The sequence below is a fragment of the Botrimarina hoheduenensis genome (assembly GCF_007859815.1).
GTDB classification, from domain to species: Bacteria; Planctomycetota; Planctomycetia; order Pirellulales; family Lacipirellulaceae; genus Botrimarina; species Botrimarina hoheduenensis.
This window is the reverse complement of the sequence record NZ_SJPH01000007.1, coordinates 57,672-115,181: the sequence shown is the minus strand read 5'-3', so window position 1 is coordinate 115,181 and position 57,510 is coordinate 57,672. Positions and strand designations below refer to the sequence as shown.

50 protein-coding genes (2 of these 50 running past the window's edge) are annotated in these 57,510 nt (G+C 64.3%); 32 read left to right on the top strand and 18 right to left on the bottom strand.

Features of this window, described 5'->3' with window-relative positions; all coding sequences use genetic code 11:
• Together sthA and Pla111_RS13935 are read left to right on the top strand one after the other, a co-directional pair.
• Positions 1–563, top strand: the 3' end of a protein-coding gene (sthA, locus tag Pla111_RS13940; RefSeq protein WP_146575060.1) for a Si-specific NAD(P)(+) transhydrogenase. Its footprint begins 955 nt before the window's first position; the window shows 563 of its 1,518 coding nt (coding positions 956–1,518); its start codon lies beyond the left edge, outside the window; the stop codon is at positions 561–563.
• Positions 564–882: 319 nt separating this feature from the next.
• Positions 883–2,199 carry a LysM peptidoglycan-binding domain-containing protein gene (locus tag Pla111_RS13935; protein WP_146575059.1) on the top strand — a complete coding sequence of 439 codons (1,317 nt, stop codon included), beginning with the start codon at positions 883–885 and terminating at the stop codon, positions 2,197–2,199.
• 70 nt (positions 2,200–2,269) lie between these two features.
• Here the strand turns inward: Pla111_RS13935 and epsC are convergent, their stop codons facing one another.
• From epsC to trpE, 3 genes are all read right to left on the bottom strand, one after another.
• Complete coding sequence (epsC, locus tag Pla111_RS13930; protein ID WP_146575058.1) at positions 2,270–3,220, bottom strand: serine O-acetyltransferase EpsC; 951 nt, start codon at positions 3,218–3,220, stop codon at positions 2,270–2,272.
• A gap of 459 nt (positions 3,221–3,679) precedes the next feature.
• Positions 3,680–4,228 carry a YqgE/AlgH family protein gene (locus tag Pla111_RS13925; protein WP_197525040.1) on the bottom strand — a complete coding sequence of 183 codons (549 nt, stop codon included), beginning with the start codon at positions 4,226–4,228 and terminating at the stop codon, positions 3,680–3,682.
• A 178-nt stretch (positions 4,229–4,406) separates the two neighbouring features.
• Positions 4,407–5,969, bottom strand: coding sequence for an anthranilate synthase component I (gene trpE, locus Pla111_RS13920; protein ID WP_146575056.1), 1,563 nt, complete (start codon positions 5,967–5,969; stop codon positions 4,407–4,409).
• A gap of 342 nt (positions 5,970–6,311) precedes the next feature.
• Here trpE and Pla111_RS13915 point away from each other — a divergent pair, with 342 nt between their 5' ends.
• The 3 genes from Pla111_RS13915 to Pla111_RS13905 all read left to right on the top strand — a co-directional run bounded on the left by Pla111_RS13915 (position 6,312) and on the right by Pla111_RS13905 (position 8,776).
• On the top strand, positions 6,312–6,863 hold the full coding sequence (locus Pla111_RS13915) for a UvrB/UvrC motif-containing protein (RefSeq protein ID WP_146575055.1): 552 nt from the start codon (positions 6,312–6,314) through the stop codon (positions 6,861–6,863).
• A 164-nt stretch (positions 6,864–7,027) separates the two neighbouring features.
• Entirely contained in the window at positions 7,028–8,119 is a 1,092-nt protein-coding gene (locus Pla111_RS13910) for a protein arginine kinase (protein ID WP_146575054.1), read from the top strand.
• Between the two features lie 42 nt (positions 8,120–8,161).
• Positions 8,162–8,776, top strand: a complete 615-nt coding sequence (locus Pla111_RS13905; protein ID WP_146575053.1) for a DUF488 domain-containing protein — start codon at positions 8,162–8,164, stop codon at positions 8,774–8,776.
• A 141-nt stretch (positions 8,777–8,917) separates the two neighbouring features.
• Here Pla111_RS13905 and Pla111_RS13900 read toward each other — a convergent pair whose 3' ends face one another.
• The 3 genes from Pla111_RS13900 to Pla111_RS13890 form a co-directional block, all read right to left on the bottom strand.
• Positions 8,918–9,634, bottom strand: coding sequence for a uracil-DNA glycosylase family protein (locus tag Pla111_RS13900; RefSeq protein WP_146575052.1), 717 nt, complete (start codon positions 9,632–9,634; stop codon positions 8,918–8,920).
• 62 nt (positions 9,635–9,696) lie between these two features.
• A complete protein-coding gene (locus tag Pla111_RS13895; RefSeq protein WP_146575051.1) occupies positions 9,697–10,500 on the bottom strand; it encodes a polyphosphate kinase 2 family protein in 804 nt (267 codons plus the stop codon).
• 38 nt (positions 10,501–10,538) lie between these two features.
• Complete coding sequence (locus tag Pla111_RS13890) at positions 10,539–10,721, bottom strand: CPXCG motif-containing cysteine-rich protein (protein ID WP_146575050.1); 183 nt, start codon at positions 10,719–10,721, stop codon at positions 10,539–10,541.
• A 206-nt stretch (positions 10,722–10,927) separates the two neighbouring features.
• Here Pla111_RS13890 and Pla111_RS17585 point away from each other — a divergent pair, with 206 nt between their 5' ends.
• Positions 10,928–12,034, top strand: coding sequence for a methyl-accepting chemotaxis protein (locus tag Pla111_RS17585; protein WP_146575049.1), 1,107 nt, complete (start codon positions 10,928–10,930; stop codon positions 12,032–12,034).
• A gap of 198 nt (positions 12,035–12,232) precedes the next feature.
• On the opposite strand, the gene Pla111_RS13880 is transcribed toward Pla111_RS17585, so the two are convergent.
• Positions 12,233–13,654, bottom strand: a complete 1,422-nt coding sequence (locus Pla111_RS13880) for an RtcB family protein (RefSeq protein ID WP_146575048.1) — start codon at positions 13,652–13,654, stop codon at positions 12,233–12,235.
• A 482-nt stretch (positions 13,655–14,136) separates the two neighbouring features.
• On the bottom strand, positions 14,137–14,679 hold the full coding sequence (locus tag Pla111_RS13875; protein ID WP_146575047.1) for a hypothetical protein: 543 nt from the start codon (positions 14,677–14,679) through the stop codon (positions 14,137–14,139).
• A 133-nt stretch (positions 14,680–14,812) separates the two neighbouring features.
• Here Pla111_RS13875 and Pla111_RS13870 point away from each other — a divergent pair, with 133 nt between their 5' ends.
• The 3 genes from Pla111_RS13870 (at position 14,813) to Pla111_RS13865 (ending at position 15,922) form a co-directional block, all read left to right on the top strand.
• A complete protein-coding gene (locus Pla111_RS13870) occupies positions 14,813–15,277 on the top strand; it encodes a hypothetical protein (RefSeq protein WP_146575046.1) in 465 nt (154 codons plus the stop codon).
• 222 nt (positions 15,278–15,499) lie between these two features.
• Positions 15,500–15,667 (top strand): hypothetical protein, encoded by a 168-nt coding sequence (locus tag Pla111_RS17315; protein ID WP_197525039.1) that lies wholly within the window; start codon positions 15,500–15,502, stop codon positions 15,665–15,667.
• Positions 15,668–15,676: 9 nt separating this feature from the next.
• On the top strand, positions 15,677–15,922 hold the full coding sequence (locus Pla111_RS13865) for a hypothetical protein (RefSeq protein WP_146575045.1): 246 nt from the start codon (positions 15,677–15,679) through the stop codon (positions 15,920–15,922).
• 614 nt (positions 15,923–16,536) lie between these two features.
• Here Pla111_RS13865 and Pla111_RS13855 read toward each other — a convergent pair.
• The 3 genes from Pla111_RS13855 to Pla111_RS13845 all read right to left on the bottom strand — a co-directional run bounded on the left by Pla111_RS13855 (position 16,537) and on the right by Pla111_RS13845 (position 21,237).
• Positions 16,537–18,207, bottom strand: coding sequence for a VWA domain-containing protein (locus tag Pla111_RS13855; protein ID WP_146575043.1), 1,671 nt, complete (start codon positions 18,205–18,207; stop codon positions 16,537–16,539).
• Between the two features lie 139 nt (positions 18,208–18,346).
• Positions 18,347–19,939 carry a glutamate--tRNA ligase gene (gene gltX, locus Pla111_RS13850; RefSeq protein ID WP_146575104.1) on the bottom strand — a complete coding sequence of 531 codons (1,593 nt, stop codon included), beginning with the start codon at positions 19,937–19,939 and terminating at the stop codon, positions 18,347–18,349.
• 170 nt (positions 19,940–20,109) lie between these two features.
• The gene (locus tag Pla111_RS13845; protein WP_146575042.1) at positions 20,110–21,237 is read right to left on the bottom strand and encodes a hypothetical protein; all 1,128 of its coding nucleotides are present in this window, start codon (positions 21,235–21,237) and stop codon (positions 20,110–20,112) included.
• 365 nt (positions 21,238–21,602) lie between these two features.
• On the opposite strand from Pla111_RS13845, the gene Pla111_RS13840 reads away from it, so the two are divergent.
• The 3 genes from Pla111_RS13840 to Pla111_RS13830 all read left to right on the top strand — a co-directional run bounded on the left by Pla111_RS13840 (position 21,603) and on the right by Pla111_RS13830 (position 26,206).
• Positions 21,603–23,846 carry a diguanylate cyclase domain-containing protein gene (locus tag Pla111_RS13840; protein ID WP_146575041.1) on the top strand — a complete coding sequence of 748 codons (2,244 nt, stop codon included), beginning with the start codon at positions 21,603–21,605 and terminating at the stop codon, positions 23,844–23,846.
• 380 nt (positions 23,847–24,226) lie between these two features.
• Positions 24,227–24,838 carry a superoxide dismutase gene (locus Pla111_RS13835; RefSeq protein WP_146575040.1) on the top strand — a complete coding sequence of 204 codons (612 nt, stop codon included), beginning with the start codon at positions 24,227–24,229 and terminating at the stop codon, positions 24,836–24,838.
• Between the two features lie 348 nt (positions 24,839–25,186).
• Positions 25,187–26,206, top strand: coding sequence for a hypothetical protein (locus tag Pla111_RS13830; RefSeq protein ID WP_197525038.1), 1,020 nt, complete (start codon positions 25,187–25,189; stop codon positions 26,204–26,206).
• 118 nt (positions 26,207–26,324) lie between these two features.
• On the opposite strand, the gene Pla111_RS13825 is transcribed toward Pla111_RS13830, so the two are convergent.
• Positions 26,325–26,648 carry a DUF6793 family protein gene (locus Pla111_RS13825; RefSeq protein ID WP_146575038.1) on the bottom strand — a complete coding sequence of 108 codons (324 nt, stop codon included), beginning with the start codon at positions 26,646–26,648 and terminating at the stop codon, positions 26,325–26,327.
• 278 nt (positions 26,649–26,926) lie between these two features.
• Between Pla111_RS13825 and rpmF the strand changes: the two genes are divergently transcribed.
• The 11 genes from rpmF (at position 26,927) to nusA (ending at position 39,985) form a co-directional block, all read left to right on the top strand.
• Entirely contained in the window at positions 26,927–27,103 is a 177-nt protein-coding gene (gene rpmF / locus Pla111_RS13820; RefSeq protein ID WP_146575037.1) for a 50S ribosomal protein L32, read from the top strand.
• Positions 27,104–27,557: 454 nt separating this feature from the next.
• Complete coding sequence (gene fabD / locus Pla111_RS13815) at positions 27,558–28,472, top strand: ACP S-malonyltransferase (protein WP_146575036.1); 915 nt, start codon at positions 27,558–27,560, stop codon at positions 28,470–28,472.
• Positions 28,473–28,596: 124 nt separating this feature from the next.
• Positions 28,597–29,367, top strand: coding sequence for a 3-oxoacyl-[acyl-carrier-protein] reductase (gene fabG / locus Pla111_RS13810; protein WP_146575035.1), 771 nt, complete (start codon positions 28,597–28,599; stop codon positions 29,365–29,367).
• Positions 29,368–29,704: 337 nt separating this feature from the next.
• Positions 29,705–29,944, top strand: coding sequence for an acyl carrier protein (acpP, locus tag Pla111_RS13805; RefSeq protein ID WP_146575034.1), 240 nt, complete (start codon positions 29,705–29,707; stop codon positions 29,942–29,944).
• 190 nt (positions 29,945–30,134) lie between these two features.
• Positions 30,135–31,376, top strand: a complete 1,242-nt coding sequence (fabF, locus tag Pla111_RS13800; protein ID WP_146575033.1) for a beta-ketoacyl-ACP synthase II — start codon at positions 30,135–30,137, stop codon at positions 31,374–31,376.
• 199 nt (positions 31,377–31,575) lie between these two features.
• Positions 31,576–32,787, top strand: a complete 1,212-nt coding sequence (locus Pla111_RS13795; RefSeq protein ID WP_146575032.1) for a hypothetical protein — start codon at positions 31,576–31,578, stop codon at positions 32,785–32,787.
• Between the two features lie 238 nt (positions 32,788–33,025).
• On the top strand, positions 33,026–34,408 hold the full coding sequence (locus tag Pla111_RS13790) for a hypothetical protein (protein WP_146575031.1): 1,383 nt from the start codon (positions 33,026–33,028) through the stop codon (positions 34,406–34,408).
• Positions 34,409–34,574: 166 nt separating this feature from the next.
• Positions 34,575–35,912: a beta-ketoacyl-[acyl-carrier-protein] synthase family protein gene (locus tag Pla111_RS13785; RefSeq protein WP_146575030.1), complete on the top strand. Its 1,338-nt coding sequence runs from the start codon at positions 34,575–34,577 to the stop codon at positions 35,910–35,912.
• A gap of 220 nt (positions 35,913–36,132) precedes the next feature.
• Entirely contained in the window at positions 36,133–36,447 is a 315-nt protein-coding gene (locus Pla111_RS13780) for a YbjQ family protein (protein WP_146575029.1), read from the top strand.
• A 119-nt stretch (positions 36,448–36,566) separates the two neighbouring features.
• Entirely contained in the window at positions 36,567–38,255 is a 1,689-nt protein-coding gene (locus Pla111_RS13775; RefSeq protein ID WP_231931045.1) for an L-lactate permease, read from the top strand.
• 323 nt (positions 38,256–38,578) lie between these two features.
• Entirely contained in the window at positions 38,579–39,985 is a 1,407-nt protein-coding gene (gene nusA, locus Pla111_RS13770; RefSeq protein ID WP_146575028.1) for a transcription termination factor NusA, read from the top strand.
• Between the two features lie 337 nt (positions 39,986–40,322).
• Here the strand turns inward: nusA and Pla111_RS13765 are convergent, their stop codons facing one another.
• A complete protein-coding gene (locus Pla111_RS13765; protein ID WP_146575027.1) occupies positions 40,323–40,517 on the bottom strand; it encodes a hypothetical protein in 195 nt (64 codons plus the stop codon).
• Between Pla111_RS13765 and infB the strand changes: the two genes are divergently transcribed.
• The 4 genes from infB to Pla111_RS13745 all read left to right on the top strand — a co-directional run bounded on the left by infB (position 40,504) and on the right by Pla111_RS13745 (position 46,046).
• On the top strand, positions 40,504–43,323 hold the full coding sequence (gene infB, locus Pla111_RS13760) for a translation initiation factor IF-2 (RefSeq protein ID WP_146575026.1): 2,820 nt from the start codon (positions 40,504–40,506) through the stop codon (positions 43,321–43,323). The genes Pla111_RS13765 and infB overlap by 14 nt on opposite strands.
• A 102-nt stretch (positions 43,324–43,425) precedes the next feature.
• Entirely contained in the window at positions 43,426–43,830 is a 405-nt protein-coding gene (gene rbfA, locus Pla111_RS13755) for a 30S ribosome-binding factor RbfA (protein ID WP_146575025.1), read from the top strand.
• Positions 43,831–43,894: 64 nt separating this feature from the next.
• Positions 43,895–45,112 carry a hypothetical protein gene (locus Pla111_RS17310; RefSeq protein ID WP_197525036.1) on the top strand — a complete coding sequence of 406 codons (1,218 nt, stop codon included), beginning with the start codon at positions 43,895–43,897 and terminating at the stop codon, positions 45,110–45,112.
• A 268-nt stretch (positions 45,113–45,380) separates the two neighbouring features.
• A complete protein-coding gene (locus Pla111_RS13745; protein ID WP_197525035.1) occupies positions 45,381–46,046 on the top strand; it encodes a choice-of-anchor F family protein in 666 nt (221 codons plus the stop codon).
• 100 nt (positions 46,047–46,146) lie between these two features.
• Here the strand turns inward: Pla111_RS13745 and Pla111_RS13740 are convergent, their stop codons facing one another.
• A complete protein-coding gene (locus Pla111_RS13740) occupies positions 46,147–47,409 on the bottom strand; it encodes a serine hydrolase domain-containing protein (protein ID WP_146575023.1) in 1,263 nt (420 codons plus the stop codon).
• Between the two features lie 213 nt (positions 47,410–47,622).
• Here Pla111_RS13740 and Pla111_RS13735 point away from each other — a divergent pair, with 213 nt between their 5' ends.
• Together Pla111_RS13735 and Pla111_RS13730 are read left to right on the top strand one after the other, a co-directional pair.
• A complete protein-coding gene (locus tag Pla111_RS13735; protein ID WP_146575022.1) occupies positions 47,623–48,375 on the top strand; it encodes a YebC/PmpR family DNA-binding transcriptional regulator in 753 nt (250 codons plus the stop codon).
• Positions 48,376–48,613: 238 nt separating this feature from the next.
• A complete protein-coding gene (locus tag Pla111_RS13730; protein WP_146575021.1) occupies positions 48,614–49,333 on the top strand; it encodes a hypothetical protein in 720 nt (239 codons plus the stop codon).
• Positions 49,334–49,387: 54 nt separating this feature from the next.
• Here Pla111_RS13730 and Pla111_RS13725 read toward each other — a convergent pair whose 3' ends face one another.
• Positions 49,388–50,350 carry a 3'-5' exoribonuclease YhaM family protein gene (locus Pla111_RS13725; RefSeq protein ID WP_146575020.1) on the bottom strand — a complete coding sequence of 321 codons (963 nt, stop codon included), beginning with the start codon at positions 50,348–50,350 and terminating at the stop codon, positions 49,388–49,390.
• Positions 50,351–50,540: 190 nt separating this feature from the next.
• On the opposite strand from Pla111_RS13725, the gene proS reads away from it, so the two are divergent.
• From proS to Pla111_RS13710, 3 genes are all read left to right on the top strand, one after another.
• Positions 50,541–52,046 carry a proline--tRNA ligase gene (gene proS / locus Pla111_RS13720; RefSeq protein ID WP_146575019.1) on the top strand — a complete coding sequence of 502 codons (1,506 nt, stop codon included), beginning with the start codon at positions 50,541–50,543 and terminating at the stop codon, positions 52,044–52,046.
• Positions 52,047–52,234: 188 nt separating this feature from the next.
• Positions 52,235–53,434 carry a DUF1573 domain-containing protein gene (locus tag Pla111_RS13715; RefSeq protein WP_146575018.1) on the top strand — a complete coding sequence of 400 codons (1,200 nt, stop codon included), beginning with the start codon at positions 52,235–52,237 and terminating at the stop codon, positions 53,432–53,434.
• 110 nt (positions 53,435–53,544) lie between these two features.
• Complete coding sequence (locus tag Pla111_RS13710) at positions 53,545–55,284, top strand: cytochrome c family protein (RefSeq protein ID WP_146575017.1); 1,740 nt, start codon at positions 53,545–53,547, stop codon at positions 55,282–55,284.
• A 657-nt stretch (positions 55,285–55,941) separates the two neighbouring features.
• Here the strand turns inward: Pla111_RS13710 and Pla111_RS13705 are convergent.
• From Pla111_RS13705 to Pla111_RS13695, 3 genes are all read right to left on the bottom strand, one after another.
• Positions 55,942–56,397 carry a DMP19 family protein gene (locus Pla111_RS13705; protein WP_146575016.1) on the bottom strand — a complete coding sequence of 152 codons (456 nt, stop codon included), beginning with the start codon at positions 56,395–56,397 and terminating at the stop codon, positions 55,942–55,944.
• A 148-nt stretch (positions 56,398–56,545) separates the two neighbouring features.
• The gene (locus tag Pla111_RS13700) at positions 56,546–56,938 is read right to left on the bottom strand and encodes a hypothetical protein (protein WP_146575015.1); all 393 of its coding nucleotides are present in this window, start codon (positions 56,936–56,938) and stop codon (positions 56,546–56,548) included.
• Positions 56,939–57,298: 360 nt separating this feature from the next.
• Positions 57,299–57,510, bottom strand: partial view of a hypothetical protein gene (locus Pla111_RS13695; protein ID WP_146575014.1) — the 3' portion only. Its footprint extends 190 nt past the window's final position; the window shows 212 of its 402 coding nt (coding positions 191–402); its start codon lies beyond the right edge, outside the window; it ends in the stop codon at positions 57,299–57,301.

Here is a 57,510-nt window from a genome sequence, read left to right as displayed (position 1 = left end):
CGAGCGCCTCGATGGAACAGGGACGCCAAGCGGTGGGCAACGCTTTCGGCGTGCCCAACACCGACATGGGAGAAATCCCCTACGGGCTGTTCACAGTTCCTGAGATCTCGCTGATCGGCAAAACCGAGCGGCAGCTCACCGAGGAGCACGTGCCCTACGAGGTAGGACTCGCACGCTTCTCCGAGATCGCCCGCGGGCAGATCGTGGGAGATCACACGGGGCTTATGAAGCTCCTGTTCCACCGCGAGACACGCGAGATCCTTGGCGTGCATGCGATCGGCGATTCGGCGACCGAAATTATTCATATCGGTCAGGCAGTGATGCGCTTGGGCGGCACGCTCAACTACTTCCGCGATACGGTGTTCAACTATCCGACCATGGCCGAGTGCTACAAGGTGGCCGCTCTGGATGGACTGAACAAGTTGACGGCCTATGCCGACGACGACGAGGAGTCCGAGAAGCTAGCCCCGCCGCCATCTCAAGCGGTCGCTGAACCGGCTGGCGAGCCGGCAGCGATCGGTGCCGAGCACGCCAACGTTGGTGCCTGCAACGCTGCCAACTAGCACGAGCCACTTGCGCCGCGGTTGCTGCGAACCGCGGCGCAGGTTGCCGCGTATCTTGCCGGGCGGCGGGCATCTATGCCGGCCCGGTGCGGTGCCGGCAAGGTTTACGCCACCCGCACCACGCCACACTTGGCCGCGGGCTCTCATGGCCGCGGCGTGGCACGCCGATGTCTCGCTATACGGATGATGATGCGGCCCCGGACTGGATGCTACCGGGTCGCTTGCTGTTCACGGACGAATCACCAACACCCTCGCCGCTGCGCGCCCCCTCCGCCACGGAGCCCCGGCCGTCTTGCAGGCGTCAGGTTCGGGGTACGCCGTGACTGAACTCTCGAAAGTCGTTTCTTCCATCATTCTGCTTGGCGTGGGCTTCTTTGCCGCGTCACTCTTTGGTCCGCCCGACCTGGCGGAGCGTCTCGCGCAGCGGCTGCGGCCGGCGGCTGGCGAAAGCACCTCGTGGCTCGAGCCCCTCGCCCCCAGCGGCCCCCCGCTGCAAGACCCCACCCAGTCGGCGGCGCCGCTTTCTCCCTTGCCTTTGGCAAGCACGCCACCGGCCTTAGCGGCAACCCCCGCTCCCGCCGCTGCCACGCCAAGCGTTACCGCATTCGCGCCGGAAGTGGGCGTGCAGGGGGTTGCGCCCACCGCCGGTGGAGCCAACGATTGGTACAACGCCTCGGCCGGTTGGGGCGAGCCCACGCTGGGCTCCACCGGCCTGTCACTACCCCCCGCCCCGGCATTGCCAAACGCTGATTGGCCTGATGCTTCCGCCCGTTTGGCCGCGCCGATTGCAATGCCGCCGAGCAGCACGCCCAGCGAAGCCCGGGCATTCCCGCCGGCTTCTCCGGTGGCCAGCGCTGCGCCTGCCGCGTCGTCTTGGGGACAAACGAATTGGGACGCCCCCGTGGGGGGGCAACCGTTCGCTTCCCAGCCCGCGGCTCAGCAGGCGATCGGCACTGATTGGGGCCAGCCCGCGGCCGCCCAAACACAATTTGCTCAACCTGACTATGCTCAGCCCGGCTTCGCTCAGCCCGACTATGGCCCGGCTTACTTGGCTGGCAAACCATCGATCGGTGCGCCGGTGCGTGAACCCGCTCCGATCCGGATGGGGACGCATGTGGTTGCCGACGGCGACACGCTGCCGCTGTTGGCAGAACGCTACCTGGGCGAGGCGAGCCGCGCTCAAGAGCTGTTCCGCCTGAACGACGATCGGCTCGATTCGCCCGATCTGTTGCCGATTGGTGTCGTGCTGCGCGTGCCCGACGAACCGCGGTCGGTTCGCCCGAGCCCCCTCGCCGCACCGAGCGTGAACAACCTGGCGGCACCCAACCTGGGTAGCGATCCCTGGTCGAACGGACCGGGATTCGCGCCGGCCAATCCCGCCTACAACCCCAGCCCCGCGTTCCAAGCACCGCAACGCCCCAGCGGGCGTGTCTCGGCGATCGGCTTTGCCGACGGTCCGGCCCTGCCCGGTCTACCAGCGGCGACGCCCCCCGCGACGCCGGCGACCATGGAACATCAGCCCTCGCGGATGGTGCCGATAGGCGATCCGCTGGAACCGACCGCTCCGTTGCCGGCGCTCGGCTTCGGCGCTGGCGAAGGCCCGCTGCCGCGTGCGATGAGCGATCTCTCGTGGTGAGTCATCCGCGCTGAGCGGGTTTAGAGCGTCGGGTTCAACCCGGCCGCAGACCGCTGCGCGGCGGACATTATCACGCTTCTTGCGAGACCGTTCCGTCTGAGCGTACCCGCAGGCGGGGCTTCTCGAGCACGACCGTCGAATGCGGCTCAACGCTGCGTGTGATCCACACGCTCGAGCCGATCACTGCGTCGTGTCCGACGACGGTCTCGCCGCCGAGGATCGTCGCGTTGGCGTACACCACCACGCGGTCCTCGATGGTCGGATGACGTTTCTGTCCGCGCACCAAGTTGCCGTCTTCGTCTTTCGCGAATGAAAGCGCCCCCAGCGTCACGCCTTGATAGAGCTTCACACGCTCTCCGATCTGGCACGTCTCGCCGATCACAACCCCCGTGCCGTGATCGATGAAGAAGTACGGGCCGATGGTCGCGCCGGGGTGGATATCGATCCCCGTGCGGCCGTGAGCCCACTCGGCCATCATCCGGGGGATGAAAGGAATATCGAGCTCATAGAGCAGATGAGCCAACCGGTGCACGGTGATCGCTTCTAAGCCCGGGTAGCAAAAGATGACCTCGTCGGCCCCCTTGCAAGCGGGGTCGCCGTCGTAGGCCGCCTCGACGTCGGTCGCAAGGGTGTGCCGCAACTCGGGCAAACGATCCAGAAAAAGCATCGTCTTGGCTTGGCCGAGGGCCTCGTAGTCGGCCTCCGATTCGCAGTCACCAACCAAGCCAGCGCGGACGGCTTCGTGACGCAGAGCCCGGCCGATCTGTTGCGTCAGCCGGTCGTGAAGCCGATCGACGATATCGCCAACGTAGTAAGCGATATTCGCACGATGCAGGCCCTCACGGCGGCGATAGCCGGGGTAGAGGATCTCCATCAGGTCGGCGATCGCCGCCACCACTTCTTCGTAGTTTGGCAGCGGGCAATGATCGAGGTGGTTCATCGTACCCACCTCGTCGTAGGTGGCGACGATGCGCTCGGTTAGCTTGGGAAGCTGGTCTTTGAGACGGAAGTCGGTGGCCATCGGTCGGGGTCTCACGGAGGGCGGCGCTCGTTGTACTCCGAGCGGCGCGGGCGATGCGAACGTGAACGAAACAGGCTCGTCAGAGGCGGGCCACCCTTCTGCTGGGAGGGCGGTGTCGCTTGCTGCCCCGCGTTCGGGGTGCCAGCAACGCCGCCGCACATCACTAGGCGGAGGGGTCGTCCGGGGGAGTCCCGCTCCGGCTCTATTGCCGGGCGGGCCACGTACACACGCCGATGACGGCAACCGCTCGGCACATCAGTCGAGCGGCGTCAGCGGCGATCTCGTCGAGCGGAGCAACCACAATCAGCCCAGGGGACACGTTGCACGCAGATAAATCATCAGGAGCGCGGGAACCGACACGCGGCTCCGTTATCGATAGTTTCGGCGTCGGCGGCGAGAGGCATGCAACGATTCTGTCCGACGCTATGAGTGCTAGCATGTGGTCGAGCTGATCGGGGCTCAGTTGAGCGTTGGATCCTCGGGTGCCTCGTCCGGGTCGAGCCCCGGTAGCATGATATCCAGGGCAATCCGTTTGGTTACTTGCGCCCACACGGTTTGGAAGTCGCCAAAGACATCTTCGACCCCACCCGCGATGGTGAGCCAACCGCCCTGCCCCAATTCGGATTCGAGCTGCCCGCCACCCCAGCCGCTGTTTCCGCTGTACAACCGAAAGCGGTGCTGACTCTGCCGTACGAGCGGATCGACGTTTTCTTTTTGCATCGAGAGATACAGTCCCGGCAAGATGCGTTTCTCGCCAAGTTGTTTGGAAGTGTGCAACGCGATCAGCGGACCCGGCACGGGACCGCCCAAGTTCAGCGGTTGCTGATTGTCGCACGGCTCGAACTCGACCGCTTCCCAAACGTCTTCGATCGTTCGATTCGTGGGACGATTGAGCACGACCCCCAGCGCCCCGTCGTCGTTGTGCTCGAGGAGCAGCACGACGGTTCGGCGGAAGTTGGGGTCACGAAGCTGTCGCGAGGCGACAAGCAGATGGCCAGCGAGTGACACGGATAGGTCGACAGGAAGGCGGCGGAAGCCGATGAGCAACGCGCTCTCGATCCCCCAAATCGTCGCTCACCAGCCGCCTCGACTCAACCCACCACCGCCGCCGCGGGGCTCGTGGGCAGCAAACTTTGACGATGTCCTCTCGCCAGCGGCTCCGCCCCTCGCGCGCGGCGGCCGAGGTTCAAGCCCCCCCGCGGTTACGCTCTTGCGTGATCTCGATCGCCTTGAGCAAGCCGCTGGCTTTGCTGAGCGTCTCCTGATATTCAGCGGCGGGGTCGCTGTCGGCAACGATTCCCGCCCCCGCTTGGACGTAGGCCACTTCGTCTTTGACCACGACGGTCCGCAGGGCGATGCAGGTGTCCATATCGCCGCCGAAATCGAGATAGCCGACGGCCCCGGCATAAGGGCCGCGGCGGTGGGGCTCGAGTTCGTCAATGATCTGCATGGCACGCACCTTCGGAGCCCCCGAAACGGTCCCTGCCGGCAGGCATGCGGCCAACGCGTCGAAGGCGTCCTTGTCGGCGGTAAGCCGTCCCGTGACGTTGGACGTGATGTGCATGACGTGGCTGTAACGCTCGATCACCATCACATCCGACAACTCGACCGACCCGTAGCGTGCCACGCGACCGACGTCGTTGCGTCCGAGATCGACCAGCATCACATGCTCGGCACGCTCCTTTGGATCTGCCAGCAACTCATCCGCCAACCGCTGATCTTCTTCTTCGGTGGCACCGCGTCGCCGGGTACCGGCCAACGGCCGAACCGTGACTTCGTCGCCAACGACTCGCACCATGATCTCGGGCGAGCTGCCTACCAAGGTGCAGTCCGGCGTCCGCACATAAAACATGAACGGGCTGGGGTTAACCACGCGGAGGGTGCGGTACAGCTCAAAGGGGTCGCCCGGCAGCGGAGCTTGAAAGCGCTGGCTAATGACCACCTGAAAAATATCGCCGGCGCGGATGTAATCCACACACTTGTCCACCGCGGCTTTGAAACGTTCTGGAGTGAAGTTCGAAGCGGTCGGCTCGGGCGCTGGGCCGCTCGTATCGATATCAGCGGGCACGAGGCGCGGGTCGGCGTGGGTAAGCCGCTCGACGTAGGCATCGACCCGGGCAGCCGCATCGGCGTAAGCCGCTTTCAGATCGGTCCCCTTCAAACCGGCAACCTTCGCCAGGGCGATCACGGTCAGAGTTTTATCGACGTTGTCAAACACCAACAGGTGGTCGAACAAGCCAAACGCCATGTCCGGCAGCTGCCGATCGTCGGGCGGCGCATCGGGCAAGTGCTCGACGTAGCGGACCGTGTCGTAGCCGGCGTAGCCGATGGCTCCGCCGACAAACGGGGGGAGACCCGCCGGCTTGGCAACTCGCACCCGAGCCACCTCCTCGCGGAGCGCTTCGAGCGGGTTCTTGGCCTGCCAGGTTTCAACCTCAGGAGATGAAGTGGCACGCTGCCCGGCCCCGGCCGGCACGCTGTAAGTATGCCGGACAACGTTTTGTCCGCGGGCTTCAATGAGCAGGTACGGCTCGGTCGCAAGGAAGCTGTAGCGGCCGACTTTCTCTCCGCCGATGACGCTCTCGAACAGACACGCCACGGCCGAAGCCGCCCCGGGAGCGCTGCTCTCCAGCGCGCGAAACGCGGACACGGGCGTCAGGGCGTCGCTCACCAAGCGTCGCCAAACCGGCACGTAATCGGTGCCGGCAGCGAGCTCTTGAAACAACGGGGCCGAGGGCAGATGCGTCACGTTCTTGGCGGGGGGGGTTCTCTGATATTGATACTTGCGGGGTGTCGTCGGGCTTGCCCGACAACTTTGTTTGACGCGAGATAGGACCGCCGATCTGGCAGCAATGTTCGCCACCACTTGCCTGAAGCAAGCACTCTAGCAGCCCTCGGGGAGCGTCACAAACCGCCTCGCACGGCGCGTATCTCTCGTTCCGATAGGAGCTTGCGTTGCGGCTACCCCGCCGGCCATCGTCTTGCCGGTGTTTGCCCCCACCGATACGATTCGGACTGCCGGATAGGTTTGCCGGATAGGTTTTCTAAGCAAACCAAAGCTTTCTAACGCCCCCGTGGTGGAGCGAACGCAATGAAGTGCCAAAAGTGCGACCGCCCCGCCACCTTTCACATCACCGACCTGGTCGATGGCAAGGCCAAAGAGGTGCACCTGTGCGAGGAGTGCGCCAAGGAGTTTCTCTCGCCGCTCGCGGCGGAAGCCGAGTCGGTCGTGCCGCAGATGGCCGGGCTGCTCGCTCAGCAATTGGCCGTGGGCCAAACGGCCGAGGAACTCGCCCGGCTCGATGAGCGTGTGTGTCCGGTGTGCGGGATCAGCTTCTTAGAGTTCCGCAAGCAGGGGCGGCTTGGCTGCCCGCACGACTACGTTCACTTTGCCAAAGAGATCGAGCCGCTGCTGGTCAACATCCATGGCGAAACCCATCACGTGGGCAAGACGCCTCGGCACAGCGGTGCGGACACCGAGCACCAGACCCAGCTCATCCGCCTGCGTCGGGAGATGAAAGAGGCGGTCGCGAAAGAAGACTACGAGCGGGCTTCGGTTCTGCGCGACGAGATCCACGCGATCGAGCAAGCCCCCCACGCNGAAACCGCCGCTCACGAGCCCCCCCCCGCCACAGACGACTAAGCCGCCAGGAAGCCCCAACAGCGCCGCCAGAAAGCCCAACAGCGCGCCGCCAGGAAGCCCCAACAGCGCTCGCCAGAAAATCGGTACGGCTGTCGCGGTCAAGCGAAGCCCGCACGCCCCCCGCCCCTCTAAAACCTCCGCCTCTCAGCCCAACAACGCACCGGATGTCTTTCGACCTCGACAACATGGCTCAGGGCTGCTGCGAGTGGCTGCGTGGCTCCGGCCCCGAGTCGGACATCGTCATCAGCAGCCGGGTGCGGCTGGCACGCAACCTTTCCGACTTCCCGTTTATCGCGCGCGCTTCGACCGCCGATCGCGAGCAGATCGAACAGATCCTGCACGAACGCTTCGAGGCGATCCGCGCCTCCGGCAAGCTGGGCGGCCAATTGCACTACGTGGACGTTGAGGAACTCCAGGACGTCGATCGGCAGTTTCTGGTCGAACGACAGCTCATCAGCCGCGAGCACGCCGAGGCCGAGGGGGCCCGCAGCGTGGTGATCGACGCCAACGAAAAATACAGCGTGATGATCAACGAGGAAGATCATCTGCGGATCCAGGTGATGCACTCCGGGCTCGACGTCGAACACGCCTGGCAGCTCATCAGCGAACTCGACGACCTGATCGAGGAGCAGGTCACCTACGCCTACAACGATCGGCTGGGCTACCTCACCGCTTGCCCCACCAACGTCGGCACCGGCGTCCGCGTGAGTGTCATGCTCCACCTGCCAGCGCTCGTCATCACGCGCCAGATCGACAAGGTCTTCCGCAGCCTGCAGAAGATCAATCTGGCGGTCCGCGGCCTGTACGGCGAGGGGTCGCAAGCCATGGGCGACTTCTATCAGATCAGCAATCAAGTGACGCTCGGCATGGGCGAGACCGAGCTGGCCAGCAAAGTGGCCGACGTTGTGCCGGTGCTACTGGACTACGAACGCCAGGCTCGCGATTTTCTCATTCGCGAGAGCCAAGAAACGCTCCACGACCGGGTGAGCCGCGCCTACGGCATCCTCCGCACCGCGCAGACCATCAGCAGCGAAGAGACGCTGCACTTGCTGTCCAGCGTGCGGATGGGGGTCAACCTGGGCCTCATCGGCGATGTGGCGATCCCGACCGTCAACAAGCTGTTCGTCCACACGCAGCCGGCCCACTTGCAGAAGCTGGCCGGCATGGAGCTGGACCAATCGGACCGCAACATCGAACGGGCCAGCTACCTGCGCCGCCACCTGAACCAGGGCGGCGCGAAGCCAGGGTCCAACTGACCGCGTCCGCTGCGATCCCGCGGAGCCGACCCAAGCCCGCCGATGAGCTCGCCTTCGATCTACACCGTCGGGTACTCGATCCACGAGTGGCCCGCTTTTGTGTCGCTGCTCCGCGGGGCCCGTATCACGGCGATCGCCGACGTGCGGTCCCATCCGGCCGCCCGTCTGCCGCAGTACCGACAAGAGAATCTGTCGCCCGGCCTGCGTGGTGAGGGGATCGCTTACGTTTGGCTGGGAAAAGAACTGGGGGCCCGCCGCGACGAGCCCGAGGCGTATCTCGACCACCGTGCCGACTACGAGCGGATCGCCCGCCTGCCCCTTTTTTTGGCGGGGATCGAGCGGCTCCAGCGGGGCGCTCGGACCCACACCATCGCCCTGATGTGTGCCGAGCGCGAACCGCTCGACTGCCATCGGGGCGTGCTGATCGCCCGCGTGCTGCAACAGCGCGGCTGGGGGGTAAAGCACCTGCTGGCCGACGGCACGGTGGAAGAGCATCGCCAGACCGAAGCCCGGCTGATCGACCGCGTGGGGATCGATCCGCTGCTCGACGCTTCCGCCGGGCGGGCCGAGCTACTCAAACGGGCGTACGACGAGTACGGGGCGGTGATGGCCTACCGGCGTGACGATTTGCGCGAGGCGCCAAACCCCGAGCCGTAGCAGCCCTCGGCGCCACTGCCCGGTTGCTTCGCTAGTGCTTGAACCGGGCACCCGACTCAGCCGGACACGCTGGATAGTGGTACACGAAGTCTAACACAGTCCAACACCGTTCGGCGTCATCCTTCCACTCTCTCATTCCGTTCACCACACCCCCGCCTCCACCAGTTGCTGCTCCGCCGCTGCGGCCCAGCCGCGGTTGGCGGCGGGGCTCGCCGGGCTGGGGTGCAGGATGCTCGTCACCCGCACCTCCGGCGGCACCACGCGCAACAAACACTTCTCGGCATACTTGCCAACACCAACGGCCCACTCGGGCCGCGTGGCGGCGATCAGCTCCGCTAGGTGCGCATCGCACGCCGCGTCGAGCGGCGCACGCTCGGCGGCGGGCAGCTTGTCAGGCGTGTGGTTGGCACCCGTTGCGGTCATGAACACCAGCGGGCAGTAGTTCGCCACGAAGTGCTCGGCGAAGAAGCTCTCGGCCGTGCCGAACCGCTCCTGAAACAGCCCCCACAAGCGGCGCCCCGAAACCTCGCTCCGCTGACAAGCGAATCCCTGGATCGGGCGATTGGGGTGCTCCTGGGGGGGGCACTTTACTTTCGCTTGACAGCCGAGCCAGTCGCGGGCGATAGCCACCTCTCCGAACGGCACGCCGGTTTGCGCCATGCCCCACGGCCCGGGGTTCATGCCCAGCAGCAGCACGCGAACCCCTGCCGGGTTCAGCCACCGCACATACTTTTCGTGCGCCGCCCGCGCGTAGCTCAACGGATTGTAAACGTGTGTCACCGGCTCCGAGAAAGTGAGCCGATCGACAGCGCGGCAAAGCCGGCGAGAAGCGGCGATCGAAGCCTGGGCAGCGTTCATGAGAGCGTCAGCTTACGCCAATCGCGACGCCGCGAGAACATCCCCCGGCCGGTTTCCGGGGGCTACTCGACCACAATCCCTTCGAGCCCCGCTTCGCTGGGCGGGATCTTGGGGTCCATCGCTTCGAGCGTTTCCCGCAGCAGCGTGCTCACCACTAGGTTGCGGTACCACTTGCGATCGCTGGGGATAATTCGCCACGGGGCCTCCGTGGTGTTGCAGCGATGAAGGGCTTCTTCGTAGGCCGCCTGGTAATCGGGCCAGCGCTTGCGCTCGGCCAGATCGCCCGTGCTGAACTTCCAGCGCTTCTCCGGATTGTCGAGCCGCGCTTGCAAGCGTTCGCGCTGTTCTTCGTAGCTGATATGCAGGAAGCACTTGACGATTGTCACGCCTCCCTCGGTCAAGAGCCGCTCGAACTCGTTGATCCGCTCGTAGCGGCTGCGCCACTCGATCTCGGGCACCAGATTGTGGACCCGCACCACCAGCACGTCTTCGTACTGCGAGCGGTTGAAGATGCCGATCTCACCGCGGCGGGGAACCGCCTTGTGGATCCGCCACAGAAAATCGTGGTCGAGCTCCTCGGAACTGGGCTGCTTGAACGACGTGATCTGGCAGCTCTGGGGGTTCAAGCCGGTCAGCGCGGTGCGGATCGTGCCGTCTTTGCCCGAGGTGTCCATCCCCTGCAGCACCAGCAGCACGGCGCGGCGGTTCTCGGCATAGAGCCGATAAGCCAGCTCACGCGAGACGAGCGTATTCTCGCGGATCCGCTCCTTGGCGGTGACCTTGTCCCACTCGCCATCCACCTTGCGGGGATCGATCTGCGAAAGCCGGATTTTTGAGCCCGGCTTGAAGGTAACGGGGCGACACATGGGGCGGATTGGGGCAAGGGGGTTCGGCACAGATGCTCCTACTCTAATTCGGCCCACGCCCGGGGCGTACCGTCTTCGTCCAACTCGACGTGGATCACGTTCGCCCGGCAACAGACCGGGCAGTCCTCAACGTATTGCTGGTGCTCGCCCTCGGTGGGGTCGATCGGCACGACGATCTCCTCGCCGCACTCGCCGCAGATGTAGGTGGCTTCGTCTTGCATAGAAACAGTTTACGCCGTGTCGCCCGTTTCGGCACGCCTCGTTCTAGCCCCTCTATTCCGCACGATCGGCCTGTTCTCCCCCTGATACCCGAGCGGTATGGCAGGGCAAGGTGGAGGTGGTGAGCTATTTTCCTAAGACGTCGCTGGCGGCGCACGTCACCCAGTTGCCCCCCATCCGATACGACTCGCAGCATCTCGAAACGCCTATGTCCGCTCCCAAGACCGCTACACTCTTTACTCCTCTCTCTACTCCGAGCCTCGTGGCCGATAAGTCGGAAGCCAGCAGCACCGCCACCATCGCGGGTTACATCGGCCAGCTCTCGACCACCATGACCGCGGCGATCGAAGAGATCAACGACGTCAATGCCAACACACAGTTGTTGGCGCTCAACGCGCGCATCGAAGCGGCTCGCGCCGGACAGGCCGGAGCCGCATTTAGCGTGGTGGCCGAAGAGATGCAGGCCTTGGGCTCCAAGACCTCGACCATCGCCACGGGACTCGCCAGCACCACACGCAAGTCGATCGATCAGTTGCTGGATTTCATCGGCAACAACATCCGCGGCACACGGCTGTCGGACCTCGCCCTGACGAATATCGATCTGGTGGATCGCAACCTGTACGAGCGCACGTGCGACGTGCGCTGGTGGGCCACCGATAGCAGCCTGGTCGATGCTCTGACTGACGGCACCCCCGAAGCAATCAAGCACGCGTCGCAGCGCATGGGAGTGATCCTGGGTGCCTATACCGTCTACTACGATCTCGTGCTGTGCGATACCCAAGGCCGCATCGTGGCCAACGGCATGCCGCAGCGCTTCGGCTCCCAAGGTCAATCCGCGGCCAACGCCAGCTGGTTCCTCGAGGCCATGCACTCCCGCAGCGGCGATGAGTATGGTTTTCAAACGGCCCACCACTCGCCACTCGTAGACGGTGAGTCGGTCCTCGTTTATTCGTGTGGCGTCCGCGAAGGCGGCAGCTCTACCGGTAAGCTGCTCGGCGCGCTGGGCATTCTCTTCAACTGGGAAGGCCTCGCGCAGACGATCGTCGAGAACGTTCCGTTGAGTCCCAAAGAGCGTGAAGCCACCCGCTGCGTTCTGTGCGACGACGCCGGCAATATCATCGCCGACTCGTGGGGCAAGCAGCTCAGCGATCGGCTCGCGTTGCCCGGACAGAAGCAGCTCTTTACGCAGCCCAAGAACTACGAGACGGTTGAACTCGACGGCCGCCCGTGGTGCGTTGCGCACGCCCAGGCACCGGGCTTTGAAACCTACTCAACCGGCTGGCACTCCGTGATCTTGCAACCGATCGAAGCCTAACGCCACGGGGTACGGCAAACGCAACCGGCCATCGGCTCATAGCGCGAACCCTTCACGAGCCGAGTCGCCCCCCCACGGGGAGCGGCTCGGCTCGTTTTCAATCGGTCGCGGTCCTTGCCCGGGAGTGCTTGCCCGACCCCGCTTGCCCGGACTCTCGTGCGCACGGGCGCTTGGCCGGCCCCGCTTGCGCGGGGGCGCTCAGTCCTCGGCCCGGCTGCCATCGCCACACATGCGGACGATCTTGGGATCAAACCGGGCCAGCACCTCAACCAGGTCGGTCTGGGCCGCCATGACCGCGTGGATGTCTTTGTAAACACCCGGTGTTTCGTCGGCTCCGGCCGACAGCACCTCGATTCCCGCGTCGGCCAGCCGCCGCTGTTCCGCGGCAAAGCGAAACCGATCCCGCGCAGCCCGGCGACTCATCCGGCGCCCGGCACCGTGCGCCGCCGAGGCGAGGCTCGCGGCGACCCCCTTGCCCCGCACCACGAACGCGGGCGAGCCCATCGAGCCGGGAATCACGCCCAGCACGCCCGCCGCCGCCGGAGTCGCCCCCTTGCGGTGCACAACCACCTCACGCGAGCCGGCCCCCTCCAGATCGTGCGTCTCCTTCCAAGCGAAGTTGTGATGGTTCTCGACCCCCGCCACCACGTGGGCCCCCAACCGCTTGGTCACCAGCCGATGGATGACGGCGTGATTGGCCGCCGCGTAGTCGCCCATTAGATTCATCGCGGCCCAGTAGGCTTGCCCCTCTTCGCTGTCGAGCGACAACCACGCCAAGCGGCCAAGGTCGGCGTAGCCCGCGGGCAGCAAGCGCTGCGCGATCTGGCTGTAAGTGGCACAAACCGCGGCACCCACGCCCCGGCTGCCGCTGTGGCTCAAGAGCGCGGTGTAGCGCCCCGCGTCGAGCCCGAGCGATTCGTCACGCCGCGCAAGGATCAGCTCACCGAACTCGACAAAGTGGTTGCCCGAACCGCTCGTGCCCAACTGTTTCCAAGCCGTGTCGCGTTTCTCGCGCGTGATGCGCGTTACGGACCAGTCGGCATCGAGCACCGCGTGCTGCTGCTTCGGATGATGCTCCACCCCCACGCCGAACCGCGTGCCCCCCAAGAGGGCCTCTTTGAAATGCGAACGCCGGGTCGTCAGCGTCTCGGCCGGTAGGTCGAGTACCGACAGCTTCATCCGGCACGCGATGTCCACACCAACCGCGTAGGGGATCACCGTGTTCGCGCACGCCAGCACGCCGCCGATCGGCAAGCCATAGCCGACATGCGCGTCGGGCATCAGCGCAGCGCCGACCGCCGCCGGAACACGACACGCGTCGGCCATCTGCCGATGAGCGGCCCGATCGATCGCGTCGGCGGGGCTCGTCGCTTCCCAAACGCGGTAGGCGATCGGCTCGCGCTGCGGCAGATCGTTCAGAGCCACTAAGGACTGGGCAAACTCTCCCCACAGCTGGTCCTGGCTGTAGTCGTGCGGCGTGGCCAGCACCGCGGCGACCTGCTCCCGCAGCGCACCGCCCCGGACGCCACCGCCGGCGTTGACCGCCCGGCCCACACCGCGCAGCGCCACCGCGACAACCGCCGCCGGCACGCCGAGTTTCTCAAGTTGCTTGCGGTTCATAACGCTCGCTGTTGATCCAAATCTTGGCGGGTAAGTCTCTCGCCGTTACCGACCGGGCTGAGGGGAAAGGGGTTCGGCTAAGGCGGCCCTGTGCCTGGTAAAAAAGCTTTCTGGCACCGCCCCCCATCTTGCAGCCCGTGCGCAGCAGCATCATCCCGCCTGGAGCAGCGCCAGCCAGCCCGGAGCGAGCGTGTCAAGAAGAATGCTAGCGCGAACCTCCGAGCCGAAAAATCGGTCTAAGAGATCGCCTGAATAAGAATCTTTCGGAGATTTCGCTGCTGCGTCATCCCCGAACGCCGATTAAAATACAGGCAGAGATAGTGTCGTGCGAACGCAGCACGACGGACGATTCGGCCTCCCGTGACGTGTCTCTGGCATCGGGTCGCGGCCGGCCATCACTCGCAAGAAAGGAGGTGGTACGTTGTTCGACTGTACTGATGGTAGCCAGCTAGGTGGTCAAATCTGACGACCGGCGGGTCGCTTCAGGCGGCCACCACCTCGGCTTCGCCCAATACCTGAGACTCTCCTTCAGAGAAATCAGGAGCCCGGCGAAGCCACGCTACGACGACCCGGCCCCGTCGCTGACGGGGCCGGGTTCTTTTTTTTGCGCGGCTCGACTTGGCTTCGCCAAGATCTTGCTCGCGGGGGGCTTTTGCACGGCTCGACTTGGCTTCGCCAAGATCTTGCTCGCGGGGGGCTTTTGCACGGCTCGACTTGGCTTCGCCAAGATCTTGCTCGCGGAGAGCTTTTGCACGGCTCGACTTGGCTTCGCCAAGATCTTGCTCGCGGGGGGCTTTTGCACGGCTCGACTTGGCTTCGCCAAGATCTTGCTCGCGGGGAGCTTTTGCACGGCTCGACTTGGCTTCGCCAAGATCTTGCTCGCGGGGGGCTTTTGCGCGGCTCGACTTGGCTTCGCCAAGATCTTGCTCGCGGGGGGCTTTTGCACGGCTCGACTTGGCTTCGCCAAGATCTTGCTCGCGGGGGGGCCTCGCGGGGTGGGGCGTCGAAGCGATCCCAGCGCGCATCCCAGAATCCCCCTCACACGCTTGCGGGGGAGGGGTTAGGGGAGGGGGCTGACCCCGCGTACCCACCTCGCCATCTAATCGTTCCCCCCCCGGGGCTTCCGCAACCCGCCCCTCGCTCGTTCAGATAGCGGCCATGAACGATCCTGAACTCGAAGCCGCGCTCGACGCGCAGCAGACGCTCGTAGAAAGCTCGCTGCCGCTGGTGCGCGAGGTTTTTCTGCAAGCCCAGCGCGACCGAGTCGCCCACCCGCTGGTGGTGCTGATCGACTGCGAAGACGAACTCGGCGGCGATGTGGCCCGAGGCTGGCTCGGCGACGAAACGGTCAACGACGCCATCGCGCTACAGCACGCGGAGCAGGTTGCCGCCCGCGAGAACGAGGCTGCGGACGAACCAGAGCACGATGAGGATCACGACGAGCCGGCCACAACGGTCTACGCCCACGGCATCGCCTGGAGCGAAGCGCGCGGCGTGCTGAGCGCGGCCTTTCCGTACTTGGAACCGATTCTCGATATGAAGCCCGCGCCGGAGGGAATCCTGGTGATCAGCATCACCGCCGGCGGCGCCTCAGCGCTAACCGCCCCGCTGAGCGATGAGTGAAGCGGAACGAGCAACTGCCCACCATTTATAGCCTACAGGTATTACCCTGACTCTCCAAGAAGCGGCTAGCACAGGCCGTCAGCCGCGTGTGGGTTTGTCAGCCGGATCAGCTTGGCCCGGCTGATTGTCCGTGCTAGGTTGAAAAGCTGTTGTTGGCTTCTCCGACGAGGAAACCCAGCAAAGGGGTCCCCTTATCGCAAACCCTAATAAGGAAATCGCACTATGTCACGTTACAAAGGTGCGATCGCGCTCGTGGCTTCGGTTCTTGCGGTGACCACATTGGCTCTGGCCCAACAGCAGCCTAAGCCTGAAGAAGAAACTATCGGCTCGCTGTTAGGTGAACGTGAGCGCGTGTTAAACACACTCGTCAATATCGCCCGGATTGAATAGGAGGATGGAATGACCTCACTCGATCAATTGATCGCCGCTGAAAGAAGGCTGCTCGAAGCCAAGCTGGAATCGACCGTGTCGCGCGATGATCGCATTGAGATTCTGAAGTCGCAACTAGATCTCTCGCAGAAGTTAGAGAGTCATTTGGCGGAACTTGCCGATATAGGTGACGTGCCAGATAAAGAATTGCTGACGGCGAAAGTCAGCCGAATGAACGCCCATCTTGAACTGTTGAGGGAGAAGCAGGCGCAATAGCCTTAACGGTGCCGATAAACGGCCGAATGGGCTTGTCGCCAACAGCTACGCCGTCGCCTGCCGACTGTCACCGCTATTCGGGGACAGGTAAACCAAACACCCTCAGCGAACAAGTCTTGTCGTTCGAGAGCGTGATCGGAACCAGAACGGCCACTCAACCCCGTCTATTAGGTGCCGCGTAGCTAACTGCGACATCATCTCCCGCATGAGCTCGCTCCTCGACGAATATGAGGCTGGGCTTATACGCCCTGGCCTGCCCCGATGACATTGAGCGAACGATGCTTTTTCTTATGGAGGCACTTGAAGCCTTGCCCTACCAAAAGATTAAAGAATCCGATCACTTGTGTTACCGATTAGTAACCGCGCACATGTTCGTGGGCGAAGAGGAATTCATCGGTGAGGAAGATACCGCGAAAGTCTTGGCAGACTTTCGTATATTTCTCGCTTCGCTGCTGTCCAGCGGTTCTGGATAATCCGCCGCTGGAGCGGACTGCGACGGCGGCATGATTTGCCTGCTATTCGACGCCGCAACCGGCACGCACCGTCAGCCGCGAGCGGCTTTGCCAGCCGGTAAGTTTAGCGATAGGCCTCGCTCCACTCGCACCGCCTTACGATCAATTCTGCCACGATTGCACGAGGGTGCCCCACACCTTACCCGGCGTGCGGTGGTAGGGGCGCGGGTTCGTTAGCGAGAGCCGCATCGCGGCCGGGTGGGCATCAACCCCGCGGAAGACGCCGTCGTTGGCCGCCGCGATCGCTTGCAGCTTCGCGACATCCTCCGGCGCGTGGTTGCCCATGCCGATCGTGTGGATCGTGAAGTCCCACGCATGCGGGTCGGTCAGCTTGCTCATCACAAACTGGCTGTGAATCTCGCCATCGGAAAGCAGATAAACCACCTGCGGCTTCACCGCCGCGGCCAGCTCCACGGCGTCGAGCAAGCGGCCGCCGATGCACATTTCGACCGTCCCCAACCAGCGCGACAGCCGGTCTTGGTTCTGCCGCGTCGCGGGGAGCAGCTCGTTCACGGGCTCGGGATAAAACATCGGGTAGGCCTGATCGCTGAACAGCACCACATAGAACGATTGGCTGTGCGAGAGGCGTTTGATCGCGTTGTCGAGTTCGGCGAGCGTGGTTTCGAGCCGGCCGCGCTGCATGCTGCCCGAGTTATCAACGACAAACGCCACGCGGTCAGCAACCGCCTCCGAGCCAAAGAATCGCACGCCCCCCGCCGACCGATCGTTGCCCGGCGGCGAGGACGCACGCTGGGAGCTCGCCGCTTCGTTCTTGCCCTCAGCGGGTCCCACTTCCTGGAGCAGGCCCGTCGAAGCGGTGGCCAGCAGGTCGCCGAGATCGGTGACCGCCACCCGCTCCAACGGCAGGGCACTCGCTAGCGGCTCGGACAGCGAGACGAGCTCGACCGATGTTTCGACGGCTTCCGCGTCGTGCGGTATCTCGGCCGTGAACTCGGCGAGCGCCTGCTCGTCGGCGACGGCTTCCCACGCGGGCTCGGCGGCGTTCAGCGTCGCGGTCAGTACGAAGGGGGGCTCGCGCCAGGCGGCAAAGCTCAGCAGCGCCAACGCCAGCAGCAACCCCACGTGTGCGGTCAAACTCAGCGCCCAGGGGGGACGCCGACTCAACCAATCGCGCCACGCCGCCACGGTGCCCTGCGCGAGCCGATTGCGAAGACGAATCGCTTCGCGCGGCGGCGGCGACGAAGGCGGTGAAGAAGGCGGAGATGACGGAGATCCCTTCGCAACCGCAGGCTGCGCATGGCGACGGACACGAGCGGGCCGAACGGCGGCCCCCCCGTCGGCAGCCGGGACGCGACGGCTTGGCCGTACCGCGGGCGGCGCTGAGGGTTCCGTCGACGTGCGTTTCCGGCGGAGCGCCGCTTGCGATGCTGAAGCGGACGGACCTGTGTGAGCGGCCGGCGGTAGCGGTGCAACCGCTCGCGGTTCGGGTGGGCTGGGGGCCGTGGCTTTCCCCGCCGTGGCTTTTCGCGCGGTGGCTTTCGCGGCAGGGCTCTTCGGTGCTGTGGCCGGTAAGGTTGTGGCTGCCGGAGTTTCGGCTACCGGCGTCTTGGCTCCCTGAGCCGTGGTCCGCTCGATAGCGCGCACAATCCGCAGGGCTTCGGCCTGCTCGCCCGCGGCGACCAACCGTGCGACTTCCGCGCGCTTCATCCGCCACGCTGCCTCGGTCAGCCGGGCTTCGCGGCGCGCTTGCGCCAGTCTTTCTTCGAGCGACTCGGTTCGCGGGGCTGCTTCGCTCGGGATCACATGGGCCATGGTGACACGCGCGGTGAGGGGGGTGAGGCGGCTGCCGGGAACGCCGTCGCTCCCGACACCTGCTCTGCTCCGCACGCACCCTAATCACCAGCGCTGGGGCGTGCCCGCGCGAGGCGGCCCCGCCGGTGACACCTGTCTGTCACCCTGCCGCGGCCAGACGACGCAACGTCATGTCGATCCGGGCCAAGCTGCGCTGCTGACCCAGGATTTCCAGGGTCTCGAACATCCCGAAGCCAACGGCCTGACCGGTGACCGCCACCCGCAGCGCGTGAATAATCTGGCCGATCGCGATCCCTTGGCTCTCGACGAAGGACTTGAGCAGCGTCTCCAACGAAGCCGCGTCGAAGGGGGACGCTTCGGCGAGCGTGTCGCGAAACTTGGCGAGCAGCGGTGCGGCATCGGCCGGCTTCACGAGCCGCTTTTCCCACGCCTTGCTGTCGTAGACCACTTCGTCGTCGGGCACGAACAGATAGTCGTAGTCGAGGATGTCGCCGTAGGTGCGGATCCGATCGCCCGCCGCGGCCACGATCTTGCCAACAGTTTGCGCCGCGTCACACGGTGGCGGGTCGGACAGCATTCCGGCGCGCTTGAGCACCTCGACACACCGCGCTGTCTTCTGCTTGGCGGGCACGAGCTGCATGGACCGCTCTTGAAAATTCAACAGCTTGGCCGGATCGAAGCTAGCCGGTGCCTTGTTGACCCGCTCCAGCGAAAAGCTCTCGATCATCTCTGCACGGGTGAAATCCTCGCGCGAGTCATCAAACGACCAGCCGAGCAGCAGCAGGTAGTTGAGCACGGCCTCGGGCAGAAAGCCGGTCTGCTCGTAGAAGTCGACGATCACCGGATTGAACGTCTCGGCAGCGGCCTCAATCCCAAGCCGCTGGGCGATCCGCGCCCCGTACTCGTTGAGCGACGCGAAGTCGCGGTTCTTGAGGTACTTATCGAGCTTGCGTTTGCTCAGCTTGTTCTTGCTGCCCGGCTCCGCGACGTAAGGCAGATGGGCGAACTGCAGGGGGCGGTAGCCGAGCGACGCGGCGATGAACACCTGGCGGGGCGTGTTGCTGAGGTGCTCTTCCGCGCGGATCACGTGCGTGATCGCCATGGCTTCGTCATCGACCACGGTAGCAAGGTGGTAGATCGGCGAGCCGTCGGCGCGCTGGATCACATGGTCTTGCTCGCGGGCCCAGTCGAAGCGGACCTCGCCCCGGACCAGGTCGTTCAGGACAAGGGTCCCCGCGCGAGGCATCTTCAAGCGGACGACCGACGTCCGCCCTTCGGCAAGGTAGCGCTGCGCCTCGGCTTCGGTTTCGGCGGCGAAGCGCCGGCTCGCGACAAACGGCTCGCCCGCCGCTTGAGCCGCGTCGCGTTCGGCTTGCGACTCGTCGGGTTTTGAAAAATCTCGGTAGGCGTGCCCGCTGGCGAGCAACCGCTCGACCGCGGCGGCGTAGAGATCGTTTCTTTGCGACTGATAGTAGGGCCCCGCGTCGCCGCGCGAACGCTTACCGGGCCCGGGCTCGGGGCCCTCGTCCCAGTCCAGGCCGAGCCACTCAAAGCCGTGCAGGATCGGTTCGAGGGCCGCCTCCACATTGCGCTGCTCGTCGGTGTCGTCCACACGCAGCAGGAACTGGCCGCCGTGCTGGCGCGCGAACAGCCAATTGAAGAGCGCTGTGCGAACCCCGCCAATGTGCAGGAAGCCCGTAGGACTGGGGGCAAAACGCGTACGAACCGACATAGTTGAAGCCGCCAGCGAAAAACGACAGACGATGAACCGCCCAGCCCGCGTCCGTTTGGCCCGGGTCATCGGGAAGACTGTGGGGCAACCGCGCGGGGGTGCGACTCAAGCTAGCCGGTGCGGCAGCCCTGCGGAACCAGCCGAGGAACCAGGGCCGGTGGCGGCACCGATCAAGCGGCGTCGCGCGCCTTCAGTTTGCGAAGCCGCTTCCGCTCGGCCTTGCTCATGCGGCCCGGCCGTTCGTCGTCTTCGTACTGATCCGCGTAATTGTCGGCTCCGTCGGTCCAGACCGTCGGTTTGGCGACGGGCTCGGTAGCCTGCACTGCAGTTCGACTGGCGTGACGCTCCTTCTTGCGTTGCGACTCACCCGGAGCCGGCTCCTCGGACGGTGTCTTGGCCTCTGGCTCGACGGGCGCGGTGACGGCCAGCCGGGGCGACTCGGCGGGTTTCGCGCGTTTGACGGGAGGTGCGGCTTTGCCCTCGGCTTCGGCAACAATCTGGCGGCTCACCAGCAGCAAGGCCAGCAGCACCAGCATCGGTCCGGCCACAACACAGGCGGGGCCGAAGATGGCTGAGGGCACGCCGGGGAGCACCCCTGCTAGCGCGCGGTCGATAAGACCGGCTTCGGTGATCCAGCCCAGGGCGAGTATCGCCCAAGCCACCCCGCCGACGGCGACTCCGGCGCGACTGGCCCGCGAGTCGGCAAGCAGACGCAGCCCCAGCAGGCCCAGCACCGGCCCGCCCAGCGCCAGCCACCAAAAGGCGTTCGCCGCTAGCGGCGAGAAGCCACTCGTATCAGCGAACCACCCCGCCAAAAACCGATGGGCATGGGTAGCCGCGTTGAAGCTGAGAATGAGCGCCGCGCAGGCACCGATCAGCCACCATCGATAAGCGCCGCTCACGTCGTCCATCCGCTGCCGACGCAAGCCAAACAGCATCAAGGCGGTGGCGGCGATCACCATCCACACAACACTCGTTACCCAGCCGGCAATCGATCCCACTCCGTCGAGCATCATCAGTCGCCCGCCGGGAATGCCGGCAGCCGAGACCGCCAAGCCATACGCATCGATCGCGACCAAACCGGCGAGCGTGATTGCCGCACCGAGGCTGAGTCCTGCCAGCAGGCTCCAGGCTCGGGGGGCCACGCCGGTGGCAATCGCCAGGCTCACGCTATCGTCGCGAAAGGCGTAGCGGGCGCGTGAAGGAGATTGATCCTCGGCCGAACTAACCGGGGTAACCGGGTTAACGGAGCCGTCTTGAAGCAAACGGCGGCGACGGCCATCACGGGCAGAAGTCATAGCGACGCGATCCCTCGCGAACAACGATTAAACCAGGGTTGAAGCCGAAACGCCGCGTTTCCGCACCGCATCCTTGCGGGACAGACCCTCGCGTCGAGAACTAAGTCGGCTAACAGATGTAGTTCGGCACCCGTCGCGGGTTGGCCTGAGCCGATCCGACCGACAGCAGCGCTAGCAACGGACCGACTGTAAGGATTAGGAGGCCTGTGGCGGGAGTGGTTCTCGCCGCCCCCGCAGGCGAAGCGCGTGCGGCGCCGCGCATGACCTAGGGTTTGATAACTCCCAGCCCCTTAGCTGCTCCCCCGCCTAGGCGGTCACTACGGGGCGTCGTGCCAAGCTCGAATACCTTAGCCGTTCATCTGCGCATGCTCGCCGCCACGGAATCCGCCGCCCCGGAGATCGCCATTTCCGAGGGCAGCCCGAACGAGGTGTTTGCCCCGGCAAAGGCCGCAAGCGCTCTCCGTAGTCTCGACGAAGCCGCCCAGGAGATCGGGCGGGGATCGACCGAACGTGCCAAACAGCAGGCCGAGTTGGCCGCTCAACTCGCGGAGAATCGGCTGGGAATGGTCTCGGCCCTTTTCGCGACGCTACAGCTCAAAAATCCGTCCGTCGCGGCGCACAGCCTGCGGGTCGCTATGGAGTGCAGCCGCTGGGCGGCCACGCTCAAGATGCCCGACAAGCTGCGCACTCAGCTCGAAGCGGCCGCGTTGCTGCACGACATCGGCAAGATTGGTGTCGCGGATGCGATCCTCCAGAAGCCGGGTCGACTGACGCCCGAGGAACTCGCCGAGATCGATGACAGCCGCGTTTCGACCCGCCGCATCTTGGCGGCCGCGGGCGCGCCGGCCGAGGTGCTAGACGGTGTCGAGGCGGCCGGGGCCTGGTTCGATGGCAGCCATCGCACGATCAAGCTCACCGGTGAGCAAACACCGTTTGTCGCACGCATGATTTCGATCGTCGATGCGTTCGACTCGATGACGACCGATCAGGTCTACCGCTCCGCCCGCTCGCGCGATCGGGCGCTGGCTGATCTGTACCAAGGATCGGGCACGCAGTTCGATCCTGAACTGGTCGCCAGCTACTGCGAGGTGCATACCCAAAACCAGAGCGAGCTGGACGAAGATATTGCTAACCGTTGGCTACAGGCCGTGGTCGGCAAGTCGGCTTCGCCATGGCCCGTTACCCCTGGGTTGGATGCCGAACAGCCCGCGGACCTGACAACCAACATTTTCCAGAACAAGCTGATCGAAAACCTGCGCGACGCGGTGGTTTTTGTTGATCGCAAGCGGGTCATCACCCACTGGAACACCGGTGCCGAACGGCTAACCGGCGTGGGGGCCTCGGCGGCGATCGGCAAGACCTTTACGCCGTCCTTGCTGGACCTGTCGGACGACAAGGGATCGCTGGTGACCGACGCCGGGTGCCCCCTGGCCGAGACGATTCAGACCGGGCTTCAGAAGCTCGCCCGCTACAACCTGCTGGGCCGCAACGGCCAGCGAACGAGTGTCGAGTTCCACACGGTCCCCGTCGAGAACGGCGTCGGCTCGAACCTCGGAGCGGCGGTGCTGATGCATGATGTGACCAGTCAGGAGACGCTCGAAGTTCGCTGCCAAGAGCTTCACCTGGAGGTCACCAAAGACCCCATGACGCAGGTCGCTAATCGCGCTGAGTTCGACCGCATGCTCTCGGCATTCGTTGACGCCCACGAGGCGACCGGCCTGCCCTGCAGCCTGATCATGTCGGACATCGATCGCTTCAAGAGCATCAACGACACGTTCGGTCACCAAGCCGGCGACGAAGCGATCATGACCTTCGCCAAGATTCTCAAGACGATGTGTCGGTCGGGCGACCTGGTGGCGCGCTACGGCGGCGAGGAGTTCGCCATCCTGTGTGCCGACTGCAACAACGCGACAGCGGCCAAGCGTGCCGAAACCATCCGCAAGAAGCTCTCGGAAACGCCCCACAGTTATCTGGGCGGCAAGAACATCACCGCCAGCTTCGGTGTGACCGAACTCCAAACGGGTGACACGCCCGAAACGCTCCTCCGCCGCGCTGATCGCGGACTACTTCAGGCCAAGGACCAAGGCCGCAACCAAGTTGTACAGCTAGGAGATGGTATGTCGGAAGCCACCACGTCCAAGACAAGCTGGTTCGGCAAGTGGTTCTCGGGCGGTCTTGTGGGCGGCTCGGGTCGCGTCATCGAGACCCGCCTGGTGAGCAACGTGCCCATCGAATTAGCCGTTGAAAAACTGAAGGGCTTTGTCGCGGACCGCGATGTCAAGATCCTCAAAGCGGGTCTCAACGAGCTGCGATTGCTCGTTGAGGACCGGGGCGGCAGCCATAAGGGCGAGCGTCCGATCGAGTTCCTCATCGACTTGCAGCTCTCCGAGACCCACGTCGAGCGGACCAACACCCAAGGCTTTGCCGCGGGCAAGTACGTAATCACCAATGTCGATGTCTCGATCCGCGCGAAGCGCGATCGTGACCGTCGGCGGGGCCGGGCGATTGAGCGGGGCCGCTTGATGCTGGGCAGCCTGAAGTCTTATCTGATGGCGCGCGAAGACGACTCCGAGCCGGCTCCCGAGGCGGCCCAAGCCGCGAAAGTCTGACACACTTGGTAGCCCCCAGTGCGTTGCCTGATTAGTTAGTCCTGGCACACCGTCGCGCCGCTTGTAGGCTAGCGTGCCAACTGGTTAGGCCGTTCTGGGCCGACCACCTCCTTCGCGGCTGACCACGTCACGCCCGGTGAAGAGGTGCTTGCCGGCGGATATTTACACCTGAGAACCGGCTCGGCTGCGCTGCCCGATCCGAGTCGGCGTGGAGCGCCACCGGGTTGGCCCCTGAGCCGCGCCGCCCTACAGTCAGGGCTGATGATTGCGAAGCCCTGTTCGGCACCCTGCTCGGCACCGGAGCCCGAACCGCGGCTTTTGTGTTCAGCCTGCTGAACGCCCTTCCTCCCGCACTTCACCCCACCGGACTTATTTTCGCCATGGCTTACTCCTTACCCGAGTTGCCCTACGCGGCCAACGCGCTTGAGCCGCACATCGATGCCCAAACGATGGAAATCCATCACGGCAAGCATCACAACGCCTATGTCACCAAGCTGAATGCGGCGCTAGAGGGCGCGGGCGTTGCGGAGCAGTCGATCGAAGACTTGTGCCGCAACATTGATTCGGTGCCCGAAGCAATCCGTGGGGCGGTCCGCAACAACGGCGGGGGCCACGCCAACCATTCGCTGTTCTGGACCACCATGAGCGGCTCGGGGGGTGGAGCCCCGGTCGGTGAGCTCGGTGCCGCCATCGACGCGGAACTTGGCGGATTCGACAGCTTCAAGAAAGCGTTCTCCGACGCGGCGGCCAATCGCTTTGGCAGCGGCTGGGCCTGGCTGTGTCTCAACGCTGAGGGCAAGCTGCACGTCGAGAGTACGCCTAATCAAGACAATCCCTACATGCACGGCCACACGCCGATCCTGGGGATCGACGTCTGGGAACACGCCTACTACCTCAAGTACCAGAACCGCCGCCCCGACTACATTGCCGCGTTCTTCAACGTGGTTGACTGGGCAAAGGTCAACGAGATCTACAACGCTGCCAAGGGCTAAACGGCTCACTAGCCTACGCCTGGGCGGAGGGCTTCCTGCTGCTGCCATGCCCTGCCCTGCCCTCTTAACGCGGGCCGACGCTGTCGATGACGGCGCCGGCCCGCGTTCTTTTTTGCTGGCGCTGCGCGCACGCAGAGGTCAACCTGAGTTGACTTGTCGGCAAGGTTTCACGTAAACGGGCTCCCACGTCGCACAACGCCGCTCAAGCGGCAAGGTTTTGCTGTTCCGCACGACCAGGTTGCGCCGAGGAAGCCGCAAGATGAGCAGTTCGGTTACGTCGCCTGTGGCGTGGCACGACGCTCGGGGCGGCTCGTTTCGCCTGAATCCACTCTCCGACACCGTCACACGATGCGTTTGGCCATGAATTCCACGCTGCTCGTGAACCGTTTTGTCGCGCTCGCCGCGGTGGTCCTTCTCTCGACCGGATGCCAGTCCAGCGGTTCGCGTTGGGCGCGGCTGAATCCCTGGTCGGGCAAAGCAGATACCGCTCTGGCGGAGTCCGATCCCAAGCTGCCGACCAGCGTCGGGAGCCCTCAGGTGCAGGGCCTTGCCGCTCCCGCCACGGCGGTCGCGAGCACCACGACCTCTGGCAGCGAAGCACCAGCGTTCGTCGCTTCGACACCCGCCACCCAAGCCACACCAAGCCTCAACCGTCCCGCGGCAGCCCCTTACCGGTCGCCAGCAACGCCAGGCATGCCCAGCGCACCGCCCACACAAGTCGCGGCGACGACGGCTCCGGCAAGCAAGCCAGCAACCGGCGGCCCGTACGATCCCAACGCCTACCCGGCCAACGATCCGATCGCTGCTGTCGCCGCCAATCTCCGTCAAACCGCGACGACGGATCAGCAGGGCGCTGCGGCCACGGGCGACCGCTATGCGAACGTTGCGGCACCGACCTTTGAGCTGCCCGATTTCGGCGCCGTCGATACGATCAATTCGACAACCCAAGCCGTGGGGGATCGTTACGCCTCGGCAACGACCGCGGCGCAGCAGACAACCGACAACCTGAAGAGCCAAGTGGCCGGCCTGCCAGCGAAGGCCGAGCAAGCGATCGCCCAGCCGGCGGCCGCTCTGGCAGCCCGTGCCCAGCAAGCACTGCCGACCCTGCCTGCGGCACCGACCGTGGCACTTCCGACCGCAGCCCCGACGGGCTACCCGGTGGCAACAGCGGCGGTCGCCCCGGCGGGAGGGACCCTCGCCGCCGCCAACAGCCGCGTGACGCTCGCTTCATCCCCCGGCGAATACCGTCCGGCCGGGACGGGATCGTATCTGGGTGCGGTCAATGTCGCGTCGCGTACGACCGAGGCCACAACGCCGGCGACCGGCACGGGGTCGGCTTACCCGACCACCACGCCGCGCTATCGCTGAAGCCCGCAGACCGTCAGACGCTCCGCTCAGGGCGGCGTCATCGGCCCGATCAAGGCGGGCAACGACCCTCGTAACCGAAGCGGTAATCATGCGGTGGTTCGCTGCCTTTTGGCGCTGGCTACCAGCCCATGACCATGTTCGACTCGATGGCCTTGCGAGCCTGTTCGAGATCGACCCCCTTGTCCTTCATGTACAAGCGGATGGCATGAACCTTGTCGCCCCCGGCGCGCGACAGGCAGTCGCGGGCGGTTGTGCAGGGGTCCATGGTGGCGGTGATACCCAGCGCCGCTTTGGAGATAACCCAGGTATCACGCGGCCGCTTGGTAAGCCGCAAGACCTCCTCGTTGGGGAAATTATCGGTCACGACTTTCTTGGCCGACTCCGGGTCTTCGGCCCATGAGATAACAATGTGGCTACCGGTTTCGATCTCAAAGAGCGGCATGGGCGATTCCCTCAGCGGGGGGTAGGTGGCTGCCGGGGGCTCGCTCAGGCGGAACCCGCCGCGAGCCATCAGCTTCGATCCTAGGAAACCCCGGTTCGGCCCGTCAACGAGCCAACCCCGATTGAAGGCAAGCGGGGCAGAATCGGCCGGGCAGTCGTTGACAGGTCGGCGGCTCCCCCTCTACGCTGTGGGGCTTCCCCCGGACCTCGACAGACAGAGGTAGGGGGCATCGATCGATCGACTCCCCTTTCTCGCCGACCCTAACCGCTCGCCTTGTCATGGCCGTCCCCAAGCGTAAGCACTCCAACTCTCGGTCCGGCAAGCGCCGCTCGCACGATGGGCTGAAGGCCAAGGGCCTACAATCTTGCCCCCGCTGCGGGACAGCCAAGCCCTCGCATGTGGTTTGCCCCAACTGTGGCGTCTACATGGGACGCACCATCGTCGAGACCGAATAAAGGCGTCGCGACCGAGCAAAACCGTCGAGATCGAGTCAACAGGCGCTGCGACCCCTGCTTAGAAGGGTCAAGACCGAGGGATCTCGTGCCCGCGTGGGTCAGTTCGGGCAGGCCGTGTTTTTCGGAAGCCTTCGACTCCCGAACCCAGCACCCGGCAGCAGCTCCTGCTGCAGGGCAAGAGGAATTGGCAAGACCGCTGGCTCACCAGGATGAGCCCTGCCGTCGGAGCCGCTGATTCGCTCCGCCCAGCCCGCGATGGTTGAACAGCTTCCGAGCAACGACGGTCATTCGATAATTTGATTCACCGACGGAAAGACCCTCCAACGCGACCGCCAGTGACAACGGTAAGCAGAAGGACCCTGGCAAAAATTGCCTAAGCGGCTTCTAAAACGGTTGCGTCTCTAGCCACGCGATCCTCCCCCCGCCTCTCTCTCCCCCTGAATCGGGCCCTCCGATGTCCGCCGGCCCCGCCTTCCTCTTTCCCGGCCAAGGCGCTCAGCACGTCGGCATGGGAGCCACTGCGCTGGGCGACTGCCCCGCGGCGGCCGAGCTCTTCGATCGGGCCGCAGAGATCCTGGGGTTCGATCTCCGCAAACTGTGCCTCGAAGGCCCTGCGGAGCACCTCGACGCAACCCTGAACAGCCAGCCGGCACTCTACGTATGCAGTTTCGCCGCATTGGAGCGCCTCAAGCAGCAAGACTCGGCCCTGGTCGAGTCGTGCCAAGTCGCAGCCGGACTGAGTCTGGGCGAGTACACAGCGCTGGCGTTCGCGGGGGTGATGTCGTTTGAAGATGGGCTGCGGGTTGTTGCCGAACGCGGGGCCGCCATGCAGGATGCCGCCGAAGCCATTCCCAGCGGCATGGTGAGCGTGCTCGGACTCGAGATCCCCCAGATCGAAGCGCTGTGCGACGAGGCGCGCGGGGCCGACGTGTTACAGATCGCGAATCTGCTGTGCCCCGGCAACACCGTGGTTTCAGGCGGCACCGCGGCCTGTGAGCGGCTCGTTCCGCTGGCGGAAGCGGCCGGGGCCATGCGGGTCATCCCGCTGGCCGTCGCGGGAGCGTTCCATACGCCAATCATGCAGCCCGCGGTTGAACGCCTAAGGGCCGTGCTGGCTGGCGTGCCGATGCAACCGCCGCGAATCCCGGTCCTGTCGAACGTCGACGCCCAAGCCCACAGCGATCCCGAAGAGATCCGCGATCTGCTGGTCCGCCAAGTCGTCAGCCCGGTCCGCTGGGAAGACTCAATTCGGCGCGTGCTTGCCGACTACACGCCCGCAACCGTCTACGAGATCGGCCCGGGGCGGGTGCTGCGGGGCCTGATGAAACGGATCGATCGCAAGACCGCCTGCGAAGGGATCGAAGCTTAGCCCCGTCGCTCGGGCCGCCTGATTGTCGTCGCCTGCAACGCCGGCAGCGGCTCGCTAACCGCGTCCCCACCGGCCCTCGGCCGAACATAAAAACGAACAACGAGACCCCCAAGGCATATCCACCATGGCAGATGGCAGCAGGATCCAGGTTGATCTTTCCGACCAAACCGCAATCGTCACGGGTGCCTCGCGCGGCATCGGCAAAGCCGTTGCGCTCGGGCTTGCGTCCGCTGGAGCGAAAGTTGCCCTGGTTGCGCGCAGCGTGGAGCGCCTGAACGAAGTCGCTGACGAGATCCGCGCCGCCGGTGGCGAGGCCGCCGTCTACGAGGGCGACGTAACCGACAGCGACACCTCCACGCGGATTGTCGATGGTGTCGTTGAGGCTTGGGGCAAGCTCGACATCCTCGTTAACAACGCCGGCATCACCCGCGATACCCTGCTGCCGCGGATGAGTGACGAAGACTGGGACGAGGTGATCGCGGCCAACCTGCGGTCCGTATTCTTGTTCACCCGCGCGGCCGGTCAGGCCATGATGCGGACCAAACGGGGCCGGATCATCAATATGTCGAGCGTCTCGGGGCTGATGGGCAACCCGGGGCAAGCCAACTACTCCGCCTCCAAGGCGGGCATCATCGGTTTCACGCAGACTGTCGCACGCGAGCTGGCGAGCCGACGTCGGGCGATTACGGTTAACGCGATCTGCCCCGGATTTATCGCCTCGGACATGACCGACGCCCTGGGCGAGCCCCTGCTAGAGGCCGTCAAGCAACGCGTGCCCCTGCAGCGATTGGGCCAGGCGGAGGAGATTGCCGACGCCGTGCTGTACCTGTCCAGCGACTCAGGTTCCTACATCACGGGCCAGGTGCTGACGATCGACGGTGGCATGACCGGCTAACCGCCAGTGGCTGCCCCCCTCCTGCGGGGGGGAACCGCGATCTGGCTGACGTCTTGACCCGATTTGCTGAGACCCTCTATTTTGTGACGCTTCGCTAGGGCGAGGGCTTGCCCCCGCGAGACCCCGGAGCGAACAGACCGTTAACTTTCTTTCCCTTCCGGGGACGAACCCGACCGAAGAACGCCGTCGACGCTAGCTTGCACTCCTAACTTGCACTCCTAACTTGGACCCCCCGGCCCCCTTGGCCGATCGGTTCCGTAGCCAAGGTGCCAGCCAAGCTTTTTAGACGACCTACTCGGACGCGGCCCCACTTACCAGGCGTGCAAGGAGAACCACCGTGGCGAGCGTTTTGGAACGCGTAACCGATATCGTGTCGGAGCAGCTAGGCGTCGATAAAGACAAGATCACCCCCGAGACATCGTTTGTAACCGATCTGGGGGCTGACTCGCTCGACACTGTCGAGCTGGTGATGGAGCTCGAAGAAGAGTTTGATGTGACGATCCCGGACGACGCCGCGGAGAAGATCCAGACGGTCGGTGCCGCGGTCGAGTTCATCGAGGCGAACCAAGGGGGCTGATCTCAGCCCGCAGGTTTTCCCCGCTTCCCCCCATCCCCCGTTCCGTCCCGAGGGGGCTCGCGCTCGGCCAAGCCTGAGCGCGCCCCCCCTGGTCCGCCCCACCGGATAGACGGCTTCGTGTGACTCGCGTGCCGATTCACGACGTCTCCCGGCGCGGCCCAGGCCGATCGGCTTGAGGCTTCGTTGTGTTATGAAACGTCGTGTCGTCGTTACTGGCATGGGTGTCGTCACGTCGCTCGCTTGCAAAGTGAGCGACCTCTGGTCCGCTGTCCTCGCGGGCAAGAGCGGCATTCACACGCTAAGTGTCTTCGACACGACTGGTCATAAGGTCAAGTTCGGCGGGGATATTCCCGACTGGCAGACCGATGGTTACATCGATCGCAAAGACGCCAAGCGAATCGATCGGTTTACGCAGTTCGCCATGGTCGCCGCGATCGACGCGGTGACCGACTCGGGGCTGGATTTCAGCAAAGAGGACCCGTTCCGCTGCGGCGTGGTGGTGGGGTCGGGCATCGGCGGTCTCAACGAGATCGAAACGCAAAACGAGCGGCTGTTGACCAAGGGCCCTGACAAGGTCTCGGCGTTCACGATCCCCAAGCTGATGCTGAACGCCGCGAGCGGTCACATCTCGATCAAGTACGGGCTGCGCGGCCCTAACTACGCGGTCGCGACCGCGTGCGCAAGCGCCACCAACGCCATGGGCGATGCCTTTAAGGCGATCCAGTACGACGACGCCGACATCATGGTCACCGGCGGTGCCGAGGCGGCATGCACAGCGATGGGCCTCGCGGGCTTCGCCAACATGCGAGCTCTTTCTGAACGCCACGACGATCCGCAGGGCGCAAGCCGTCCGTTTGACGCCGATCGCGATGGGTTCGTGCTCTCCGAAGGTGCGGGCCTGCTTGTCTTTGAAGAGCTTGAGCACGCCCGAGCGCGCGGTGCTCATATCTATGGCGAGGTCCTCGGCTGTGGAGCCAGCGGAGACGGCGGCCACATTACCCAACCCGATGCCATGGGGACCGGTGCCGCCCGCGCCATGCAAGCCGCTCTGACCGACGCCAAGCTCAATGCCGAACAGATCGACTACATCAACGCGCACGGCACGAGCACCCCGCTGGGTGACAAGGCCGAGACAACGGCGATCAAGTCGGTCTATGGCGAACATGCCCACAAGCTCAGCATCTCGAGCACCAAGAGCCAACTGGGCCACTTGCTGGGTGCCAGCGGCGGTGTCGAGCTTGTGCTCTCGCTCAAAGCGATCGAGAACAACACGTGCCCGCCAACGATCAACTACACGACCCCCGATCCTGCTTGCGACCTCGACTACACGCCCAACGTCCCGCGCGAGCGTGAGATCAACCTGATCATGAGCAACAGCTTTGGTTTCGGCGGGCACAACGCGACGATCATCGCGGGGCGGTTCGCCGGGTAATCAGCGGGGCAGCGTAAGCCCGCTGCCAAACCGGCGAGAAACCGCTGCGGAGCTCCGTTAAGACCGTTTTGAACGGCCTCCGATTCACCCCGCGGCGGCAGAAAAGCCCCGCGGCGGACACGAAAGCTTGCTCCTCGGCGGGGCTCGCTCTAGCCTAAGGGCATTAGCCCTCCCGCGCCCGGAACCGAGAAGGCCCGCGATGCCTACGCTCCCCCTGCCCTGCCTCGCGACAGCCACGCACCCAACCTTTGTCGGCAAGCTTGCCCTGTCACTGGTCGCAACGGCGGCGGCGCTGGCTTACGCCCCGCCTGCCAAGGCGATCAATCTGGTCCTCGATTACACCTACGACACGAACGGGTTCTTTAACCCGGGCACGACGGCGGGACAGCAGGCTCGGGCGACGGTTTCCGCTGCGGCGTCGTTCCTCTCGAACCTGCTCGAGGATTCGTTTCCCGAGGTCACGGCGCCCGATCCGTTCGTTAGCACGGCTCCCGGCCAGCCCACGCTGACCCTCACCTTCGACTGGACTCGCAACTTTTTTCATCCGGGAACCGGCGCGCTACTGACGCTGCCCGGCGGGACGGTCGCCGCGGATGACTACGTGATCTATGTGGGGGGGCGTCCGCTCCCCGGCTCGACCCTCGGCAACGGCGGACCGGGAGGTTGGGGCACGAATTCGACGGGCACTTACTACTCCTCCCCCGCCAACATCAACGCGGTCAATGACATCAGCAATGCGTTTGTGGGGTTGCTCACAAACCGCTCGCAAGCGGACGGCGACTTTGGCGGCTGGGGCGGGGCCCTCACGTTCGACAGTGACGTTAATTGGAACCGTAACCATCTGGTGTCGCCCAGCGGTTCGCAATCAGATCTGTACAGCGTAGCGCTGCACGAGTTGGTGCACGCGCTGGGGATCGGCGGCTACAAACCGTCCGATCCCACCGAGTGGCAGATGAACTTCAACGCCGCCCAAACGGCTTTTGTGGGCAGCGCGGCGGTCGCCGCCTACGGCTCGGCCGTGCCGCTAAGCCCCGATCGGGGCCACTGGCTGGAAGGGACCGACAGCACGGTCTTCGGCTCGCTAACCCTGCAAGAATCGCTCATGGACCCCAGCATCACCACAGGCACACGCAAGCAGCTCACCCTGCTCGACGCCGCGGGAATGATCGACATCGGCTGGGAGATCACGCTGCCCGGCACCGTGCTCGCGGGTGACTACAACAACGACCTTGTTGTAGATGTAGCGGACTACACCGTTTGGCGCGACAACCTGGGCGGAGCCAGCCCGATCGGCTCTTACGCCGAGTGGGTTGCCAACTACGGTGCGACGGCGGGCGTTTCGCTCGCGGTCCCCGAGCCGCTGACGCTGCTGCTGGCGCTGCTGGCCGTTGTGGGCCGCCCGCGGCGTTAACACGGGGCCCGCATCGGTGGAGCGTGCTCACCCGACTTTTGCGGCGGGCATCGGTTTGGCTCGGCTGAGGGAAAACCGCTAGCAGCCGGGGCGGTGGTTCTTGGGGCATGGTTCTTGGGGCATCGCTCTTGCCGCATGCCGTCCCGGACCAGTACGGTCCGCGTCGCTTCTCGCCCCACGCCCTCGACGCCCGCGCGCTGTGTGCGGCGTTCGTCGTCCCCACGGAGTGCTGCTAGGCATGGATCGCCCCAAATGTCTGCCGACTGGTCGTCACCCGTTCGGCCGCCTGAGCGTAACTGCGGTCTGTTGCTTGTTGCGAGTCGCGTTCGGCGCCGCGCTCGTAAGCAGCGCTAGCGCGCAGTCAGCGGATTGGGCCAACACGGCCCCGGCGGCGAATCGCTACGGCCAGCCCGCCGCGCCGGCCGCCGGTGCAAGCCGCTACAGCCAATCGCCCGAAACGGCAGCGGCTTCGCGGCCAGGATTCGGATCACTGACCGGCACCCCCGCCCAGGAAGCGCCTTCCCAGCTCACGCCCGTTGCGGGGTCGCGAGCGCCTCTCGGGGGATACAGCGCTGGCGAGTCGCAGGCGAAGGTTTCCAAGGGGTCCGGCAAGCTGCCCAACGACGCCGGCCAAGTGTGGCGCGAGTACGATATCCGCCCCTACACGCTCCGCGTGGGCGACCAACCTCGGCCTCAGCAGGCAATCGTTGACTGGATCCTACGCGAGACCGGCTACGAAGCCTGGCACAGCGAGACCTTCGGCATTCTCAACGCCGATCGCGAAAAGCTCACCGTATATCACACCCCCGCCATGCAGGGGATCGTCGCGGACATTGTCGATCGGTTCGTCAACAGCAGGACCAGCGATCGCGCTTTCTCGATGCGGATCGCCACGGTTCGTAATCCCGACTGGCGTGTGAAGACCCTCGGACTGATGTCGCCCGTGCCGGTGCAATCGGCCGGGCTGCAAGGGTGGATCATGCCCAAAGAAAACTACGCTCTTCTGCTGGCAGAACTGGGCAAACGGGGCGACGTCCGCGAGTACAACGCCGCCAACCAGGTGGTTCCCAACGGACGATCGACCACATTCAACACGATGCGGCCGCGCAGCTATGTGAAGGGGATCGTCCCCACCCGCTCCGCTTGGCCGGGCTACCAGCCTGAAACAGGTCAGCTGGAAGAAGGCGCGGTGCTCGAATTCAATCCGCTGCTGTCGCTCAACGGCGACAACGCCGAGGCGATCATCAAGCTGCGTCTGCAGCAGATCGAAAAGATGTGCCCCGTCACGCTCGACCTGCCGGCCCCCGTCACCGCCGCAGGAGTCAACAACTCGGGCCAGCGCGTGCAGATCGAGGTGCCGCAGATGACCATGGCGAACCTGCACGAGCGGTTCCGCTGGCCGTCGAACCAGGTGCTGCTGCTCAGCATGGGCATGGTGGCCCCCCCCGCCCCCGAAGCCGGCAACGCCCTGGAAGAGATGCTGCCGATGTTCAAGTCTCCTTCGCGTGCCGACGCCCTGCTGGTGATCGAGGTCCGCGACTCCGCGGCACCCGCAGCCCCCGCGGGTTCAGCCGCCTCCACCGCCAGCCGGATCCCCGCCACGTTCAACGGGCGGTACTGAGATTCGGTCCGCGCCGGTGCCGGGCGGTTTCCTGACGCCGCGGACGGCACCCCCACCCCCCTGCTCCCTCGATTCGGGGCCTCAGCCGCGTCCTGCGGAGACGGCCGTCAGACGGGGGGAGTTCCCCCTCTGCTTAGCACCGCCGGGTCGGTAGACTAGCGAGACTATGACGAGCGTATCTTCCGCGGCCCCGCGCCGCGTTGTTATCACCGGTGTTGGGTTCATCAGCCCGCTGGGCAGCAATGTTTCCGAACTGTGGGACGGGCTGTCCACGGGGCGGAGCGGCGTGGTGCGCCGCGAGGGCTTTGGCGAGCCCGTGATCGCGGGCGTAGCGGATCAGTTCACCGGCGGGATCGACGACTTCGGCGACCTTGAGGGCGGGCAGAAAAAGGCGATCCGCAAGGGCCTCAAGCTCATGTGCCGCGAGACGCAGATGGCCGTCGCCGCGGCCCAGCTCGCCCTGGCCAACGCCGCCGGTGCTGAGAGCTTTGACCCTGAACGGGTCGGCGTTGTCATGGGGAGCGACTACATGCTCACCATGCCCGCGGACTATGCCGACGCCATTCGCAAGTGTGGCGTGGCGGAGGAAGGGGGCCCGACTCGGTTCGATTTTTCGCGCTGGGGGGGCCCGGGCCTGGGCGATATGCAGCCCCTGTGGATGCTCAAGTATCTGCCCAACATGCCGGCCAGCCACATCGCCATCTACAACGACCTGCGCGGCCCCAACAACTCGCTGACCATGCGCGAGGCGTCGGGGCCGATGGCGATCGGCGAGGCGGCACGCATTCTGGCACGCGGCAGCGCCGACCGGATGCTGGCCGGTGCCACGGGCACGCGGATCCTTCCGATGCAGGCGATCCATGCCCTGCAGACCGAGCCGCTGGCCACGCTTTCCGCCGACAACGCGGACGACCCCGCCACCGCGTGCCGACCCTTTGCAACCGATCGTAACGGAATGGTCTGCGGCGAAGGAGCTGGCATGATCGTGCTCGAAACGCTCGCTGCCGCCACCGCCCGCGGTGCGAAAATTTACGGCGAACTGCTCGGATTTGGTTCGAGTGTCGTGTCCGATAATTCGCTCCAGGGGAAAAACGACCTCGCCCTGGCCAATGCCATGCGGCTTGCCCTGGCCGACGCCAAGCTCGCCCCCCAAGACCTGGGGCACGTCAACGCCCACGGCCTTGCAACACCGGACGACGATCGAGACGAAGCCCGGGCAATCCGCGCCACGCTGGGCGACGCCGCCGATTCGACACCGGTCACCGCGCTCAAGAGCTACTTCGGCAATCTGGGGGCCGGTAGCGGGATGGTCGAGTTCGTCGGCTCGCTGCTGGCCTTGGAGCACGGCCAGTTGCCGATGACGCTTAACTGCAAAACCCCCGACCCCGAGTGCCCCATTCTGGTGGCCAACCAGTCAGGCGTTTCGGCGGGCGACACGTTCGTCGCCCTCAGCACAACGCCCCAGGGACAAGCCGCCGCGGTCTGTGTCCGGCGGGCCGGCTAGCCTGCCCGATTCCGCAGCGCCACCCGCTGCTCAGCTCACGCCCCGTTTCTTGCCAAGAACGGCAAGCTTTGAGCGAACCGTCTTAGGGCAGAGCGCTAGAGCGAAAGAATCGTAGCGGCTCCAGGATCAGCCACTCACGATCGGCCACAACTGATCGGCGACTGTCGGCTGGTGCTCGCTGTCCCGTCCCTCCGCCCCCATTAACCGCAGGTGCCCGGTCATGCTGATCTCCACAACCCCCACCATCGAAGGCCGACCGATCCGCGACTATCGCGGTGTGGTGACGGGCGAGGCGATCATGGGGGCCAACGTCGTCCGCGACCTCTTCGCCAGCGTTACCGATATCATCGGTGGCCGGAGCGGTGCCTACGAAAAGAAGCTGGCCGATGCCCGCCAGATCGCCCTGCAAGAAATGACCGAAGAAGCCGTCCGACTGGGTGGCAACGCGATCGTCGGGGTCGATATCGATTACGAAGTCATCCGCGACGGCATGCTGATGGTGGCGGCCAGTGGGACCGCGGTGGTGCTCAGCTGAGCCTCTGTTGACGGAGCGCCCCGCTGAAGGCATGGTGACCGAAGTCTGCGTCGCCACCGCTTCTTCGAGCGGAGTGAGCGGCACGGCATCACCGCCCCCCCGCTACGCGGCCACCCGCTTTGTCCTTGAGCCCCGACCTGCTCGCACTGCTCGCCGTTGCACCGCTGCTGGTGGCGGGGGTGCTGTTGCTCGGTTTGAGGTGGCCGGCGCAGCGGGCCATGCCGATCGCTTACGCCGCGACACTGTCAGTGGCCCTGGGTGTCTGGGGCGTGGCACCGATCACCGCCCTGGCGGCGTCGCTGCGTGGGGCGATCATCGCGCTCGAATTGCTCTCCATCATCTTTGGAGCCGTGCTGCTGTTGAAAACGCTCGAACGGTGCGGAGCGCTTGCCCGGATCCGCATGAGTCTGGCTGAGGTTTCCGAAGATCGTCGCGTTCAGGTGCTGCTCGTGGCGTGGTTCTTCGGAGGATTTATCGAAGGGGCCGCGGGCTTCGGCACGCCCGCCGCGATCGCTGTGCCGCTGATGGTCGGCCTGGGCTTTCCGAAGATGCCCGCAATCTTCGCCGGGCTCGCGATCCAATGCACCTGTGTTTCGTTCGGGGCGGCCGGGACGCCGCTCTTGATTGGCGTTTCCAGCGGACTCGCTGGCGATCCGGGTGCTCTCGCGTTGGCCGCGGAACTCGGTGCCGCTGAGGGCTTACGCGACGCCGAAGCCTGGCGGGGGCTGCTCCAAGCGATCGGCCTGAAGATCGCGGCAACGCATGCCCTGGTCGGACTCTTGGTGCCGCTGCTGCTCGTTGCGCTCATGACCCGCTTTTACGGCGCACGACGCTCGTTTCGCGAGGGGCTCGAGGTCTGGCAGCTGGCGCTCTTTGCCGCGGCGGCGATGCTGGTCCCCTACCTGGCGGCGGCGGTGCTGTTGGGCCCCGAGTTTCCGACGCTGGTCGGATCGCTCGTCGGCACGCTGCTGTTCGTCGTCGCCGTGCGGCGTGGCTGGTTCTTGCCGTGTGGCGAACCCTGGGACTTTGCCGACGCCCAGCCGGCCGCGCTCATCGCCCCCGACCCGCGGATCGGGACCCGACTGGCCTGGGCACCCTATGCGTTGGTCGCTTTGCTCTTGATCCTGACCCGTCTGCCCCAGCTACCGCTGCGATCGCTGCTGACAGAAGCCGTTGTTCATTTGCCAGCGCTGCTGGGAACCGAACTCCAATACGACCTGCGCCCGCTGACGCTGCCTTCGACGATCTTCGTGAGCGTCTCGGTACTGAGTTTCTTGTTCTTTCGACACCGTGTGGGCTTAGCGGCCCGCGACTACGGTAGCGTGTGGCGCGCTTCACTAAAGACCCTGCTTCCCGCCATCCCCGCGTTGCTGTTCTCGGTCATGCTGGTGCAAGTGTTCCTGAACAGCGGCGTCGGCAGCCAGGCCTACGAGACGATGCCGCTCGTCCTGGCGACGCGTCTCGAGGGGCTCTTCGGGGGGGCCTGGCCCGTCGCGGCACCAGCCGTCGGCGGCTTAGGAGCCGCGCTGGCGGGGAGCAACACGTTCAGCAACATGCTGTTCTCGTTGCTGCAGTTCAACATCGCTGAGCGGATCGGTGCCGACCCCCTCTGGATCGTCGCGTTGCAGGCGGTCGGCGGTGCCGCGGGAAACACCGTTTGTATCCACAACGTGGTGGCGGCTTCAGCGGTCGTGGGCAGCCACGCCCAGGAGGGGACGCTGCTGCGCCAGACTGGCTGGATTTTCCTGTATTACTTGGTCGCTACGGTTTTGCTGTACGTCGTTGTGGTTGGAGTGATCGCTTCGTGATCGGCAGGGCCGGGCGGGTCCCTGCGTGGGCCGTCTCGATGCAGCGCAGCTTGACGCCACCGGCTGGGCGTCGTAGGGTTGCCAGCTGGAGCAGTAGGGCTCGCTTTTCCCCGTGACCCGGGTGATCGGGTAACCGGAAATACGAAGAACTACTGCTTCTGGAGAGAAGAAGCCGGCCTTTGGCCGGCTTTTTTCTCATGCTGACCGCGTCGCCCGGCCACAGAGGGAGCAATGCCTTGCTCCTTTGCCCGTCGTGACGCGAGACAATTTGGACAATTCGACAACCTAAACAGGCCGCCCCTCGCCGGGCCGAAAGCACCGCCATGAACGCCAACGAGATCCTGCGGATCGTCGATGCGATCCACCGCGACAAAAATATCGCGCAAGAAATCGTCTTCGAGGGAATCGAAGCGGCGCTCGTCTCGGCGCTCCAAAAGTACTACGGCGAAGAGGCGGCGATCACGGTCGCGATTGACCGCAAGAGCGGCGAGATCGACGCCGTTTGCGACGGCGAGCAGCTTGACTCCGAAGAGGTCGTCGGCCGCATTGGTGCGCAGACTGCCAAGCAGGTGATGATTCAGAAGATTCGCGAGGCCGAGCGCGACGCGCTGTACGACGAGTACAGCGACATGGTCGGCCAGATGGTTAGCGGCGTTATCCACCGCAACGAGGGTGCCGCGGCGACGGTCGTGTTGCCCAATGTCGAGGCCTTGCTGCCGCGCAGCGAGCAGATCCCCGGCGAGACGCACCACGTCAACGAGCGGGTCCGCTGCACCGTCTACGAGGCCCGCAAAGCGGGCAGCCGCGTCAAGGTGATCCTCAGCCGGAAGATGCCCGCGCTCGTGCAACGGCTCTTCGAGCAAGAGATCCCCGAGATCGCCGACGGCATCATTGAGATCCGGGCCATGGCCCGCGAGCCCGGCTACCGTTCCAAGGTGGCCGTCATCTCCAGCGACGCGCGGGTTGATTGCGTGGGTGCCTGCGTCGGCGTGCGCGGCAACCGCATCAAGAACATCGTCGACGAACTCTCCGGTGAACGGATCGATATCGTCCGCTGGGACGACGACCTAGAAGTGCTCATCCCCAACGCTCTGCAACCCGCCGAGGTCGAGCAGGTGATCCTTTGCAAGATGCTCGGCCGCGCGATCGCGCTGGTGCAAGAGGATAACCTCTCGCTCGCGATCGGCCGGCGTGGTCAGAACGTGCGACTCGCCAGCAAGCTCAGCGGTTGGGACATCGAGATCATGACCCAGGACGAACTGGCTGAGAATATCGACCGCGCGATCGATGGCTTCAGCCAGATCCAAGGCCTCGAGATGGAAGTAGCCGAGAAGCTCGTGGAAGAGGGCTTCTTGAGCTACGACGACCTTTCGATCATCGAGCCCGACGACCTGCGCGAGATCGGGGGTCTAACCCAGGAGCAGGCTGACAACATCATCGAGCAAGCCGAGTCGAAGGCCGAGCAGGCTGAGCAGGCGGCCGCTGAAGCCCGCCGGATCAAGCGTGAACAAGACAAGCTGGATGAAATCCAGGCCGCGGCGGATGCCGCCGCGGGCAAGACCGCTGGCGAGGGGGAAGAGGAAGCGAACGCCGCGGACGAGGGCGAATCAGCTAGCGACGATGCTTCCGCCGACGACGCTTCGGCCGACGAGGCTACTAGCGAGAACGCTGCTACCGACGACGCTGCTACCGATGACGCTGAGGAGACGAAGCCCACCCCAGAATCTTAAAAAACAGGTCCGGACCCCCTCCCCCCACCAGCCTCACCCCGGACGCCCCTAGGGCTGCCGGCCGTGCGGAGTGGAAAATCGCCCTGGTGGATCCGCAACCCCACCAGCGGTTGCCTCACAGAGGCCGCTGGCGGACAGGTTTCAGCGGATTTAACGGTTATGGCACCTCGCACGCACGCTGAGAGCGTGGCATAATATCGGGTCTGCGCTAGGAGCGCTGACCAGCACTAACGTCTCGCTCGGCTAGCACCGAGCGGGCCTGTCCAAAAGGACACGTCCCGTCCGGGACGGTCCCCGGGCAGCGTACTTAAGCAAACTGAGCGTTTTTACTACCCACCTAGAGAGGCGTGCGGATGGTTTCGTGAGTGCCCCCCAGCAAGGCCACCTCGGCGTGAGCGATCACCCGAGCGTTGGCACCGCGAACCGCCCGCTCCTCCGCAGGAGCCGCGTCCAACGCTGACCGAATCGTTTGGTCAGCGCCGCGACACGGCGACACGGAAGCACGGAGATACGAGACCTTGGCGGTCCGCATATATTCACTCGCGAAAGAACTGAGCATCGACAGCAAGGAGCTTGTTGATGTGTGCGCTCGTGCCGGCGTGACCGGCAAGGGTTCGGCCCTGGCGAGCCTCACCGACGACGAAGTCGTCAAGGTGACCGATTTTCTGAAGGGCTCGTCGGCAAAGTCCGGCCCTAGCGCGGCAGCAACCGCAAAAGCCCCGGCCTCTCGCTCCGCACCGGCAATGGTGCGTCCAACCCGGGACGGTGCCTCGGATCGTCTGCGCACGATCAGCGCCCCCAAAGCGGGTCGCTCGGCAAATGCGCGACTGCAGCGCACCGATCAAGAAATGATCGCCGAGGCTACCGAAGAGACACCCGCGGCAGCCGACAGCGGCGATCAGGAACCAGCGGTCGGCGAAGCCCCCGCAACGGAGACCCGGGCCGAGGTTGAGACCTCCGCACCGGTCGCCGAAGCAACTGACCACGTAGCGCCGATCAGTGAATCCGAAGAAGCACGCAAGACCGATCTATCACAGCCGGGCCCGTTGGCTCGGATGATGAAGCGCGACGACTACATGGGCCCCGGCGGCGCAGGCGGCAAGATGCCCGTCATCGGTGCCAAGCCCGGAGCGGGCAAACCCAGCACGGGCAAGCCGCGTGAGGCGGCCCCCAAGGCGCGCCCGGTGGTCAAGCTCGCTGCGCTGCCGACCCCCGCGCAGAAAGCACCGGTGAAGGCCCGCGCGGCGGACGACGGACCGACCCAAAAGCCGGACATGAAGCTCCCGTCCGAGGTGATGGGGGCATCGCGCAGCGGCGGGGCCAAGCCGCTTGCCGCTCAGCTCAAGCGCGCCGAACGGACCCTCGAAGCCGCCAAACTTCGCGACAAAGCAGGAGCCGAAGAAGAAGCCGAAGGCAAGCGCCGCGGCACCCCGATGCTGGGCGGCCGCGAGGCCCGTCAGCTCAACCGCAACCGCAGCGGCCGCACCGCCATGCGGCCCCGACGGATGATGAGGCGGACACGCCGCACCGGTGTCAACACCGCGGCACCGCGTAAGGACCGTATCGCCGTTCAGTTGCCGTGCTCGGTCAAGGAGCTTTCCGAAGCCGCGGGGGTGCCCGCCGTGCAGATCCTGCGGATCCTGATGGACGAGGGCGTGATGACCAACATCAACGCCCAGATGGACCCCGAGCTGACCGAGTTCATCGCAGCCGAGCTGGGCGTTGACGTCGACTTCCTCCAGCCCGAAACGCTCGAAGACCGTGTGCTGATGCGGCTGGAAGAGATCGAGGATCCGGAAGAGTCGCTCGTCGCGCGGGCTCCGGTTGTCACGTTCCTCGGACACGTTGACCACGGCAAGACGTCGCTGCTGGATCGTTTGATCGGCATTGATGTGGCCGGGGGCGAGTCGGGGGGGATTACGCAGCATATCCGCGCGTATCGAATCGAGAACAACGGCCGACCGATGGCGTTCGTCGATACGCCGGGCCACGAGGCGTTCACCGAGATGCGTGCCCGCGGTGCCGGCGTGACCGACATCGTGGTGCTCGTTGTCGCCGCCGACGACGGCGTGATGCCGCAAACCGAAGAAGCCATTAGCCACGCCAAGGCGGCGGGCGTGCCGATCATTGTCGCGCTCAACAAGATCGACCTCCCCGGGGTCGATCCGCTGCGTGCGATGACCGACCTCAACACGAATGGCCTCCAGCCCAGCGAGTGGGGTGGCGACACCGAGATCGTCAAAACCAGTGCCACCACCGGCGAGGGCCTCGACGAACTGCTCGAGACCATCCTCACGGTCGCGGAGCTGAACGAGTACGTGGCGAATCCTGACCGCGCCGCCATCGGCACGTGTCTCGAAAGCCAGCAAGATGCTGATCGCGGTGTGGTCACCAAGGTGCTCGTGCAGAACGGCACGCTAAAGGTGGGCGACATCGTGGTCTGCGGCGACGCCTACGGGCGTGTCAAAGCGATGCTCGATCCGCTCTCGCCGCGTACACGCCTGGAAGAAGCGGGCCCCAGCGTGCCGGTGAACCTCACCGGTCTGGATATCGCCCCCTCGGCGGGCGCGCGGCTCTACGTTTTGGACGATATCGCCGAAGCGCGTGAGATCGCCGAAACACGCGGCAAGAGCCAACACAACGAGTACCTGGGGGCCACCGGCTTCCGGCAGACAACGCTCGACACGCTGTTCGAGCGGCTCGACGGTGCCGACGAGGTGCAGACGCTCAATCTGATCCTGCGGGCCGACGTGCGGGGCTCGATCGAGGCCTTGGAGAAAGAGCTGTCCAAGCTCGAACACCCCGAGGTGCGGTTGCGCATCTTGCAGCGCAGCGTGGGTGGCGTGACCGAGGGCGACGTTGTGCTGGCCGACGCCTCTGAGGCCGTAATCATCGCGTTCAACGTGGTGGCGGACGACAAGGCACGAGCGAAGGCCTCGGAACTGGGTGTCGAGATCCGTCGCTACAGCATCATCTACAAGGTCGCCGAAGACCTGAAGCTGGCGCTAGAAGGGCTGCTGAAGCCCGAGCAGCGTGAGGTTGAACTCGGCCGCGTGCTGGTGCAGATGACCTTCAAGATCAGCCGTCTGGGCGTGATCGCGGGCTGCCGCGTGCTGCAAGGCGTGGTCGAACGCAACGCCCGCGCCCGCGTGATCCGCGACAACACCATCGTAGGCGACTACCCCATCGACACCCTGCGACGCGAGAAGGACGACGCCAAGGAGGTCCGCGAGGGTTACGAGTGCGGTATCAAGCTCGGCGGCTTCAACGACATCAAAGAGGCCGACCTGCTTGAGGTTTACAAGGTCATCGAGGTCACGCGTTCCTTCGACGACTGACCCGGCGTGTAAGTCCTCCGCCGTGCCCACACAGTGCTATCCCCCGTTTCCCGCTTGCTCCGCTCCCGGAGTTGCCCCCCGCTTCGCCTCCCCTCGCCGTCTATGTCGTCTCGACGTGTCCTCAAAGCCGCTGAAGCCATTCGTGAGGTCGTCGGAATGGCGATCCTTACGGAGCTGCGCGATCCGCGTATCGAGCACGTGACGGTGACGGGGGTCCAGGTCTCGGGAGACATGCGGTCGGCCAAGGTGCGTGTCTCGATCATGGGGGACGAAAAGCGGCAGCAACTCGCGCTGCGTGGGCTGCAGAGTTCTGCCGGATTTCTCCAGGGACGGATCAGTGATCGGATCGACACCCGCTACACGCCAAAGCTTCAGTTCGAGCTGGATGAAGGCGTGAAGAAGTCGATCGCGATCGCCAAGATGCTCTCCGACGTGCTGCCGGAAGAGGTGGCGTCAGAAGAACCCGACACCGATCCGGATACGGCGGGCACCGCCGAAGCCGAGTGATTATTATCGCCCCGGCGGCGCGCTAGCGCCCGCACGGTTCCACGAACACCCGCTCAACGCTTAAATGGCTGCATCGAACCGCTCGGCCAAGCTTACGAAGCTCATCGCCGCGCTCAAGAAGCGTTACAAGCCAACGACCCCGGCTCCGCGTCCGCTTTTTGAGACGCTGCTCTACGCTTGCCTGCTCGAAAACTCTACGCACGAGGCGGCCGAGAAGGCGCTGAGCGGGCTCGAATCGGGCTACTTTGACTGGAACGAGGTTCGGGTCAGCAGTCGCGCGGAGCTGACCGAGGCGCTCAAGGCGCTCAACGACGCGGGCTCGGCTGCCGATCGTCTGAAACGCACCCTGCAGAGCCTGTTCGAGACGTTCTACTCGTTCGATCTTGAGGGGATGAAGAAGCAGAACCTCGGTTTGTCGGTAAAGCAGATCGAGAAGCAGGACGGCGTCACACCGTTTGTGGTCGCGTACGTCACGCAGAACGGCTTGGCGGGGCACTCGATCGCGTGCAACAACGGGCTGCTCGTGGCCATGCATGTGCTGGATATCATCACGGACGCCGAGCTGAAGAAGGGCCAAGTGCCGGGCCTGGAACGGGCCGTTCCCAAGAACAAAGGGATCGAGCTCGGCTCGGTGCTGCATCAGTTTGGCGTCGAGATCGCCAAGAATCCGTACGGCACGGCGACCAAGAATCTGCTGCTCGAGCTTGATCCTTCTTGCAAAGACCGGCTGCCCAAGAAGAAAAAGAAGCCCGCCCCCGTGGCCCCCGAGCCGGTGGTGCCCGCTGCGCCCGAGCCGGCCGCTAAAGCGGAAGCCAAGAGCGGCGGAGACAAGAAGGCCGCAACCAAGGCACCGGCGACCAAGGGGGAAGCCGTTAAAGAGGCTAAGGCAAAGGCGGCGACGAACCCCGCGGCAAAACCTGGGGCTGCAAAGACCGCTGTTAGCAAACCGGCGGCCCCGAAAGCAGCGGCCAAAGCCGTAGCGACAAAGGCAACAGCGGCCAAAAAGCCCACCACCAAGAAATCGGCTCCGGCCAAGCCCACCACGAAATCGAAGCCCGCGGCGAAATCGAAGCCCGCGGCGAAAAAAACGGCCGCCAAGCCGGCTGCGAAGAAGCCCGCGACCAAGAAGGCCGCGGCCAAACCAACCTCAAAGCCGACAACCAAGACAAAGCCAACCGCGAAAAAAGTCGTTGCCAAGAAGGTGGCAAAGAAGTCCGCGCCGGTGAAAACTCCGACTAAGAAGACGACCGCCAAGAAGGTGACCAAGAAGAAGCCGCGGTAATTCGTGTCTTCGACGGCGTCTGGCATCCGGCGGAAAAGAGCACCGGTTCGCGAACCGCTGATTCTCCGTGCGAGTGACTCCGCTCGTCTTTTTTCTACTTTCCGCCGCTTGTGCGCGCTGTGCCTGTCGGGCAGGCCGCGGCGATCTTGATTAGGTTGGTGAAGCCAACCTTCCCCCCGTCTTCTACCGGCGGGGGATGGCGGCACGGTCCGCCCCAATTCTTAGGGGCCTGTTCTACCCTCTCTTCTTTGCGAATCGAAGGAAGCTCATGAGTCTCTCACGCACCCTGATTTCTTCTCTCGCGGCCGCACTCTTGTTCCTCTGCCAGGCTCCTGCCAGCGCCGGACAAATCACCGGTTTCAGTTGGTTCTCGGGGGTCGCCTCGGTGGCGGGCACTACGTTCTCGCCGCCGGTTGCCCCGAACAACGACAACGCTGTCGGAACGTCTCCCAACAGCATCTTTGTCACCCAAAAAGACTATCGCGCGATCGGCCCCGTCGATCTGGTCTTCGACGTCACGGACACGGGCGGCGTCACCGAGTACTTGGTCATGGAAGGCGTGCAGAACAGCACCGGCCTCGACTGGACCAGTTATCACATCGAACTGGGCTTCGGCGAGGGAGCGGGCTTCGTCAAGTCGCTGCCAGGCGACGGGCTCGATTTCGATTCGCCCGACTTTGATTCCGACCTCGATTTCAACCCGGGCGGGTTCTTCTTCCCGATCGTAACGGCGAGCGAAGATGACCTGTTCGCTTCAGGCGGAACCCAGCCTGACTTCTCGTTCGCAGGCAACTATCTGTTCCACATCGACGTGCCGGACGGCATTACTTCGTTCACGATCCGCCAGTCGCCGATCGCGGTGCCCGAGCCGACAAGTCTTTGTCTGTTGTTGGCATTTGGCTGCGCTTCGCTCGTTGGCCTCCGCCGCGAGTGAGCATCGAGAATCGCAAACCGCTTACGGGGGGAGCGAAGCCATGCGGGTCGCTCTCCCCCGCGGCGGCGGTGCCCGAGTCGCTCAACGGTGCCGGTTTGCGCTAGTTGCCGCTCGCCGGCGGTTGAGCGATCTCTTTAGCGACGAGGCGCAGCAGCTTTTCTCCTACCGCGTCGATTTCCCACTCGCCATCGGTGTTCGTAAGCACGGCGACAACGGTTTGGCTGGTAGGCAACCACTGCACCGTTTGGCCAAAGCCGCGCGTGGCACCGGGGTTCGTCAAACGAAACTCATCGCCGACTTTGTCGCGCAGCCAGCCGCACGTATAGCTGTGGCGGTTTTCATACTGGGTGCCGTGTTTGCCGTCGGCATCGACAAGTGTCGATTGCATGAGTTGGACCACTTCGTCGTCAAAGACGCCAGTCTCCAGCGCAACGAACCAGGCTTCTAGATCCTCGATCGAGGCGTAAAGACAACCGTCACCCCGCATCCGGCTGTAAGGGGACTGGTCTTCAACGCCATAGCCTTGCGCGGTGAGGGCGAGTTGCTGCACAAGCGCTCCGGCGGCCTCGGGGCCGAGCGCTTGCACCGTGGGATCGTTGAGAAAGCGGTGGATCTCTTCGGCCGGCAACGGCGAGACGCCAGCGATGCGATTATGCCCATAAGCACGCTCTCCCGGCTTGAAACCCGCTTCGCTCAAAAAGCCCGCGTGCGGCATGCTGGCCGGTTGCAGCACGAGTGCTCGTAGCGCTTGCTCAAAGGGTTGTCCTGTCACCGCCTCGATTACCAGCCCGAGCAGCACGTAGTTCGTATCGATATAGTGCGTCGAAGTTCCGGGAGAAAATTCCAACTCGGGATCTGTACGAAGCCAAGCAAGCACATTGGCGTCGGTGTAATAGGACTCGCCATCAGGCTGTTGGGGAGGGCTGTCACGCTCCAAGCCGGTCCAGTACTGCGGCAAGCCCGACTGATGTGTCAGCAATTGCTTGATGGTGATGACGCTGATCGCGATCGGCAGATCATCGACATACGCTGAGACCGGGTCGGTAAGTTGCAGTTCTTGCTTCGCGGCGAGTTGCAGAACGGCGGTGGCCGTGAAGGGTTTGGTCGCCGCCGCGAGGCGGAAGAGGGTGCTCGGCGTCACGAGGTCGGCGGTGCCGATCTTGCGAGAACCATAAGTCTCTTTCAGCAGGGTCTTGCCTGCGCTGCGGACTAAGACGGTCGCCCCCACGTGCCGGGACAGCGCTTGCTGGACCTCCGCTTGTAAGGATTTGGCCGGCGTGAAGACGCCATGGAACGCGATGGTTGGCTCCGCCGCGGCGATCGCCGTGATGCCCAAAATCACCAGCCCGATTGCTTGTCGCATAGCCGCCCCAAGGTTGGTTAGATGGCCTAAATCGTGTTCTGTGATCGATCATTACCCTACCACAGGTGGGTTGGGAGGGGGAATCTTATGCCTTGCGGCGGACCCAGCGGGCGGCAAAACTACTGGGCTGGGAGGACCTGTCTAGCGGCAGTCGGGCCGCTGACGACGCTACCCTTCTCTCCCCCCTCACCTAAACCTTGCGAAGCGACACTTATGGCAGGCCACTCCCACTGGGCGAATATCGCTCACAAAAAAGCGGCGATCGACGCCAAGCGCGGCAAGGTCTGGAGCAAGCTCAGCCGAGCGATCATCGTGGCGGCCAAGCATGGCGGGCCCGATCCGGATACGAATCTCAAGTTACGCTACGCGATCAATGACGCCAAAGCGATCTCGATGCCGAAGGACAACATCGAGCGTGCGATCGCCAAGGGTGCCGGCGACACGAGCGGCGACAACTTTGAGGAAGTGCTCTACGAGGGACATGGCCCGGGCGGCGTCGGCATCATGGTCGAGATCCTCACCGATAACCGCAACCGCACCGCTCCTGAAGTGCGCAAGATCTTCGAGGTTTGCGGCGGCAAGTTAGGCGCAACGGGCTGCGCTGCTTGGATGTTCGAGCGCAAGGGGCTGGTCGTCATTCCCGCTGATCAAACCGACGAAGAGTCGCTGCTCGAACTGGCGGTGGAGGCGGGGGGAGACGACGTACGGCTCGTCGGCGATTGCTTCCACGTAACCTGTCCGCTCGACGCTTACAACGATTTGACCGCCGCGATCGAAGGGGCCGAAGGCCTGACGCCCGAGAGACAGTTGCTGGGCTATCTGCCTAACGAAACGGTAGTGCTCACGGGTACCGATGCGAAAAACGCCGTGAAGCTCATGGAGCGGCTTGACGACCATGACGACGTCCAGCAGGTGGCCGCCAACTTCGAAGTCGATGAGGCCACGCTGGCAGAAATCGCAGGCTAGCGGTGATGTCGATCAAGGCTTGGCGCAAAATTTTTGTGTCCGCAGGGAAAGACTTTTCAAGGAATCATGCCGACTTCGTGAAAGAGTCTTGCAAGTCGGATTGCAGTGGCTAAAACGGCTCAAGACGAATCCTACAAGGGGCTTCGTTCCCACCTGACACGGCCGCCTTGGGCGGCACCCGAGCCGTGTCTTCAGCCCGCCGTTCCCCGCCCCCGTTCCTCGCCTCGGAGAGCCCCCGATGGTGACCTTTCGCCTGTTTTTTCTTGCGTTAGCCCTCAGCCTCACCGCACCAATACAAAACGCATCGGCACAAGCCGCCGCGCCCACCGCAGCCGCAGCGCCCACCGCAGCCGCAGCGCCTAGCGCAGACACAGCGCCAGCCGCAACCACAGCGGCGCTCTCCGCAGCGGGCCTCTCGCCGGTCGATCCGGCAAACGCTCCCAAAGCGGACCGTCCGGATGCCTCACGTTCCGTTTCTGCCGGGCCCGCTTCACCACGTAGGAAGCGCCGGCCACAGCTTCCGCCGTTGACCCTTGGCTCGGCCCAGCCGCTGAGCTTTCAAGCCCCGCCCCGCCCCACCGTGGTCGCCCGCACGGCAGCGTCCACCGTAGGGGCTGTCTCCACCAGCGGCTCAGCGCAGCAGACCAATAAGCCTGTGGTTGGATCTTCCAAGGCAACCGACCCGACCATGGAAAACTGGCTGAGTGCTGCCGGCGGAAAATCGCTCGCGATCGATCTGCCCCGCCCCACATCGACCGAGGACTTTACCAGCAGCGGAGCAAAGCCGACGCCTTCACAACCAAGCCGTACGGGTGCTGCACGCTCGCCCCTGTCCGACGGGGGTCTCACAAGCTTGAACTCGGCTTTCGCGCCCGCGTCGCCGGCGATTTCATTGATCCCCGCCGAAGGAGCCAACGAATGGCTGGCCCAACCGATGTCGATACTCCCCGGAGAGTAAGGCGCGCTTTGCCGTCGCCTTCAAGCGGACGAGCGTCGTAAGACCATTTGTGTCTCAGACGCCTTTCCAAAGCTTGCGATCAAGGTTGGGAAAGTACTGTGTCCAGCGGCTGTCCGTGTTGGGGCAGTCGTTGATGAGGCCGCTCATGCTCGCGAGCTTGGCGTCCAGGTTGTCGAGCTGATGCAGCGCCACCGCCTCGAGTGTCATCGGCAGCTTCGCGCTGCCGTAGGCGTACTCGCCATGATGGCTAAGGATCATGTGCTTAAGCTCCATGAGCAGCACGGGCGGAAAGGCGATCTGGCCACGGCGTTCGGCGTCCTTGGCCTTCTGCTCAAGATGGCTGATGGCTTGGCACATGTGGCCGAGCATCTGGCCCTCGTCGGTGTAGGCGATTTCACGATCGTAGCTGAGCTCGTCTACCTTGCCCGAGTCGTGTAACAACACGCCGAGGAGCAGCTTTTCTAGATTGAGCTGCGGATAGCGGGGCGCGATGAGCGCGGCGACCTCCATCATGTTGAGCGAGTGCTCGAGCAGCCCCCCCTGATAGGCGTGGTGGTTCTTCATGCCGGCGGGGGCCCGGCAGAATTTTTCCATGAAGACCTCATCCCCCAGATACGCCTCGACGAGGGCCGCCAGGGCGGGCGACTTAACGCCGCGGAGGACTCCGATCAGGCGATCTCGCATCCGGCAGACGTCGTCGGATTGCAGCGTCTGATAGTCGGACTCGTCCACCTCATCGGGCCGAGCGGTCCGCAGCCGCTGGGCGATAAGCTGCAGGTTTCCCTGAAAGAGCTGAACGGTGCCATCGACGTAGACAAAATCGCCGTTCTCGAACGACTTGTAGTCGGTCTCGCTCGCATTCCACTTGCGTGTAGCGATCGTTCCGCTGCGGTCCGAGAGATCCAGCTGCAGGTACAGGTTGCCCTGACGATTGGGACGCAACTGCTTATTGCTAGCTAAAAAGACCTGCTCAACGGTCTCGTTGTGATTGAGCTGGGAGACAAAACGGCGGGACATAACCGGGGCAGCTTTCGGCGGGAGGCTTCAAACGGGAGAGTGGGAACCCCTAGACCTTACCAAAGCGGGGTCGGCGTGCCGCGGGGGCCGCTGCCGCCTGGGGCAAAGATGCGCTATAAATCCGCCGTACGACGGGCCTCTGCCGAGGCACGCTGCGTTCGGTATCGCCCCCCCCCGCTCCCGCCCCATTATGCCCAAGACCGCGATTTCTCCCTCCCGCGCTGAAAACTACCCCGAGTGGTACCAGCAAGTGGTCAAGGCCGCCGACCTGGCCGAAACGTCGGACGTACGCGGGTGCATGGTCATCAAGCCGTGGGGCTACGCGCTGTGGGAGAACATCCAGCGACGTCTCGACACGCGCTTCAAGGAGACGGGACACGAGAACGCCTACTTCCCGCTGTTCATCCCGATGAGCTTCTTGGAGAAAGAAGCGGAGCACGTGGAGGGGTTCGCCAAAGAGTGCGCGGTGGTGACACACCACCGGCTTGAGCCCGACGGCGCAGGCGGCCTACGGCCGGCACCGTCCGCCAAGCTGGAGGAGCCGCTGATCGTGCGGCCCACGAGCGAGACGATCATCGGCGCGACCTTCGCCCGCTGGGTGCAGAGCTATCGCGACCTGCCGATCCTGATCAACCAGTGGGCCAACGTGGTGCGTTGGGAGTTGCGCACGCGGATGTTCCTGCGCACGACCGAATTTTTGTGGCAGGAAGGCCACACCGTTCATGCCACCCGCGCTGAGGCCGAAGAAGAGACGCGTAAGATGCTGGAGGTGTACGCCGACTTTGCTGAGAACGCGATGGCGATGCCGGTCATCTGCGGAGAGAAGACCGCCGGCGAGCGTTTTCCGGGCGCGGTCTCGACGTATTCGATCGAAGCGATGATGCAAGACCGCAAAGCGTTGCAAGCCGGCACGAGCCACTTCCTCGGCCAGAACTTCGCCCACGCCCAGGAGATCAAATTCCAAAGCCAGTCGGGCGATATCGAGTACGCCTGGACAACCAGCTGGGGCGTCAGCACGCGCCTCATCGGCGGTCTGATCATGACCCACGCCGACGACGATGGGCTGATCGCGCCACCCAAGCTCGCGCCCGCGCACGCGGTGATCCTGCCGATCTACAAGTCGGATGAGGAACGGGCCGCGGTGCTGGCCTACTGCCAGGCGCTCAAGAGCGAGCTCGAGCAGCAGCACTACGACGGCGAGGCGGTGCGGGTCCGACTGGACGACCGCGACCTGCGCGGCGGCGAGAAAAAATGGCAGTGGGTCAAGCGGGGGGTGCCGCTGAGGATCGAGGTCGGCCCGCGCGACGTTGCGGGAGACTCCACGTTTGTGGGGCGTCGTGACTCCGACGGCAAGGGTGCCGCGACACCACGGGCAGAACTCGTTGCCCAGATCGGACAAACGCTCGACAGCATCCAGCAAGCGCTGTTCGATCGGGCCCGTCGCGCTCGTGACGAGGCATCGGTCGTGATCGACACGCTGGCTGACTTCGAGGCGTTCTTCGCCGAGGGGCAGCCGGGCGGACTGGCGTACTGCCACTTTACCGAGGGGCCCGAGATGGAAGCCAAGTGCAAAGAGCTGAAGGTCACGCCGCGCTGCGTGCCGCTTCAGCCGCTGCTGGGCGACGACGGCCCGGGCAAGTGCCTGTTCAGCGGAGCCCCCAGCCAGCGCCGGGCGGTGTTCGCCCGCTCTTATTGAGGAGAGGATCTTTTTATCGAATCTCGTAAGAGTCGCCGGACGATTACCGCGGATCTGTGGGCAGCGTCTAGAATAAGAGCATCTCCCCTACGGGCCGAAAAAGGGCCCGGTGACGCCCGCGCTCAGCTCTCCATCTCAGCGACTCTGTTAATCATCAGTGGTTGGCCCTGACCGGCCGACAAAAACTCATGCGTAGCTTACTGCTTGTAGTGCTGTTCAGCGCGGCCGTTGGAGCGGGTGCCGGAACCTGGCTCGCGCTGCTGGACGTGGGTGAAGTGACAAACGACTTCATGCCGTCGGCCGATCTGGCGGCCGGCCCGGTCATCAGCGACGCCGAACCTCTGGCCGGTGCCCCCAGTGTCCGCGAAGCCCCCGCACCACGCGTCAAGGTCGATGACGCCGCTTACGACTTCGGCACGATGGCGCGCGGTGCCACCGAGACGCACCAATTCGTCTTTACCAATGTCGGCACCGAACCGCTGCGGCTCGAGGTCGGTGCGACCAGTTGCAAGTGTACGCTCGGCAACGTCGAGACCGGTGAGATCATGCCGGGCGAGTCCTCTCCGGTTCGGCTCGAATGGGTCGCGAAGGTCAATCCAGGACCGTTCCGCCAAACCGCCACGGTGCTAACCAACGACCCCCGCCAACCACGCGTCGAGCTCTCGGTCGAGGGGCAGGTGACCGAAGTGACGGGCATGCAGCCGCGTGAATTCCTGCTGGGGGTTCTCGGCTCGGGCGATGCGGCCAGCGCCTCGATCTATCTGGGAGCCTACAAAGACGAGCCCCTCGAAGTGTCCGCCCAGATGGCACCCGGGTCACGCAACCCCGAACGCTTCCAAGTGAACGTCACCCCGGTCGAGCCCGCCACCGCACCGATCGACGGGGCAACCGCCGTGGTGAGGATCGATGTCAAGGCGGGCCCCGGCCTGCCGCTGGGCGGCATGACCGAATGGGTTGAGATCAAGACCAGCTTGGCCAAGGCACCGCTGTTGCAGGCACCGATCCTGGCGGTGGTGCAGGGAGACATCTCGCTGCACGGACGCGGCTGGAGCAAAGAGGCCGGCGTCTTGAACCTGGGCACAATCTCTGCCGCCGAGGGCAAAGAGGCGCAGCTCTTGGTCTCGTTCAAAGGGGAGCATGCCAGCGGGGCGACCGCCGAGGTGGTCGAGGTCGATCCGCCGTGGCTCATCGCCGAGCTGGGCGAACCAAAACGCCTGAGCGACACCAAAACCCATCTCCCGCTCACAATCCGCGTGCCGACCGGCCAGAAGCCCGTTCTGCGCAACGACACGGCTCAGAGCGATGGCGACGCCCGGGTTCTGCTGCGAACCAACCACCCGGAAACCCCTGAAGTGGATGTCCGCGTGCGCTTTATCCTGACCCAGTGAGCGGCCCCTCCGGTGGACGCACCGCCCCCGGGTGTGCTAAGCCGTAACGACACGGATGTTTGGGCAAAGCCCCCTGTACGGAAACCCGGCTCGTTGAAGGAACTAGCGCTTTGAAGCGGCACCCCCTCTCGCAGCGGCATGTCCGCGGCATGATCAAACTCTCGGTCTTGTTGGCCGTGGCGGTCACCCTTGCCGGTGCCCTGCAGGCGACAGGCCGACTGGGCGTGGCACCGGAGGGCGAACCCGCCCACCTGGTGGCCCCTGCCGAACTCCGCCCGCTGGCCGACAAGTACGAGCTGGACGAGGAAGCCCGCCAGCGGCTGCAGAGGGCCTACGAGGCCTTAGAAGCGCACGAGGCCAAGCCCAAGCCCGACCCGGTCGAGACCAACGGCCCGATCTTCACCGATTGGCCCGTCCCCCAGGCCGCGCTGGTCATCACCGGCGAACAGGTCGGTTATCTCGAGCCGTGCGGCTGCGCGGGTCTCGAAAACCAAAAGGGGGGCCTCAAACGCCGCCACTCGATGGTCAAGGTGCTCCGCGACCAGTGGAAGTGGCCGCTCGTGATGATGGACGCCGGCGAGCAGGTTCGCTACGTCGGTCCCCAGGCCGAGATCAAGTATCGCTACTCGATCGAATCGCTCATGGAGATCGGCTACCACGCCGTGGGCTTCGGACCGAAAGACCTGCGGACCGACCTGCTCGGGCTGGTGATCAACCTGCCGCCCGACCAGACGCCGCTCACCAGCGCGTCGATCGGCGTGCTGGGGTTTGACCCCGATTTCTCGAAACGGCTGCGAGTGGTGACCGTGGGCGAAGGCGCGCAAGCGGTGCGCGTGGCGATCACACACGTGATGGGCCCCCAGGCGCTCGCCGAGACCGCGCCGAGCGACGATCTCGACAAGCTCTCGCCCAACGAGGCGCTCGCCGCGGTGCTCCCCGAGATCGCAGCCGCCAAGGCCGATCAGAACGTGCTGATGGTCTACGGCGATCGCTCAGAAGCCGAAGCCATCGCCCGCGAGCACGATGTGTTTGATTGGGTGGTTGCCGGCCGCGGCTCGGACGAACCCCCTTCGACTGCACGCCGCATCGAGGGCTCGCGCCGCGGCGGCGGGGCCATGCTGGTGGAAGTGGGGCACAAGGGCATGTACGCCGTCGTCGTCGGCTTGTACCGCGATCAGGCCGCCGCCGCAGAGGGCGCGCTCAAGCCGGGCCAGGGGTGGCTCGCACGCTACCAAAAAGTCCCGCTCGATCACCGCTGGGCCGACTCGCCCGAGATGCACGCCAAGCTGGTCGCCTATCAGCAAGAACTGGCCACGCTCCGCTGGGAAGGCCTCGGCCTCAAGCCGCGCCGCCATCCCACCAACGAGGAGTTCGCCGGCTCGGCCGTGTGCGCCGATTGCCATACCGCAGCCTGGGAGGTCTTTGAAAAGACCCCCCACTTCTGGACCACCGAAACGCTCGTTGCGCTCAACCCGGCTCGGCATCTCGACCCCGAGTGCATCTCGTGCCACGCCGTCGGTTGGGAGCCGCAAAAGTACTACCCGTTCGCCAGCGGTTGGGTCAGCCACGCCGCCACACCGCACCTCTCGGGCAACGGCTGCGAGAACTGCCACGGCCCCGCAGCGCGGCACGCCGCGGTTGAGCTGGGCGACCTCGACGTCGACGAGGCCGAAGAGACGGCCCTCCGCCAGGCGCTGCACCTGGAGGTGCAAGAGAACGAGGGCAACATGCCCGGTCAGGTGCTCGGCAAGGCGGTGGACAACTGCCTGCAGTGCCACGACCTCGACAACTCGCCCGACTTCGACTTCCAAGAGTACTGGCCGGTGGTCAAGCACGAGGGCATGGACTGAAGCCGCGGCTTAGCGTGCAATCGCCGCCGCAGCAGCCGCACCCGCACCCGATAGGAGAACCGGGGGCTATCCCCCCGATCCTCACGAGCCGTCCCGCTGATGCGGGTTGAACAACCGGCGTTCGGTGCTCAGGCGGGGCACTCCTTTGCTCTTGGCGACGACCAGAACAGCCGCGCAGAAGCGATAGGTGGTAGACGGCTTTTCGCCTCGGCTAATCCGCTGAGGTGACGGGCACCGCCGCGAGCTCGGGCTCACCGGAAGTCTCCTCGGGCGATGCAACCCCTGCAGTTCGCCTCCGGCTAGGATGGCGTGCTCGCCCCCATCTCTAACCGTCGCGAGGTGATGGGGGAACCTGTCGGTGGCAAGCCCACCAGCAAAAACCAGCGTCACGTCGACAGAACCACCCATCCTACGAGCTCGTTGGCTTGACCGCTTGGGCGTACAAACCGAGCATCGCTAGTCAAGACACTGGCGGAGCCAGTGGCACCCGAAAAGAGGTCTTTCCCAGTGCCACCCGCCGCGGCGTGGTCAGGCGGGAGAGTGGTAGCTTGGTGATAACGCTCATTCCGCGGGATAACGAGCCAAGCTCAGCGACCCGGCGCACGGGACGCAACAATTGCAACCGCGAGGCCCCGCCGGGTTCGCTGCAGCGCATGGTTAGGCATCGTCAACCTCCGGCAAAGGCCCAAACTCCTCGGGATGCTTCGAGACAAATATGAAAAGAAGATCCGTCAGATTGTGAGGATACTGAAAAAACTCGCTATCGAGTGCCTCCAACTGCTCTGTGATGTCGTCGGTGAAATCTGCGGCAGCGGAAGAAATAGCCTCTGGAGTGGACGGCAAGCCGCCGGGGAATGCACCAGCAACGGCACGGCGACAAATATCCGCAGTGCGCGGAGCGTCGATGGCCTCGAACGCCTCGAAAACAAACGGTGCAGTCTCGCAACTGGTGTTCTGGAAATACTGGGCGAAGCCGCCATTGTTGATTTCCGATTCGGCTGCCCAAATCGCAGAGAAAACCTTCTGCGGAAACGACTGAGCCGAGAAGTCCTCCTTTCCGAACTTCGTGCGCTCGGACTCCGACAGGTCTATGAGGGCGCTGTTCTTGTTCATGACGGTAAGATACCTAACGTCTGAGGTAACCGGGTTGGCGGACCAACACGAGAGACCTTGAAAAACCAAAAACCTTAAACGCAGGAAACGAGATTGAAAAACGGAAAGGCGAGCCAACTCCGGTTCACCGATTTGTTCGGCGACGGACTCAATTTCCAACGAGTGAATCCCACCACACCAAGAGACCAATTCCGATCACTCCGCCGATTATCCCCGAAATAATCCATTCGATGATCCGCTGTGTATTGTGCCGAATCCACCACTTCCAAGGATGTGCTGCGCGCTGCCACAGTTCATCTTTGCCCGGATTAATTGTGTACGCCTCGAAACCGTCAGATGCAATCACGGGCACGAGCATGCCATCGTGAACGAAGTCGGAAAACACGAGGAACGCTGTTCGTTTATCGAGTTTCAAGCATTCCGGATCGGAATTCGTGGCTGTTAAGACTGTCCATCGCCACCAGTCGACGCGTCGATCCTTCCTCTCATGCATCCAACGCGCTGCGCGGGCACGTTGGTTGGAAAACGGAGTGCTAGCCATTTCGAATTCCTTTACGCTTATAGGGTGCTTCCACAATTCTGGCACTTGCGAGCACCGCGAACGGTGGTGCCACCACATTCCGGGCACTTCGGACGCGTGTCAGGCGCGATGACGATGACGATCCAACCGATGGGGCCGAGCAATAGTCCCCAGATGCCACCGGCAGCGGGCCGACCTTTTGTATTACCGATGATTGCGCCGACGACGGGGGAGATTAGCCAACTGATTACCCAAATTTCCACAACATAATCCCTTTCGTAGCATAGTCGCCGAACGGCAGTGGTCACCCGGCACGCGCGGTTGACTCTCCATTTCAAAACGCCCAGCTCGCGTGCTCGGGTGCACCACATGGTTCGCCGGTTATGTTTCACCATCGAACACGCCCGTTTCAACATTGGCGTTTGGATCGCCTTCGTAAAGCAGAGATGCGTTCCCATGTGCATATTCATGAAAAGCAAAAAACGTAGATGGCGCAAGAACGTCACCCAGTTCATTGATTGGCGTGTCTGTATTCAGAAATCGCCGAGTAAAGCACAACAGCGGGTACACTTTTTCCGAGTCGGACGTCGGTT

Bases quoted from the DNA above. Each gene is read 5' to 3' on its own strand.
- Pla111_RS13825 (WP_146575038.1), bottom strand. From the start codon at position 26,648: ATGCCGCTCTTTGAGATCGAAACCGGTAGCCACATTGTTATCTCATGG.
- Pla111_RS13835 (WP_146575040.1), top strand. From the start codon at position 24,227: ATGGCTTACTCCTTACCCGAGTTGCCCTACGCGGCCAACGCGCTTGAG.
- gltX (WP_146575104.1), bottom strand. From the start codon at position 19,939: ATGTCGGTTCGTACGCGTTTTGCCCCCAGTCCTACGGGCTTCCTGCAC.
- Pla111_RS13880 (WP_146575048.1), bottom strand. From the start codon at position 13,654: ATGAACCGCAAGCAACTTGAGAAACTCGGCGTGCCGGCGGCGGTTGTC.
- Pla111_RS13875 (WP_146575047.1), bottom strand. From the start codon at position 14,679: ATGCGCGCTGGGATCGCTTCGACGCCCCACCCCGCGAGGCCCCCCCGC.
- fabF (WP_146575033.1), top strand. From the start codon at position 30,135: ATGAAACGTCGTGTCGTCGTTACTGGCATGGGTGTCGTCACGTCGCTC.
- Pla111_RS13910 (WP_146575054.1), top strand. From the start codon at position 7,028: ATGTCTTTCGACCTCGACAACATGGCTCAGGGCTGCTGCGAGTGGCTG.
- Pla111_RS13765 (WP_146575027.1), bottom strand. From the start codon at position 40,517: ATGCGGACCGCCAAGGTCTCGTATCTCCGTGCTTCCGTGTCGCCGTGT.
- Pla111_RS13905 (WP_146575053.1), top strand. From the start codon at position 8,162: ATGAGCTCGCCTTCGATCTACACCGTCGGGTACTCGATCCACGAGTGG.
- Pla111_RS13795 (WP_146575032.1), top strand. From the start codon at position 31,576: ATGCCTACGCTCCCCCTGCCCTGCCTCGCGACAGCCACGCACCCAACC.
- Pla111_RS13900 (WP_146575052.1), bottom strand. From the start codon at position 9,634: ATGAACGCTGCCCAGGCTTCGATCGCCGCTTCTCGCCGGCTTTGCCGC.
- Pla111_RS13735 (WP_146575022.1), top strand. From the start codon at position 47,623: ATGGCAGGCCACTCCCACTGGGCGAATATCGCTCACAAAAAAGCGGCG.
- rbfA (WP_146575025.1), top strand. From the start codon at position 43,426: ATGTCGTCTCGACGTGTCCTCAAAGCCGCTGAAGCCATTCGTGAGGTC.
- fabG (WP_146575035.1), top strand. From the start codon at position 28,597: ATGGCAGATGGCAGCAGGATCCAGGTTGATCTTTCCGACCAAACCGCA.
- Pla111_RS13830 (WP_197525038.1), top strand. From the start codon at position 25,187: ATGCGTTTGGCCATGAATTCCACGCTGCTCGTGAACCGTTTTGTCGCG.
- Pla111_RS13705 (WP_146575016.1), bottom strand. From the start codon at position 56,397: ATGAACAAGAACAGCGCCCTCATAGACCTGTCGGAGTCCGAGCGCACG.
- Pla111_RS13725 (WP_146575020.1), bottom strand. From the start codon at position 50,350: ATGTCCCGCCGTTTTGTCTCCCAGCTCAATCACAACGAGACCGTTGAG.
- Pla111_RS13730 (WP_146575021.1), top strand. From the start codon at position 48,614: ATGGTGACCTTTCGCCTGTTTTTTCTTGCGTTAGCCCTCAGCCTCACC.
- nusA (WP_146575028.1), top strand. From the start codon at position 38,579: ATGAACGCCAACGAGATCCTGCGGATCGTCGATGCGATCCACCGCGAC.
- Pla111_RS17310 (WP_197525036.1), top strand. From the start codon at position 43,895: ATGGCTGCATCGAACCGCTCGGCCAAGCTTACGAAGCTCATCGCCGCG.
- Pla111_RS13780 (WP_146575029.1), top strand. From the start codon at position 36,133: ATGCTGATCTCCACAACCCCCACCATCGAAGGCCGACCGATCCGCGAC.
- Pla111_RS13895 (WP_146575051.1), bottom strand. From the start codon at position 10,500: ATGTGTCGCCCCGTTACCTTCAAGCCGGGCTCAAAAATCCGGCTTTCG.
- Pla111_RS13785 (WP_146575030.1), top strand. From the start codon at position 34,575: ATGACGAGCGTATCTTCCGCGGCCCCGCGCCGCGTTGTTATCACCGGT.
- rpmF (WP_146575037.1), top strand. From the start codon at position 26,927: ATGGCCGTCCCCAAGCGTAAGCACTCCAACTCTCGGTCCGGCAAGCGC.
- Pla111_RS13840 (WP_146575041.1), top strand. From the start codon at position 21,603: ATGCTCGCCGCCACGGAATCCGCCGCCCCGGAGATCGCCATTTCCGAG.
- Pla111_RS13715 (WP_146575018.1), top strand. From the start codon at position 52,235: ATGCGTAGCTTACTGCTTGTAGTGCTGTTCAGCGCGGCCGTTGGAGCG.
- Pla111_RS13790 (WP_146575031.1), top strand. From the start codon at position 33,026: ATGGATCGCCCCAAATGTCTGCCGACTGGTCGTCACCCGTTCGGCCGC.
- Pla111_RS13845 (WP_146575042.1), bottom strand. From the start codon at position 21,237: ATGACTTCTGCCCGTGATGGCCGTCGCCGCCGTTTGCTTCAAGACGGC.
- epsC (WP_146575058.1), bottom strand. From the start codon at position 3,220: ATGGCCACCGACTTCCGTCTCAAAGACCAGCTTCCCAAGCTAACCGAG.
- Pla111_RS13870 (WP_146575046.1), top strand. From the start codon at position 14,813: ATGAACGATCCTGAACTCGAAGCCGCGCTCGACGCGCAGCAGACGCTC.
- Pla111_RS13700 (WP_146575015.1), bottom strand. From the start codon at position 56,938: ATGGCTAGCACTCCGTTTTCCAACCAACGTGCCCGCGCAGCGCGTTGG.
- Pla111_RS13865 (WP_146575045.1), top strand. From the start codon at position 15,677: ATGACCTCACTCGATCAATTGATCGCCGCTGAAAGAAGGCTGCTCGAA.
- Pla111_RS13855 (WP_146575043.1), bottom strand. From the start codon at position 18,207: ATGGCCCATGTGATCCCGAGCGAAGCAGCCCCGCGAACCGAGTCGCTC.
- Pla111_RS13745 (WP_197525035.1), top strand. From the start codon at position 45,381: ATGAGTCTCTCACGCACCCTGATTTCTTCTCTCGCGGCCGCACTCTTG.
- Pla111_RS17585 (WP_146575049.1), top strand. From the start codon at position 10,928: ATGTCCGCTCCCAAGACCGCTACACTCTTTACTCCTCTCTCTACTCCG.
- fabD (WP_146575036.1), top strand. From the start codon at position 27,558: ATGTCCGCCGGCCCCGCCTTCCTCTTTCCCGGCCAAGGCGCTCAGCAC.
- Pla111_RS13740 (WP_146575023.1), bottom strand. From the start codon at position 47,409: ATGCGACAAGCAATCGGGCTGGTGATTTTGGGCATCACGGCGATCGCC.
- proS (WP_146575019.1), top strand. From the start codon at position 50,541: ATGCCCAAGACCGCGATTTCTCCCTCCCGCGCTGAAAACTACCCCGAG.
- Pla111_RS17315 (WP_197525039.1), top strand. From the start codon at position 15,500: ATGTCACGTTACAAAGGTGCGATCGCGCTCGTGGCTTCGGTTCTTGCG.
- Pla111_RS13890 (WP_146575050.1), bottom strand. From the start codon at position 10,721: ATGCAAGACGAAGCCACCTACATCTGCGGCGAGTGCGGCGAGGAGATC.